This is a genomic window from Streptomyces thermoviolaceus, from assembly GCF_045209695.1.
Lineage (GTDB): Bacteria > Actinomycetota > Actinomycetes > Streptomycetales > Streptomycetaceae > Streptomyces > Streptomyces thermoviolaceus.
In genome coordinates, this window is record NZ_CP109280.1 from 3,012,870 (window position 1) to 3,069,375 (window position 56,506).

General features: G+C 71.8%; 53 protein-coding genes and 3 tRNA genes (2 of these 56 only partly in view). 25 read left to right on the forward strand and 31 right to left on the reverse strand.

Translation table 11 applies throughout. The features are described 5' to 3' along the window. Positions 1–183, reverse strand: partial view of a protein kinase domain-containing protein gene (locus OG899_RS13155; RefSeq protein WP_168132401.1) — the start only. 1,509 nt of this gene lie to the left of the window's left edge; the window shows 183 of its 1,692 coding nt (coding positions 1–183); it begins with the start codon at positions 181–183; the stop codon falls past the left edge of the window. 409 nt (positions 184–592) lie between these two features. Between OG899_RS13155 and OG899_RS13160 the strand changes: the two genes are divergently transcribed. After that, complete coding sequence (locus tag OG899_RS13160; protein WP_125499313.1) at positions 593–2,281, forward strand: protein kinase domain-containing protein; 1,689 nt, start codon at positions 593–595, stop codon at positions 2,279–2,281. A gap of 442 nt (positions 2,282–2,723) precedes the next feature. Here the strand turns inward: OG899_RS13160 and OG899_RS13165 are convergent, their stop codons facing one another. Next, on the reverse strand, positions 2,724–3,260 hold the full coding sequence (locus OG899_RS13165; protein ID WP_125499315.1) for a bacterial proteasome activator family protein: 537 nt from the start codon (positions 3,258–3,260) through the stop codon (positions 2,724–2,726). 228 nt (positions 3,261–3,488) lie between these two features. Here OG899_RS13165 and OG899_RS13170 point away from each other — a divergent pair, with 228 nt between their 5' ends. Continuing rightward, the gene (locus OG899_RS13170) at positions 3,489–4,199 is read left to right on the forward strand and encodes a hypothetical protein (RefSeq protein ID WP_406311040.1); all 711 of its coding nucleotides are present in this window, start codon (positions 3,489–3,491) and stop codon (positions 4,197–4,199) included. Between the two features lie 107 nt (positions 4,200–4,306). On the opposite strand, the gene OG899_RS13175 is transcribed toward OG899_RS13170, so the two are convergent. The 7 genes from OG899_RS13175 to pdhA form a co-directional block, all read right to left on the reverse strand. Beyond that, complete coding sequence (locus tag OG899_RS13175; RefSeq protein WP_125499317.1) at positions 4,307–5,287, reverse strand: NAD(P)H-quinone oxidoreductase; 981 nt, start codon at positions 5,285–5,287, stop codon at positions 4,307–4,309. A gap of 298 nt (positions 5,288–5,585) precedes the next feature. Further along, positions 5,586–6,683, reverse strand: a complete 1,098-nt coding sequence (locus OG899_RS13180) for a TrkA family potassium uptake protein (RefSeq protein WP_125499318.1) — start codon at positions 6,681–6,683, stop codon at positions 5,586–5,588. After that, positions 6,680–8,050 carry a molybdopterin molybdotransferase MoeA gene (locus OG899_RS13185; protein ID WP_125499319.1) on the reverse strand — a complete coding sequence of 457 codons (1,371 nt, stop codon included), beginning with the start codon at positions 8,048–8,050 and terminating at the stop codon, positions 6,680–6,682. The genes OG899_RS13180 and OG899_RS13185 overlap by 4 nt, the downstream gene beginning before the upstream one ends. Then, complete coding sequence (locus tag OG899_RS13190; protein ID WP_168132398.1) at positions 8,047–8,970, reverse strand: NTP transferase domain-containing protein; 924 nt, start codon at positions 8,968–8,970, stop codon at positions 8,047–8,049. The genes OG899_RS13185 and OG899_RS13190 overlap by 4 nt, the downstream gene beginning before the upstream one ends. A gap of 84 nt (positions 8,971–9,054) precedes the next feature. After that, on the reverse strand, positions 9,055–10,575 hold the full coding sequence (locus OG899_RS13195; RefSeq protein ID WP_168132397.1) for a dihydrolipoamide acetyltransferase family protein: 1,521 nt from the start codon (positions 10,573–10,575) through the stop codon (positions 9,055–9,057). After that, positions 10,575–11,579 (reverse strand): alpha-ketoacid dehydrogenase subunit beta, encoded by a 1,005-nt coding sequence (locus tag OG899_RS13200; RefSeq protein WP_125499322.1) that lies wholly within the window; start codon positions 11,577–11,579, stop codon positions 10,575–10,577. Before OG899_RS13200 ends, OG899_RS13195 begins: the two co-directional genes overlap by 1 nt. Further along, positions 11,576–12,715: a pyruvate dehydrogenase (acetyl-transferring) E1 component subunit alpha gene (gene pdhA / locus OG899_RS13205; protein ID WP_125499323.1), complete on the reverse strand. Its 1,140-nt coding sequence runs from the start codon at positions 12,713–12,715 to the stop codon at positions 11,576–11,578. The genes OG899_RS13200 and pdhA overlap by 4 nt, the downstream gene beginning before the upstream one ends. Before the next feature lie 174 nt (positions 12,716–12,889). Between pdhA and OG899_RS13210 the strand changes: the two genes are divergently transcribed. Beyond that, entirely contained in the window at positions 12,890–13,387 is a 498-nt protein-coding gene (locus OG899_RS13210) for an Lrp/AsnC family transcriptional regulator (RefSeq protein WP_229814004.1), read from the forward strand. Between the two features lie 144 nt (positions 13,388–13,531). On the opposite strand, the gene OG899_RS13215 is transcribed toward OG899_RS13210, so the two are convergent. Continuing rightward, a complete protein-coding gene (locus OG899_RS13215) occupies positions 13,532–14,122 on the reverse strand; it encodes a TetR/AcrR family transcriptional regulator (RefSeq protein WP_125499324.1) in 591 nt (196 codons plus the stop codon). Beyond that, complete coding sequence (locus OG899_RS13220; protein ID WP_168132396.1) at positions 14,119–15,642, reverse strand: 3-hydroxyacyl-CoA dehydrogenase; 1,524 nt, start codon at positions 15,640–15,642, stop codon at positions 14,119–14,121. Before OG899_RS13220 ends, OG899_RS13215 begins: the two co-directional genes overlap by 4 nt. A 195-nt stretch (positions 15,643–15,837) precedes the next feature. On the opposite strand from OG899_RS13220, the gene paaN reads away from it, so the two are divergent. Then, a complete protein-coding gene (gene paaN / locus OG899_RS13225) occupies positions 15,838–17,529 on the forward strand; it encodes a phenylacetic acid degradation protein PaaN (RefSeq protein ID WP_168132395.1) in 1,692 nt (563 codons plus the stop codon). 150 nt (positions 17,530–17,679) lie between these two features. Here paaN and OG899_RS13230 read toward each other — a convergent pair whose 3' ends face one another. Genes OG899_RS13230 through OG899_RS13240 form a run of 3 tightly spaced genes read right to left on the reverse strand, consistent with a single transcriptional unit; the run spans position 17,680 to position 20,245 of the window. Continuing rightward, entirely contained in the window at positions 17,680–18,429 is a 750-nt protein-coding gene (locus OG899_RS13230; RefSeq protein ID WP_168132394.1) for an RNA methyltransferase, read from the reverse strand. Next, positions 18,426–19,625, reverse strand: a complete 1,200-nt coding sequence (locus tag OG899_RS13235) for an HTTM domain-containing protein (RefSeq protein WP_125499328.1) — start codon at positions 19,623–19,625, stop codon at positions 18,426–18,428. The genes OG899_RS13230 and OG899_RS13235 overlap by 4 nt, the downstream gene beginning before the upstream one ends. A 20-nt stretch (positions 19,626–19,645) precedes the next feature. Beyond that, positions 19,646–20,245 (reverse strand): DUF5819 family protein, encoded by a 600-nt coding sequence (locus OG899_RS13240; protein WP_373296041.1) that lies wholly within the window; start codon positions 20,243–20,245, stop codon positions 19,646–19,648. Between the two features lie 812 nt (positions 20,246–21,057). On the opposite strand from OG899_RS13240, the gene paaA reads away from it, so the two are divergent. From paaA to OG899_RS13265, 5 genes are read left to right on the forward strand one after another with little or no spacing between them, the layout of a single operon-like run. Next, positions 21,058–22,116 (forward strand): 1,2-phenylacetyl-CoA epoxidase subunit PaaA, encoded by a 1,059-nt coding sequence (gene paaA, locus OG899_RS13245; RefSeq protein ID WP_168132392.1) that lies wholly within the window; start codon positions 21,058–21,060, stop codon positions 22,114–22,116. Continuing rightward, a complete protein-coding gene (gene paaB / locus OG899_RS13250) occupies positions 22,113–22,400 on the forward strand; it encodes a 1,2-phenylacetyl-CoA epoxidase subunit PaaB (RefSeq protein WP_125499330.1) in 288 nt (95 codons plus the stop codon). Before paaA ends, paaB begins: the two co-directional genes overlap by 4 nt. After that, a complete protein-coding gene (gene paaC, locus OG899_RS13255; RefSeq protein ID WP_168132391.1) occupies positions 22,397–23,116 on the forward strand; it encodes a 1,2-phenylacetyl-CoA epoxidase subunit PaaC in 720 nt (239 codons plus the stop codon). The genes paaB and paaC overlap by 4 nt, the downstream gene beginning before the upstream one ends. Beyond that, positions 23,110–23,697 carry a 1,2-phenylacetyl-CoA epoxidase subunit PaaD gene (gene paaD, locus OG899_RS13260; protein WP_168132390.1) on the forward strand — a complete coding sequence of 196 codons (588 nt, stop codon included), beginning with the start codon at positions 23,110–23,112 and terminating at the stop codon, positions 23,695–23,697. The genes paaC and paaD overlap by 7 nt, the downstream gene beginning before the upstream one ends. Then, the gene (locus OG899_RS13265; protein WP_125499333.1) at positions 23,697–24,761 is read left to right on the forward strand and encodes a 2Fe-2S iron-sulfur cluster-binding protein; all 1,065 of its coding nucleotides are present in this window, start codon (positions 23,697–23,699) and stop codon (positions 24,759–24,761) included. The genes paaD and OG899_RS13265 overlap by 1 nt, the downstream gene beginning before the upstream one ends. A 222-nt stretch (positions 24,762–24,983) precedes the next feature. Here OG899_RS13265 and OG899_RS13270 read toward each other — a convergent pair whose 3' ends face one another. From OG899_RS13270 to OG899_RS13285, 4 genes are all read right to left on the reverse strand, one after another. Further along, positions 24,984–25,313, reverse strand: coding sequence for a rhodanese-like domain-containing protein (locus OG899_RS13270; RefSeq protein ID WP_125499338.1), 330 nt, complete (start codon positions 25,311–25,313; stop codon positions 24,984–24,986). A gap of 101 nt (positions 25,314–25,414) precedes the next feature. Next, on the reverse strand, positions 25,415–26,263 hold the full coding sequence (locus OG899_RS13275; RefSeq protein WP_168132389.1) for a hypothetical protein: 849 nt from the start codon (positions 26,261–26,263) through the stop codon (positions 25,415–25,417). Between the two features lie 262 nt (positions 26,264–26,525). Further along, complete coding sequence (locus OG899_RS13280) at positions 26,526–28,028, reverse strand: DUF2252 domain-containing protein (protein ID WP_189427932.1); 1,503 nt, start codon at positions 28,026–28,028, stop codon at positions 26,526–26,528. Between the two features lie 485 nt (positions 28,029–28,513). Then, positions 28,514–28,597 (reverse strand) — tRNA-Leu (locus OG899_RS13285). Positions 28,598–29,979: 1,382 nt separating this feature from the next. On the opposite strand from OG899_RS13285, the gene OG899_RS13290 reads away from it, so the two are divergent. The 6 genes from OG899_RS13290 (at position 29,980) to pknB (ending at position 38,110) form a co-directional block, all read left to right on the forward strand. After that, the gene (locus OG899_RS13290; protein ID WP_125500460.1) at positions 29,980–30,795 is read left to right on the forward strand and encodes a DUF3662 and FHA domain-containing protein; all 816 of its coding nucleotides are present in this window, start codon (positions 29,980–29,982) and stop codon (positions 30,793–30,795) included. 10 nt (positions 30,796–30,805) lie between these two features. Next, positions 30,806–31,330: an FHA domain-containing protein gene (locus tag OG899_RS13295; protein ID WP_125500459.1), complete on the forward strand. Its 525-nt coding sequence runs from the start codon at positions 30,806–30,808 to the stop codon at positions 31,328–31,330. A 140-nt stretch (positions 31,331–31,470) separates the two neighbouring features. Next, the gene (locus OG899_RS13300; RefSeq protein WP_185867981.1) at positions 31,471–33,000 is read left to right on the forward strand and encodes a Stp1/IreP family PP2C-type Ser/Thr phosphatase; all 1,530 of its coding nucleotides are present in this window, start codon (positions 31,471–31,473) and stop codon (positions 32,998–33,000) included. 27 nt (positions 33,001–33,027) lie between these two features. Then, the gene (locus OG899_RS13305) at positions 33,028–34,467 is read left to right on the forward strand and encodes an FtsW/RodA/SpoVE family cell cycle protein (RefSeq protein ID WP_125500457.1); all 1,440 of its coding nucleotides are present in this window, start codon (positions 33,028–33,030) and stop codon (positions 34,465–34,467) included. Then, entirely contained in the window at positions 34,464–35,945 is a 1,482-nt protein-coding gene (locus tag OG899_RS13310; RefSeq protein ID WP_125500456.1) for a penicillin-binding transpeptidase domain-containing protein, read from the forward strand. Before OG899_RS13305 ends, OG899_RS13310 begins: the two co-directional genes overlap by 4 nt. A gap of 170 nt (positions 35,946–36,115) precedes the next feature. After that, the gene (pknB, locus tag OG899_RS13315; protein ID WP_168131847.1) at positions 36,116–38,110 is read left to right on the forward strand and encodes a Stk1 family PASTA domain-containing Ser/Thr kinase; all 1,995 of its coding nucleotides are present in this window, start codon (positions 36,116–36,118) and stop codon (positions 38,108–38,110) included. Positions 38,111–38,285: 175 nt separating this feature from the next. On the opposite strand, the gene OG899_RS13320 is transcribed toward pknB, so the two are convergent. From OG899_RS13320 to OG899_RS13340, 5 genes are all read right to left on the reverse strand, one after another. After that, positions 38,286–39,038, reverse strand: a complete 753-nt coding sequence (locus tag OG899_RS13320) for a class E sortase (RefSeq protein ID WP_185867980.1) — start codon at positions 39,036–39,038, stop codon at positions 38,286–38,288. Between the two features lie 21 nt (positions 39,039–39,059). After that, positions 39,060–40,151 (reverse strand): class E sortase, encoded by a 1,092-nt coding sequence (locus OG899_RS13325; RefSeq protein WP_125500454.1) that lies wholly within the window; start codon positions 40,149–40,151, stop codon positions 39,060–39,062. Further along, on the reverse strand, positions 40,148–40,786 hold the full coding sequence (locus OG899_RS13330) for an aminodeoxychorismate/anthranilate synthase component II (protein ID WP_125500453.1): 639 nt from the start codon (positions 40,784–40,786) through the stop codon (positions 40,148–40,150). The genes OG899_RS13325 and OG899_RS13330 overlap by 4 nt, the downstream gene beginning before the upstream one ends. After that, positions 40,783–40,944 (reverse strand): hypothetical protein, encoded by a 162-nt coding sequence (locus OG899_RS13335; RefSeq protein WP_125500452.1) that lies wholly within the window; start codon positions 40,942–40,944, stop codon positions 40,783–40,785. The genes OG899_RS13330 and OG899_RS13335 overlap by 4 nt, the downstream gene beginning before the upstream one ends. A 148-nt stretch (positions 40,945–41,092) precedes the next feature. Further along, positions 41,093–41,899, reverse strand: a complete 807-nt coding sequence (locus OG899_RS13340) for a DUF881 domain-containing protein (RefSeq protein ID WP_125500451.1) — start codon at positions 41,897–41,899, stop codon at positions 41,093–41,095. A gap of 140 nt (positions 41,900–42,039) precedes the next feature. Between OG899_RS13340 and crgA the strand changes: the two genes are divergently transcribed. Next, entirely contained in the window at positions 42,040–42,294 is a 255-nt protein-coding gene (gene crgA, locus OG899_RS13345; RefSeq protein WP_125500450.1) for a cell division protein CrgA, read from the forward strand. Between the two features lie 314 nt (positions 42,295–42,608). Here crgA and OG899_RS13350 read toward each other — a convergent pair whose 3' ends face one another. Both OG899_RS13350 and OG899_RS13355 read right to left on the reverse strand, forming a co-directional pair. Then, entirely contained in the window at positions 42,609–43,562 is a 954-nt protein-coding gene (locus OG899_RS13350) for a rhomboid family intramembrane serine protease (RefSeq protein ID WP_189427933.1), read from the reverse strand. Positions 43,563–43,714: 152 nt separating this feature from the next. After that, positions 43,715–44,245: a peptidylprolyl isomerase gene (locus OG899_RS13355; protein WP_125500448.1), complete on the reverse strand. Its 531-nt coding sequence runs from the start codon at positions 44,243–44,245 to the stop codon at positions 43,715–43,717. 387 nt (positions 44,246–44,632) lie between these two features. On the opposite strand from OG899_RS13355, the gene OG899_RS13360 reads away from it, so the two are divergent. Continuing rightward, complete coding sequence (locus tag OG899_RS13360) at positions 44,633–45,349, forward strand: DUF5324 family protein (protein ID WP_168131844.1); 717 nt, start codon at positions 44,633–44,635, stop codon at positions 45,347–45,349. 394 nt (positions 45,350–45,743) lie between these two features. Beyond that, a complete protein-coding gene (locus OG899_RS13365) occupies positions 45,744–46,853 on the forward strand; it encodes a TerC/Alx family metal homeostasis membrane protein (protein ID WP_125500800.1) in 1,110 nt (369 codons plus the stop codon). Positions 46,854–47,125: 272 nt separating this feature from the next. Here the strand turns inward: OG899_RS13365 and OG899_RS13370 are convergent. Continuing rightward, positions 47,126–47,198, reverse strand: a tRNA-Ala gene (locus OG899_RS13370). Positions 47,199–47,378: 180 nt separating this feature from the next. Between OG899_RS13370 and OG899_RS13375 the strand changes: the two genes are divergently transcribed. Continuing rightward, entirely contained in the window at positions 47,379–47,927 is a 549-nt protein-coding gene (locus OG899_RS13375; RefSeq protein WP_125496673.1) for a DNA-binding protein, read from the forward strand. Positions 47,928–48,385: 458 nt separating this feature from the next. Here OG899_RS13375 and OG899_RS13380 read toward each other — a convergent pair whose 3' ends face one another. Beyond that, the gene (locus OG899_RS13380; RefSeq protein ID WP_221886882.1) at positions 48,386–48,514 is read right to left on the reverse strand and encodes a DLW-39 family protein; all 129 of its coding nucleotides are present in this window, start codon (positions 48,512–48,514) and stop codon (positions 48,386–48,388) included. A gap of 337 nt (positions 48,515–48,851) precedes the next feature. On the opposite strand from OG899_RS13380, the gene OG899_RS13385 reads away from it, so the two are divergent. Further along, the gene (locus OG899_RS13385; RefSeq protein WP_125496674.1) at positions 48,852–49,208 is read left to right on the forward strand and encodes a DUF6344 domain-containing protein; all 357 of its coding nucleotides are present in this window, start codon (positions 48,852–48,854) and stop codon (positions 49,206–49,208) included. Positions 49,209–50,571: 1,363 nt separating this feature from the next. Here OG899_RS13385 and OG899_RS13390 read toward each other — a convergent pair. Next, a complete protein-coding gene (locus OG899_RS13390) occupies positions 50,572–51,306 on the reverse strand; it encodes a GntR family transcriptional regulator (protein WP_189427934.1) in 735 nt (244 codons plus the stop codon). Between the two features lie 313 nt (positions 51,307–51,619). Here OG899_RS13390 and OG899_RS13395 point away from each other — a divergent pair, with 313 nt between their 5' ends. Genes OG899_RS13395 through OG899_RS13415 form a run of 5 tightly spaced genes read left to right on the forward strand, consistent with a single transcriptional unit; the run spans position 51,620 to position 54,723 of the window. Continuing rightward, positions 51,620–51,967 carry a hypothetical protein gene (locus OG899_RS13395; RefSeq protein ID WP_189427935.1) on the forward strand — a complete coding sequence of 116 codons (348 nt, stop codon included), beginning with the start codon at positions 51,620–51,622 and terminating at the stop codon, positions 51,965–51,967. A 26-nt stretch (positions 51,968–51,993) separates the two neighbouring features. Further along, positions 51,994–53,382, forward strand: coding sequence for a replication initiator protein RepSA (gene repSA / locus OG899_RS13400; protein ID WP_189427959.1), 1,389 nt, complete (start codon positions 51,994–51,996; stop codon positions 53,380–53,382). Continuing rightward, a complete protein-coding gene (locus tag OG899_RS13405; protein ID WP_189427936.1) occupies positions 53,379–53,567 on the forward strand; it encodes a helix-turn-helix domain-containing protein in 189 nt (62 codons plus the stop codon). The genes repSA and OG899_RS13405 overlap by 4 nt, the downstream gene beginning before the upstream one ends. Then, positions 53,567–54,577 (forward strand): tyrosine-type recombinase/integrase, encoded by a 1,011-nt coding sequence (locus OG899_RS13410; protein WP_406311041.1) that lies wholly within the window; start codon positions 53,567–53,569, stop codon positions 54,575–54,577. Before OG899_RS13405 ends, OG899_RS13410 begins: the two co-directional genes overlap by 1 nt. A 14-nt stretch (positions 54,578–54,591) precedes the next feature. Continuing rightward, positions 54,592–54,723: a hypothetical protein gene (locus OG899_RS13415; protein ID WP_268245751.1), complete on the forward strand. Its 132-nt coding sequence runs from the start codon at positions 54,592–54,594 to the stop codon at positions 54,721–54,723. 55 nt (positions 54,724–54,778) lie between these two features. On the opposite strand, the gene OG899_RS13420 is transcribed toward OG899_RS13415, so the two are convergent. The 3 genes from OG899_RS13420 to gyrA all read right to left on the reverse strand — a co-directional run. Further along, positions 54,779–54,855, reverse strand: a tRNA-Ile gene (locus OG899_RS13420). A 123-nt stretch (positions 54,856–54,978) separates the two neighbouring features. Beyond that, positions 54,979–55,698 (reverse strand): DUF3566 domain-containing protein, encoded by a 720-nt coding sequence (locus tag OG899_RS13425; protein WP_125496675.1) that lies wholly within the window; start codon positions 55,696–55,698, stop codon positions 54,979–54,981. Positions 55,699–55,716: 18 nt separating this feature from the next. Beyond that, positions 55,717–56,506, reverse strand: the 3' portion of a protein-coding gene (gyrA, locus tag OG899_RS13430) for a DNA gyrase subunit A (protein ID WP_125496676.1). It continues 1,817 nt past the right edge of the window; only the last 790 of its 2,607 coding nucleotides appear in the window; the start codon falls outside the window, past its right edge — the gene reads right to left on this strand; it ends in the stop codon at positions 55,717–55,719.

Below are 56,506 nucleotides of genomic sequence, written 5' to 3' on the forward strand. Positions count from 1 at the left end.
CAGCCGGACGTCCTCCGCGGCGAACACCTCGGCCATGCCGCCCCGTCCGAGCCGGTGCGTCAGCCGGTACCGGCCGTCGCCGACCAGGCCGCCGTTGCCCCACGTCTCCGGCGCGTCCGACGTGCCGCCGCCGCCGGACGCCTCGGGATCGGACGGGTCCTGGGCGCGCTGCGTCTGTGCCATCAGTCCTCGCCGTCGTGTGTGCCCGCGGTGTGCGGTGTAGTTACGGTCTCCGTCGGCCACGCTACAGGCTCCGCGCGGGCCGCCGGTCCAGCTTCACTGCGGGAACCGGTCCAGGACGGGACCGGTCATCAAACCCCGTGCGGCCGCCGCCGTGCAAATCCCGGGTACGCGCTGTACGGGTGCGGTAACGCTTCCGCGACGTTTCTTTCGCGTACGGTCACGGAACGGGCACCGAACTTGACGTGTCGGTGCCCTGGGGCAGACTTGGCCGGGAATAACACTTTCGATCAACGAGATCCGGACTTGAGGTCGGGTCAGACCAGGTCCGGTCCCGCAACCGGTCGACGGACAGCCGATCGCGCGGGCGCGGAAGCCGCCGCCCCGCGCGCGCCTATGGGGGACGCAGAAGATGAGCCAGGACGGCGCACGAGGCCGGTTGACGGGGCGCGCGCTGGCCGGTGGCCGGTACCAGCTGCGCGACCTGCTGGGCGAGGGCGGCATGGCCTCCGTACACCTCGCCTACGACACCGTGCTGGACCGCCAGGTCGCGATCAAGACCCTGCACACCGAGCTCGGCCGGGAACAGGCCTTCCGTGAGCGGTTCCGCCGCGAGGCCCAGGCCGTGGCGAAGCTCACCCACACCAACATCGTCTCGGTCTTCGACACCGGCGAGGACGAGCTGGACGGCATGACCACGCCGTACATCGTCATGGAGTACGTCGAGGGCAGCTCGCTCAGCTCGGTGCTGGAGGCGGACGTCCGGCAGTACGGCGCCATGCCCGCCGACAAGGCCCTGAAGGTCACCGCGGACGTGCTGGCGGCGCTGGAGATCAGCCACGAGATGGGGCTGGTCCACCGGGACATCAAGCCGAGCAACGTGATGACCACCAAGCGCGGCGTGGTCAAGGTGATGGACTTCGGCATCGCCCGCGCCATGCAGTCCGGCGTCACCTCGATGACGCAGACCGGCATGGTGGTCGGCACCCCGCAGTACCTCTCCCCGGAGCAGGCCCTCGGCCGCGGCGTGGACGCGCGGTCCGACCTGTACTCGGTCGGCATCATGCTGTTCCAGCTGGTCACCGGGCGGCTGCCGTTCGACGCGGACTCGCCGCTGGCCATCGCCTACGCGCATGTCCAGGAGGAGCCGCCGGCGCCTTCCTCGATCAATCGCTCGCTGCCGCCGGCGGTGGACGCGCTGGTCGCCCGCGCGCTGAAGAAGAACCCCAACGAGCGGTTCCCGAACGCCGTGGCCATGCGCGACGAGTGCCTGCGGGTGGCGGCCTCCCTCCAGCCGGTCCCGCCCAGCATCGTCCCGGGCCCGCACACGCCGAGCGGCGCGGGCGTGGCCTCCGCGGTCTTCCCGCCGGTCGACTCCACGCCGCCGCCCGTGGGCAACGTGCAGACGCCCTACCAGCCGACCCCGCCGCCGCAGCAGACCGCTCCGCAGCAACCCACTCCGCCGCAGCCGTCGCCGCAGCAGCCGTACGGCACCCCGCCGCCGTCGGCGCCCGCACCGGCGTACGGCTATCCGCACCAGAACGGCTACCCGGGCCCGGGCCCCGCGGCGTACGGGCCGCAGCAGACCCCGTCCCCGTACAACGTGCCGTCGCCGCCGCCCGCCGTGAAGGTGCCCGAGTCCCGCTCCGGGAGCGGGAAGAACAAGCGGGTCATCGGCATATCGGCCGCGGTCGCCGTCGTGGCGGTCGGCAGCCTGATCGTCGCGCTGCTGGCGAGCAACAACTCCGACGACCAGGGCAAGGGCGGAGGGGACCGGCCCAGCGCGTCCGCGTCCCACCGGGAGGGCTACCGCGGCCCGGACACGACGAAGACCATCGAGACCTCGGCGTGCACCGACCCGCCGGAGTCGTACGACGACCCGGAGAAGGTGCAGATGCCCGACTTCACCTTCAAGAACTGGGACTCGGTGCTCGCCTGCCTGCAGGCCGCGGGGTGGAACTACTCCAAGCGGTACGTGGACGAGAACACCTACGGCGAGGGCACGGTCATGCGTCAGTCGCCGACGGCCAACACGGACTTCGACCCAAACGACCCGCCGCAGATCCAGTTCGACATATCCACGGGCAACCCGCCGGCGTAGGGACGGCGTGGGCGCGGCACAGGCGCGGCACGGGCACGACGTGGGCGCACGCCGTGGCGGTGCGAGGCCGGCCGCCGGGCGCCGGTTGGGGGCCCGCCGGGCGCCGGATGGGGGCCCGCCGGGCGCCGGATGGGGCGCGTGGGCGGTTCGCCGGGCAGGGCACGGACGCGGAACGGCGAGTGGGCAGATCGGTCGCGGGACGCGGAGGAGTTCGCGGGCAGGCGAGCGGGCGGAGACACGCTGGGCGCGCGGAAGCGTTCCGACGCACGGAAGCAGGTGTGCGGTGCCGGGCCGGCCCGGTGAGCGTGGCTCGGTGCGGACGACTCCGTGAGCGCGGCCCGGCACCGCGGAGACCTACAGGTGCGAACGACCTACAGGCAGTAGCAGCTACGGCAGACCTACAGGTGCGAACGACCTACAGGCAGTAGCAGCTGCGGCAGGCCTACAGGTAGGGACCGCCCGAGCGACCGCCGGTGCGGTGGTCGTCGCCGCCGTCGTGTCCGAGGCCGGACGGCAGCGCACGGCGCATCTGCTCCAGCTGGGCACGGGCCGCCATCTGCTGGGCGAACAGGGTCGTCTGGATCCCGTGGAAGAGCCCCTCCAGCCAGCCCACCAACTGGGCCTGGGCGATCCGCAGTTCCGCGTCGCTGGGGGTCTGCTCGTCGGTGAACGGCAGAGACAGCCGCTCCAGTTCCTCGACCAGTTCCGGAGCCAGACCGTCCTCCAGCTCCTTCACCGAGCTGGCGTGGATCTCCTTCAGGCGCACCCGGCTCGCCTCGTCCAGAGGAGCGGCGCGCACCTCTTCCAGCAGCTGCTTGATCATGCTGCCGATGCGCATGACCTTCGCAGGCTGTTCCACCTGCTCCGTCACCGGGGTCTCACGGGACTCTTCGTCCCCACCGCCGAGCGCCATGCCGTCCTGCCCCACGACCAGAATCTGCGGATTCTCCGGCGACCGTTCGTTCCTCGGCATCTCCATGCGGCCCATTCTCTCGCACCCACCCCCTTTTCCTTCTGGGTGCCCCCTGCGGACGGTGATCCACCGTGTGCGGGCAGGTGATCACGGCAGGACGGTGCCGGGCGGGCCGCTGAACCGTCGGGCCGCGACGCCGTCACTCCGACGGAGGTGCCGGGGGTGCCCGGTGAGGCCGGTCGTGTGAGGGTCGTTGCGTCGAGCACTGACCGGGCACCGTGAGGGGGTCCCCCGATGACTCCTCGGCTGCGCGTCGTTCCGGGTGCGGCGGGGCTGCTCGTCGCGCTGTGCGTGGCGTTCCTGCCCGGCGGCTCCCACCGCACCGGGCCGTCCCCGGCTGCTCCGGCCGCATCGGCCACCTCGGCCGCGGGGCCCGGCGCCGTGTCCGCGGCCTCTGAGCCGTCCCCGCCGCAGGCGAGTTCCTCCGCCGGGCCGTCCGCCCACGCACCGCCCGCCACCGGCGTGCCGCGCGCCGCGGACGGGGACGGCCGGGAGCGGCACCGTCCGGACCGGCCGCACCGGCCCCGGCCGCCCTGGGAGGAGCAGGACGGCAGGCCCGACGGGAACGACGAGCCCGACGAGCCCGACGAGCCCGGTGAGTCCGGTGAGTCCGGCGAGTCCGGCGAGAACATCGGCCCCGACGAGCCCGGCCAGGACGTCGCCCCCGACGAGCCCGGTGAGGACGAGGACGGCGAGGCCCCGGACGCCGGCGCCTCCAGCGCCTCACCGGGCGAGGAGCCCCCGGTCCCGGAACCCTCGGTGCCGACCGACGCCGCCGTCGTCCCGCCCCCCGCGTCCTCGAACGCCCCTGATGCGGGGACCGCCACGCAGGGCGACTCCGGGTCCGGTCCGGTCTCCCAGAGGCTGCAGCTGGGCGGCGGACTGGTCCTCATCGGCCTCGGCCTGGGGCTGGCGTTCGTCGCCCTGCGACTGCGTGGTCCGTAGCGGCCCCGTACCGCGGACGCGGCACCACCGCAGCACCGGGAGGCAGCGACCGGCGGCCGGGGTTCGAATGGCCGGCGGCCGGGGTTCGAATGGCCGGCGGCCGGTGGTCAGGGCCGCACGAGCAGCACCTTGCCGATGTGCGTGCTCTCCTCCACGATCCGGTGGGCCTCGGCGGCCTCGTGCATCGGCACCTCACGGTCGATCACCGGCCGCACATGGCCGTCGGCGATGAGCGGCCAGACGTGCTCGCGCACGGCCGCGACGATGGCCGCCTTCTCGTCGAGCGGGCGGGCACGCAGCGAGGTGGCGCTGATGGCGCCGCGCTTGTTGAGCAGGGCGCCGATGTTCAGCTCGCCCTTGACACCGCCCTGCAGGCCGATGATCGCGAGCCGCCCGTTGACGGCGAGGGCGCGCACATTGCGGTCCAGGTACTTGGCGCCCATGTTGTCCAGGATGACGTCGGCTCCGGCGCCGTCGGTGGCCCGCGCGATCTCCTCGACGAAGTCCTGCTCACGGTAGTTGATCAGGATGTCGGCGCCCAGCTCGGCACAGCGGTCGAGCTTCTCCTTGGTGCCCGCGGTGACGGCGACCTTCGCACCGACGGCCTTGGCCAGCTGGATCGCCATGGTGCCGATGCCGCTGGAACCGCCGTGCACCAGGAACGTCTCCCCGGGGCGGAGGTGGGCGATCATGAAGACGTTGGACCAGACGGTGCAGGTCACCTCGGGCAGGGCCGCGGCCTGCTTGACGTCGAGCCCCCGGGGCACGGGCAGCAGCTGGCCCACCGGGATCGCGACCTTCTCCGCGTAGCCGCCGCCCGCGAGCAGTGCGCACACCTCGTCGCCGACCGCCCAGCCGGACACACCCGGACCGAGCGCCGCGATCCGTCCCGAGCACTCCAGACCGGGGTACGGCGAGGCGCCGGGCGGCGGGTCGTAGTAGCCCCTCCGCTGCATGATGTCGGCGCGGTTGACGGCGGCGGCCGTCACCTCGACCAGCACCTCGCCGTCGCCGGGTACCGGGTCCGGTACCTCCTGCCAGGACAGCACCTCGGGCCCGCCGGGTGCGGAAATCGTGATCGCATGCATGGAGCCGACGCTACTCCTCGCCGTGCCCGGCACCACGGTGCACGGCAACGGCACGGTTCCGGGCGCCCGGGTGGACGGCCGCCGGCCCGCGCACGGTCCTGCAACGCCCCGTGGGAGCACGGTCCTGCAACGCCCCGTGTTCAGAGGCGGCGGGACCGCGAGAGTCGCTTCGGACGAGCGGCGTGCAGGCCGCATGCGTCGCTCCGGACGAGCACCGTGCGGGCGGCACCCGTCGCTCGGGCCGGCGATGCGCAGGCCCGGTGGACAGGCTCGGTGCGCACGCAGGCCGCCCGCGCGGTCAGTCCTGCGGCAGGGGCCGGGTGTCCGGGGTGACCCGGGTGGCCGGTGTGGCGCGGACGATCGTGATCAGGCGGTCGGTCAGCTGGAGTTCGGCGACGGCGGGATCGTCGTAGCCGAGGACCCGGTGGCCACGGATCACGCTCACCACCAGATCGTCGATCTCCCGCGGGTTCCGGCCCGCCTCGGCCTTGGTGACCGGGCGTTCGACCAGGTCGAGGCCGGTGCCCTGCTGGATGAGGTCCTCCATGACCATGCCCGCGGCCGGGCTGAGCACGGACAGTCCCAGCAGCCGTCCGGCCGCGCTCGCGCTGGTGATCACCGCGTCGGCTCCGGACTGCTTGAGCAGCGGCGCGTTCTCCTCCTCACGCACCGCAGCGACGATCTTGGCCCTGCGGTTGAGCTGCCGGGCGGTGAGCGCGACCAGCACGGCGGTGTCGTCGCGCTGGGTGGCGATGATGATCTGCCGTGCCCGCTGCACCTCCGCCCGCAGGAGCACCTCGCTGCGGGTGGCGTCGCCGACCACACCCGCGTATCCGTCGGCCGTGGCCGCCTCGATCACCTTGGAGCTGGGGTCGACCACCACGACCTGCTGCTTCTTCAGCCCGGTCGCACAGACGGTCTGGATCGCGGACCGTCCCTTCGTGCCGAAGCCGACGACTACGGTGTGATCGCGCAAGGTGGACCTCCAGCGGCTCAGGCGCCATTCCTCACGGGTGCGCTCGGTGAGCACTTCGAGCGTGGTGCCGACGAGAATGATCAGGAACGCCACGCGCAGCGGCGTGATGACCAGGATGTTGGTGAGGCGCGCACTGTCGCTGACGGGGGTGATGTCGCCGTACCCGGTGGTGGACAGGGTCACCGTGGCGTAGTACGCCGCGTCGAGCAGGTCGACGCCGGTGTCGGAGCTGTCGCGGTAGCCGTCGCGGTCGACGTAGACGATCACCACGGTGATGAGCAGGACCAGCAGGGCCATGGCGATCCGCTTGCCGACCTGCCGTATCGGGCGCTCCACCGCCTTCCTGGGCAGCTTCACCCGATGGGTCACCAACCGTTCGTCCGCCTGGCGCGCGATGGCGTCCTGGCCCGGGAGTTTCACGTGAAACACACCCCGATTCCGGCGGCGGCCCACGGCAGATCCAGCAGCTCGGCCTCCTGGCCGGGACGGGCTCCTCCGGGCGGGATCACGGCCAGCGCGTCGGCCGCGGCGACGCCCCGCAGCATGGCGGGCCCGTTGTAGCGCACCGGCACGGCCAGGTCGCCGCGCAGCACCACGGGGACGAGCCGGGTGTCGTGCGGGTGTCCGTGCACCGCGCTCTGCAGCGGCAGCGTGTACGGCTCCGGGGCGGGGCGCGCGGCGAGCGTGCGCAGCACCGGCTCGACCAGGGTGAGCAGGCCCGAGACGGCCGCGAGCGGATTGCCGGGCAGTCCGGCGAGGAGCTGATGTCCGCCGGTGCGGGCCAGCAGCATCGGATGGCCGGGGCGCACGGCGACACCGTCGATCAGCACCTCGGCGCCGACCCGGTCCAGCACGGGATGCACATGGTCGACGGGGCCGGCGGCGGTTCCGCCGGTGGTGACGATCAGCTCCGCCTCGGACCGGGTGACCGCCTGCCGCAGGGCCTCGGCCTCGTCGCCGATCCGGTGCACCCCGGTCACCTCGGCGCCCAGCGCGCGCAGCCACGGCGGGAGCATCGGGCCGAGCGCGTCCCGGACCCGTCCGTCGTGCGGCAGCCCCTCGGTGAGCAGTTCGTCACCGAGCACCAACACCTCCACGCGCGGCCGGGGAACCGCGGAGAGCGTGTCGTACCCGGCGGCCGCGGCCAGCCCCAGCACCGCCGGGGTGACCAGGGTGCCGGCGGGCAGCAGGTGCTCGCCGGTGCGGCACTCCTGCCCGCGCGGCCGGATGTCCTGGCCGTGCCCCACCTCGCGGATCGCGTGCAGCATGCCCTTGGCGTCGACGCGGCCGTGCTCGGAGCGCAGCACGGCCGTGGTGTCCTGCGGGATACGGGCGCCGGTGGCGATCCGCACCGCCTCGCCGTCGGACAGCGGCTCGGGCCGTTCTCCTCCGGCCAGCGCGCCGTCGTCGCGCACGGTCCAGGGGCCGGGGCCGGCCACCGCCCAGCCGTCCATCGCCGAGGTGTCGAAGGAGGGCAGGTCGGTCAGGGCGGGCAGCGGCTCGGCGAGGACCAGGCCGAGCGCCTCCGCCAGGGGGACCGAGACGGGCGCGCGCTGCGCGGCGGTCCGGGCGGCAGCGGCGGCCGTCTCCCGGGCCTGGCGCCACGGGGTGGCCCGGCGGCGGGTCTCGGAGGAGTGCGGTCCGCCGTGCTCGGCGCGCCCGGCCGGGAACGAGGCCGGCACGGGGGCGGGGACCGGGTCACGGCCGGGCTTGTTCACGAGGGCGAGCGCCTCCTCGACATCGAGGTCGTCGGCGTCCTGGCGGGTGTCCGCGCCACGGGCGGTCATCCGGCGTCCGGGCGGGTGTCGGGCGTGGCGTCGGGGGCCACGTCGGGCTTGCCCTCGGCGGTGTCCTCCTGGGCCCAGCGCAGTGCGAGGGCGGCCGCCTTGCGGGCGGCCTCGGCGACCGCCTGCGGACCGCCTTCGCCGCGTGCGGCCGCGTAGCCGACGAGGAAGGTGGTCAGGGGCGCCGCGGGCCGCGCCACGCCGTGGGCGGCGTCGCGGGCGAGATCGAGCAGCACACCGGTGTCGACGTCCAGGTCGATGCCCAGCTCGTCCTTGACTGCGGAGATCCATTCATCCAACACGTGACCATGCTCCCTGATGCGTGCCCGGGCGGCGGCGATGTCGTCCCAGGTGTCGCAGTCGAACGACGCGGAAGGATCGGGGACTCGGGTGAGGTGCAGCGCGGCGGTCAGCCGGCGCAGGGGCAGCCCGGTCAGGGCCCCGTGTTCCTGGGCGAGCGCGGCCAGCGCCCCGCGCAACGCCCGGGTGCGGTAGGCCGCTACGAGCGGCTGGTCACGGCCGTCGGTGTCGGTGAGCAGCACCCCGTCGGCGCGGCCGGTGTTCAGCGTGTCCAGCAGCCGCCGCACGGTGGCCGGTGCGAGAAAGGGAAGGTCGGCGGAGAGGACGAGGACCCGCTCCTCGGTGACCTGACGCAGGCCCGCGTCGAGCGCGGCGACCGGGCCGCCTCCGGGGGGTTCCTCCCGCGCCCACCGCACCGGGCGCACGGTGGGCCGGGGCGCGGCCACGACCACGGTGGTGCGTGCCTCGGCGCAGGCGCCGAGGACCCGGTCGAGCAGCGTCCGGCCGCCGATGCGCACCGCGGGTTTGTCCACGCCGCCGAGCCGCCGGGCGGTGCCCCCGGCCAGCACGACGGCGTCGTGGGCCGGGGCGCCCGGCGGGCCGGGATGCTCGTGGTCGGTCACCCCCCGAGTATGCGACCCGCCCCTGAGCACAGGGAACGTGGGGGCGGGTACCTCCCCGCCCCCACGCGGTCGGGCGGTCAGGGGTCAGAGCGTGCGCAGCAGCATCGCGGGCTGCTCGACGCAGTCCGCCACATGGCGGAGGAAGCCGCCCGCCGTACCGCCGTCGCACACCCGGTGGTCGAAGGTCAGCGAGAGCTGCACGACCTGACGCACCGCCAGCTCGCCCTCGTGCACCCACGGCTTGGGGACGATGCGGCCGACGCCGAGCATGGCGGCCTCGGGATGGTTGATGATCGGCGTGGAGCCGTCGACGCCGAACACGCCGTAGTTGTTCAGCGTGAAGGTGCCGCCGGTGAGGTCCGCGGGCGTGAGCGTGCCGGCCCGGGCCGCCTCGGTGAGCCGTGCGAACTCGTCGGTGAGCGCCTCGGCGTTGCGCGTGTGCGCGTCCCGGACGACGGGCACGACCAGCCCGCGGTCGGTCTGGGCGGCGAAGCCGAGGTGCACGCGGTCGAGCAGGACCACCTCCCTCGCCTCGGTGTCCACGGTCGCGTTCAGCTGCGGGTAGCGGGCGAGCGCGGCGGTGCAGATCCGCGCGAGCAGGGCGAGCAGGGAGATCTTCGGCCCGCCGGCCGCGTTCATGGCCGCCCGGGTGCGCAGCAGCTCCGTGGCGTCGGCGTCCACCCAGCACGTCGCGTCCGGGATCTCCCGCCGGCTCCGGGTCAGCTTGTCGGCGACCGCGCCCCGGATGCCCTTGAGCGGGATGCGCCCGCCGGCGTCGGTGCCCGGCACGCCCGCCGGACGCGCGGCGGGCGGCGTGCCGAGCGGTACGGCACCGGTGGCCCCGGCAGCGGCGGCCCCGATCCCGGCCGGAGCAGCGGCCGGGACACCGTCCGTCCCGGCGGCTTCCTTGGCCCGCAGGGCCTTCTCGACGTCCGCGCGCAGGATCAGCCCCTCGGGCCCGGAACCGGTGAGCCTGCGCAGGTCCACGCCGTGCTGCCGGGCGAGCCGCCGCACCAGCGGGGAGATCACGGGCACGGGACCGTCCGCGGGGGCGCTCGCCTGCGACACGGAGGCGGCAGCGGCGTCCGCCCGCGCCGCGCGGGATGCGCGGGCCACCCGGGAGGCACGGCCCGGTGCCGCGGCGGAGGAGGCGGGACCGGCGGCAGGTGCAGGGGCGGCGGTCACCGTGTCGCGCGCGGCGGCCGGGGACGCGGCCTGACCGGCGGGCGCGAGCGGGGCGGGCCGTATCCGGCGGCGACGTGCCGCGCGGGCGCCGCCCGTGCCGTAGCCGACCAGGACGTTGCCGGAGCCGGAGCCGTCGGCCCGGTCCTCGGCGGCCGGCTCGGGCGCCTCGGACGGCTCGCCCACGGCGACCGTCAGCAGCGGCGCACCCACGGGCAGCTCCGTGCCCTCCTCGCCGAAGCGGGCGGTGACCACGCCGCCGTAGGGGCAGGGCACCTCGACCATCGCCTTGGCCGTCTCCACCTCGACGACCGGCTGGTCCACGGCGACGACGTCGCCCACCTGGACCAGCCAGCGGACGATCTCCGCCTCGGTGAGCCCCTCACCGAGGTCGGGCAGCTTGAACTCCAGCACCTGTGCCATCAGCTCTCGGCCTCCCACTGCAGGCGGGCCACCGCGTCCAGGATCCGGTCGACGCCGGGCAGATGGTGCCGCTCCAGCATCGGCGGCGGGTAGGGGATGTCGAACCCGGCGACGCGCAGCACCGGAGCCTCCAAGTGGTGGAAGCAGCGCTCGGTCACCCGGGCGGCGATCTCTCCGCCCGGCCCGCCGAAGGAGCCCGACTCGTGCACGACCACGGCGCGTCCGGTGCGCCGCACCGAGGCGCACACCGTCTCGTCGTCGAACGGCACCAGCGAGCGCAGGTCGACGACCTCCAGGTCCCAGCCCTCCTCGCGGGCGGCCTCGGCGGCCTCCAGGCAGACGGGCAGGGACGGGCCGTAGGTGATGAGCGTGGCGCTCCGCCCGGTGCGCCGCACCACGGCACGGCCTGTCGGCTCCACGGGCGTCGGCTCGTCGGGGTTCCAGGTGTCCTTGGACCAGTACAGCCGCTTGGGTTCGAGGAAGACGACCGGGTCGTCGGAGGCGATGGCGGCGCGCAGCATCCCATAGGCGTCGGCGACGGTGGCGGGCGTGACGACATGGAGCCCCGGAGTCGCCATGTAGTACGCCTCGGAGGAGTCGCTGTGGTGCTCGACGCCGCCGATGCCGCCGCCGTAGGGGATGCGGATGGTCAGCGGGAGCGGCATCGTGCCGCGGGTGCGGTTGCGCATCTTCGCGACATGGCTGGCGAGCTGCTCGAACGCCGGGTAGGCGAAGGCGTCGAACTGCATCTCCACGACCGGGCGCAGCCCGTACATGGCCATGCCGACGGCGGTGCCGAGGATGCCGGCCTCCGCCAGCGGGGTGTCGAAGCAGCGCTGGTCGCCGAACTCCGCGGCGAGGCCGTCGGTGATGCGGAAGACGCCGCCGAGCGTGCCGACGTCCTCGCCCAGGATGTGCACGGACGGGTCCTCGGCCAGGGCGTCGCGCAGGGCGCGGCTGAGGGCCTGGGCGAAGGTGGCCGGCTTGAGTGCGACGGTGGTCATCGGGTCGTCCCCTCCTCCGCCTCGGCCTGCAGCTCGGCCTGGAGCATCCGCTGCTGCTCGCGCAGCTGCGGCGTGGGCTCGGCGTAGACGTGCGCGAACAGGTCCATCGGGTCGAGCACCGGGTCCTGGTGCATGCGTTCCCGCAGGCGCGCGGCCATCGTCTCGGCGTCCTCGCGGACGGCGGCGATGCCCGCCTCGTCGATCAGGCCCCGTTCGGTCAGCTCCCGTTCCAGCAGCTGGACCGGGTCGTGGCCGCGCCAGGCCTCGACCTCGTCGTCGGTGCGGTACCGGGTGGCGTCGTCGGCGTTGGTGTGGGCGTCGATGCGGTAGGTGACCGCCTCCACGAGGGTCGGGCCGCCGCCGGCCCGTGCCCGCCGTACCGCCTCGCCGAGCACCTCGTGCACGGCGGCGGCGTCGTTGCCGTCGACCAGGCGGCCCGGGATGCCGTAGCCGACGGCCTTGTGGGCCAGGGAGGGGGCCGCGGTCTGCTTGCTGAGCGGGACGGAGATGGCGAACCCGTTGTTCTGCACCAGGAACACCACCGGGGCCTGCCAGACGGCGGCGAAGTTCAGCGCCTCGTGGAAGTCGCCCTCGCTGGTGCCTCCGTCGCCGACCATGGCGAGCGCCACCACGTCGTCGCCCTTGAGGCGGGCCGCGTGGGCCAGGCCGACGGCGTGCGGCAGCTGCGTGGCCAGCGGGGTGGACAGCGGCGCGACCCGGTGGGCGTAGGGGTCCCAGCCGGTGTGCCAGTCTCCGCGCAGCAGGGTGAGCGTCTCGACGGGGTCGACGCCGCGGGTCACGACGGCGAGCGTGTCGCGGTAGCTGGGGAAGAGCCAGTCGCGGTCCTCGAGGACCAGGGCGGCGGCGACCTCGCAGGCCTCCTGGCCGGTGCTGGAGGGGTAGACGGCCAGTCGGCCCTGCTTGGTCAGGGCGGTGGCCTGCGTGTTGTACCGACGGCCGTGGACCAGCTTCACGTACAGACGGTGCAGCAGCTCCGGGTCGGCCTGTGCCGCTGCCGGCGTGCCGAGGACGCGGTAGGGCTCCGGGTCGGGCAGCAGCGGCGCGGGGTCGGTGCGGGGCTGCCAGGCGGGCGGCGGCGATGGCCGGTAGGCACCCCGCTGCTCCATGACCGTCATGACGGCACCTCCTCATGGGAGCGGCTGTGGAAGGCGCGTCGAGGTGACCCGCCTCACCTACCGATTGTTCGGTCGCCGACACAATTTGGCTACAGGCGGCCCCAGGCTGTGGACAAACGGTTCTTCGCTCCGTGGGATGGACGCAGTACGTCCATGGTAGGGAGGTGGCGGCATATGGCACCTGAACATTTGGCCGACGACCCGGACGGGAGCGCCCTGCCGCCGCCGCGCCCGCTGGACGCCGTCGACCACGACATCCTCCGCATACTCCAGACGGACGGCCGTGCCTCGATCCGCTCGGTCGCCGAACGGGTGCACGTCTCGCGCGCCAACGCCTACGCCCGGATCAACCGCCTCGTCGAGGACGGCGTCATCCGCGGCTTCGGGGCCCGCGTCGACCACGAACGCGCCGGTCAGGGCACATCGGCGTACATCACGCTGAAGATCGTGCAGAACTCCTGGCGGACGGTGCGCGAGCAGCTGCGCACCCTGCCCGGCGCCTCCCACATCGCCCTGGTGGGCGGTGACTTCGACGTGCTGCTGCTGGTGCACACGCCGGACAACCGGGCGCTGCGCGAGGTGGTGCTCACCCGCCTGCAGGCCATCCCCGAGGTCCTCAGCACGCGCACGCTGCTGGTGTTCGAAGAGGAGGACGTAGGGCCACAGGGCTGACGCGGAACGGGCCCGTCCGCCGCGTGGCCCGCCCCGCGAGGACGCCCGTGCCCGGTCCGCCGGCGCGCACCCCCGCACCGGCCCCTGAGCGGCCCCCGACCGCACCGGCCCCTCACCGGCCGCGTCCGCCCGCGGCCCCGATGCCTACCCGTCCCGGCGCAGCCCGCCGAACACCAGCGTCACCACGGCGTCGGCCACCTCGCGCTCACCCATGCCGCGCCCGTCCGGCCGGTACCACTCCACGATCGAGTTGATCATGCCGAAGACGAGCCGGGTCGCCAGCCGCACCTCCACGTCGCCGCGCACGTCGCCGTCCGCGGCGGCCGCCTTCATCAGCTCGGCCACCCGGTGATCGAACTCCCGGCGCCGATCCAGCGCCCACCGCTCGGTCGCGGTGTTGCCGCGCACCCGCAGCAGCAGTGTCACGTACGGGAGTTCGGCGATGAGGACCTCGACCATGCGCCGCACGACGTACTCCAGCCGCTCGGCGGCACGGCCCGTGCGCGCCTGGTCCTCGTCGAGGATCCCGAAGAGCCGGTCCAGCGCCCGGCTGACGGCGCGGCGCAGCAACTCCTCCTTGCCGGCGACATGGTGGTAGATCGACGACTTGGAGATCCCGGCGGCCTTCGACAGGTGCTCCATGGACGTGCCGTCGTAGCCGCGCTCGTTGAAGACGCGCACCGCCACGGACAGCAGCGTCTCGGGGGTGTACGTGTCGCGCTTGGCGGTGGTCATGAGGCGGCCTCCCGCTTGTCGGTGGCGTACGCGTGGCGGTACAGCGCCAGGGACGGGGCGCAGCGGCCGGACGGTTCCCGCAGATGAAGCTCGTCCAGCAGGTTGTACGCCCAGGTGCGTCCGAGCCGGCGGCTCCATTCGAACGGGCCGAGCGGGTAGTTGACGCCGAGTCGCATCGCGGTGTCGATGTCCTCCTCGGTGGCCACGCCCTTGGCCACGGCGTCGTGGGCCAGGTCCACGATACGGGCGACCGTCCGCGCGACGATCATGCCGGGGACGTCCCCGATGACGCTGACCTTCTTGCCGAGCGCCTGGAACAGGCCGATGGCCTCCGCCAGGACCTGCGGCGAGGTGTCCTGGGAGGCGGACAGGGCGATGCGGGTGGCCCGACGGTAGTCGAGCGCCAGGTCGAAGTAGACGACGTCACGGAACTCCGCGGAGGTCCGGCCGTCGGCCGGCACCAGATGACCGCCGCTGGGCAGCACCAGGCGGGTGCCGCTGTCCTCGCCCTCCTCGTGCTCCTCGCGGACGGTGATGCCCGCCTCGCGGATCATGGGGAGCAGCTCTCCGGCGGGCCCGAGGTCGCCCTCGGCGACCACGTGCGCGGGAGGCTCGGCCGCGTCGGCGGTGTGCGGCTCGGGCCGCTCGGCGCCCTCCGCGTAGTCGTACCAACCGCGCCCGGTCTTGCGGCCCAGGCGACCGGACTCCACCAGCCGGCGCTGGGCGAGCGACGGCGTGAAACGGACGTCCTGGAAGAAGGAGCGCCACACCGAGTGCGTCACCGCCTCGTTGACGTCCTGCCCGATCAGATCGGTCAGTTCGAACGCCCCCATCCGGAAGCCGCCGCTCTCGCGCAGCACGGCGTCGATGGTGGCGGGGTCGGCGGCCTGGGCCTCGTAGACGGCGAAGGCCTCGGCGTAGAAGGGGCGCGCGATGCGGTTGACGATGAAGCCGGGGGTGTCGGCGCAGGCCACCGGGGTCTTGCCCCAGGCGCGGGCCGTCTCGTACGCGCGGGTGGCCGAGGTGACGTCGGTGGCGAACCCGGAGACGACCTCGACCAGCGGCATCAGCGGCGCCGGGTTGAAGAAGTGCAGGCCGACGAAGCGGCCCGGGACGCGCAGCGCCCCGCCGATGGCGGTCACCGACAGGGAGGAGGTGTTGGTGGCGAGCAGGCAGGTGTCGCCGACGACGGCCTCCAGCTCGCGCAGCAGCTCCTGCTTCACCTCCAGCTGCTCCAGGACGGCCTCCACGACCAGGGCGGAGTCCGCGAGCGCGGTGAGGCTGTCCACGGGCTCGAGCCGGGCGCGGGCGGCGTCCCGTTCCGCGGGGCTGAGCCGGTCCTTGGCGACGAGCCGGTCGAGCCGGGCGCCGATCGCGTCGGCGGCCTCCTGCGCCCGGCCGGGCGCGGCGTCGTACAGCCGTACGGGGTGGCCGGCCACCAGCGCGACCTGGGCGATGCCCTGGCCCATGGTGCCGGTGCCGACGACGGCCACGGGGCTGCTGAGGTCGAGTGCTGTCATGTGCGCGATCCTCCCGCACGGCGTTGTCCACAACTGCGGCGGACCCCCAGGTCCGGCTTTTCCACACCTTCGTGCCGAAGCCCTTGCCCCGACCGATCGTTCGGTTACTCTAGCCCTGACCGGCTGTTCCCGCCCATGTTTCCGCCAGGTCACCAGCTCGACGCAGAGCTTTCGACGACGAGGAGTTGGTCCCGCATGGCCGCCGCACTCACCGTGGACGAGCTGATCTCACGGCACCGGCCCACCCTGGACCAGGCGCTGGAGGCGATCCGCACGCGCGCGTACTGGTCGCCCCACCCCGAACACCCCAAGGCGTACGGGGAGCACGGCAGCCTGGACGCCGCTGCCGGCAAGGCGGCCTTCGACGCCCTGCTGGGCAGCCGCCTGGACCTCGGCCAGCCCGGCACCGACGGCTGGGTCGACGGCGAGGTCTCGCCCTACGGCATCGACCTGGGCGTGGAGTACCCGCACGCGGATCCGGACGTGCTGCTGCCCGCCATGAGGGCCGGCCAGGGCGCCTGGCGCGACGCGGGCCCCGAGGCGCGCGCCATGGTCTGCCTGGAGATCCTCAAGCGGATCAGCAACCGCACGCACGAATTCGCCCACGCCGTCATGCACACCTCCGGCCAGGCGTTCGTCATGGCCTTCCAGGCCGGCGGCGCGCACGCCCAGGACCGCGGTCTGGAGGCGGTGGCGTACGCCTACGCCGAGCAGGTGCGCACCCCCGACGTCGCCGAGTGGACCAAGCCGCAGGGCAAGCGGGACCCGCTCGCCCTGACCAAGCGGTTCGTCCCGGTGCCGCGCGGCATCGGGCTGGTCATCGGCTGCAACACCTTCCCGACGTGGAACGGCTATCCGGGCCTGTTCGCCTCCCTCGCCACCGGCAACGCGGTCCTGGTCAAGCCGCACCCGCGCGCGGTGCTGCCACTGGCTCTCACGGTGCGGATCGCCCGTGAGGTGCTCGCCGAGGCCGGCTTCGACCCCAACCTTGTGGCGCTGGCGGCCGAGCGTCCCGGCGAGGGCATCGCCAAGACCCTCGCCACCCGACCCGAGATCAAGATCATCGACTACACGGGCTCCACCGCCTTCGGCGACTGGCTGGAGACCCACGCCCGCCAGGCCCAGGTCTTCACGGAGAAGGCCGGCGTCAACACGGTGATCCTGGAGTCCACCGACGACTACCGGGGCATGCTCGCCAACCTGGCCTTCTCGCTGTCCCTGTACAGCGGGCAGATGTGCACCACCCCGCAGAACCTGCTGATCCCCCGGGACGGCATCCGCACCGACGCCGGCCCCAAGACGTTCGACGAGGTCACCGCCGACCTCGCCCGGGCGGTCGACGGCCTGCTCGGCGACGACGCACGGGCCAACGCCCTGCTCGGCGCCATCGTCAACCCGGACGTGAAGGCCCGCCTGGAGGCCGCGGCCTCCCTCGGCGAAGTCGCCCTGGCCTCCCGGGAGATCACCAACCCGGACTTCCCGAAGGCCGTGGTGCGCACGCCGGTGATCGTGAAGCTGGACGGCTCCAAGCCCGACGCGGAGGCCACCTGCATGAGCGAGTGCTTCGGGCCGGTCTCCTTCGCCGTCGCCGTCGACTCCGCCGACGCCGCCGTGGAGCTGCTGCGGCGCACCGTCCGCGAGAAGGGCGCGATGACGGTCGGCGCCTACACCACGGACGCGGAGGTGGAGCGGAAGATCGAGGAGGTCTGTCTGGAGGAGGCCGCCCAGCTGTCGTTCAACCTCACCGGCGGGGTGTACGTGAACCAGACGGCCGCCTTCTCCGACTTCCACGGCTCCGGCGGCAACCCGGCGGCCAACGCCACGCTCACCGACGGCGCGTTCGTGGCGAGCCGCTTCCGGGTGGTGGAGGTCCGTCGCGAGGCATAGGCCCGGGCGAGGCCCAGGCCCGGGAGATCCGCCGCGAGGGCCGGGTGCCGGCAGCTGGGAGCGTCCGGGGCCGGCCGCTGCGAGGGCCAGGGTCAGGGGCGCCGCGCCTCTGGCCCTCGGCCTCCGGGCTGCGTCAGAGGGCACGGCCCCTCATGGCACGGACGCACCCCCGCCGGCGCTCCAGTGGTACAGCGCCATCGCCACGCTGGTGGCCAGGTTGTAGCTGGAGACCTTGGGGCGCATCGGCAGCGCCAGCAGATGGTCGGTGCGTGACCGCAGCTGTGCGGACAGTCCGCTGCGTTCCGATCCGAAGGCGAGCACGGCGTCATCGGGCAGCTTCACCCCGCGGATGTCCTCGCCCTCCGGGTCGAGCGCGAACAGCGGTCCGCGCGGCAGCTCCTCGACGGTCAGCCGCTCCACGACGGTCGCGAAGTGCAGCCCCGCCCCGCCGCGCACCACCGTGGGATGCCACGGATCGAGGGTCCCGGTGGTGACCACGCCGGTCGCGCCGAAGCCGGCGGCCAGCCGGACCACCGCGCCCGCGTTGCCCAGGTTGCGCGGCTGGTCCAGGACGACGACGGGCGCACTGCGGGGCAGCTCGAGGGCCCGCAGGTTGTCCTGGCGGTCCGGCCGCACGGCCAGGGCCGCGACGGCGGTGGGGTGCGGCCTGGACACCAGGGACCGGTACGTCTCCTCGGGCACCTCGGTCAGCAGGGCGTCCAGCCGGTCCCGGACGTCCGGCGCCAGCTCCTCGGCGAGGACGAGCGCCGCCCGCCGGTCCGTGGTGACCGCCACCGGCACCTCGGCGCCGAAGCGGACCGCGTGCTTCAGGGCGTGGAAGCCGTCGAGCAGCACGCAGCCGCCGGCGAGCCGGTGCCAGGAGCTGAGCGGGTCGGTCATGCCGGGAAGCCTACGCGGTCGGGCTCCCCGTCCCGGCCGGCGCTCTCCTCGGCCGGAGCACCCGCGTCCCGGCGCCGGATGCGCAGGCGGTCCCGCGCACGCGTGGCCCAGGTGCCGATGCGGCGCAGGAAGGAGGTGGGCAGGAACACGGCGTCGGCCGCGATCATCGCCAGGGAGAAGAACGGCAGCCCGAGCACCACCGCGATCGCCACGTGCTCGATCACCAGAATCACCAGCAGCACGTTCTTCACCCGCCGGTTGAACAGGGCGAAGGGGAAGGCGACCTGCGCGATCACCGTGCCGTACGTCACCAGCATCACCAGCGTGCCGCTGGCGGACAGCAGCCCGGCCAGACCGGGCCACGGCGAGAAGTAGTCCAGGTGCAGCGGGTAGTAAACGGCAGTGCCGTCCTGCCACCGCGACCCCTGGATCTTGTACCAGCCGGCCGTCGCATAGATCAGGCACGTCTCCGCCATGATCACCACCAGCGCACCGTTGTGCACGAGGTTCGCCACGACGTCCAGCAGGATCCGCGGCTGCGCCCACCGCGCACGCCGTCCCGCCGCCCACCACAGCCCCTGCGCGGCCCACACCGTCCACAGGATCGCGGGCACCAGCCACTCCCCCTGCACCCGCCCCGCCGCGGTGACCGCGGCCAGCACCGCGCCGAGCCCGCACCACAGCACCGGCCCCACCGGGTCCCGCACCCGCTCCCCCCGCGCGCACGCCGCCCGCTCACCCCGCGCCCGCCGCGCATCCAGCGACCACACCAGCCCGCACCGCGTGAACACCAGATACAGCGCCATCAGATGCACGACGTTGTCGCCGCCGTCGCCGACGAACACACTGCGGTTCTGCAGCGAGAACACACCGACCATGAACAGCACCGACACGGTCCGCGTCCGCCAGCCCAGCAACAGCAGCGCGGCCGACAGCACCGCCAGCGCGTAGACGACCTCGAACCACAGCCGGCCGCGGAACCACATCAGCGCCGTGAACGCCCCGTTCTGCGTGGTCAGCCGGTGCGCGAGAGCCCAGCTCCAGGGACCGTCGGGGCCGTACAGCTCCTGCCGGTGCGGATACTCCCGCACCAGGAACACCAGCCAGGTCAGCGCAAACCCGATCCGGACCACGGCCGTCTGGTACGGGCCCAGGGCCGCGTCCGTGACCCGGGCCGACAGACGCGACACCGGCATCCCCCCGGTCACCCACCGCTTCACCGCACACCACCCCCGGCCTCACCGGCAGGCACCGTCCACCACGGCAGCAGCCGGTCCACGGGCTCCGTCGACGCCTTCTCCTCGCTCCACGGCGGCGGCGCCACAGCGGCACTGCGGATCCGCACCTGTATGCGTGCGAGCTCCTCCTGCGGCTTGGCGGCGTGCTCACGCTCCAGACGCAGGACGGCGATGCGGCGCAGATACGCCTGGGACAGCTCGCCGCGCAGGCCGGCCGGGCGGTTGGCGCCGTCGTGCGTACCGGCGTAGAAGTCCACGGCACGGCGCAGCTCGTTCTGCTGGGTGTGGCTGGGCAGCAGATTGCCTCGGATGTCCCGGCCGTCCTGGGCGGACAGGTCGTACCAGCCGGTGGTGAAGGTCTCGCCGGCCGCCGAGCGGACCTGGGCGCGCACCTGCACCGTGATGTTCTGCTGCAGCGGATTGGGGGCGAACAGCTTCCAGTTCTGCTCGAACTCCGGGTAGACCCAGGCGTCGACGGCGTCACCGTGGCGCTTGCTCAGCGTGTTCGCGGGCGCGACGGACAGGAACACCATCCCCAGGTGCACACAGGCGACCACGGCGACGGCGACGGCCGCCACCGCCGCGACCGCCCGGAAGCGGGGGGAGAGAGCGGCCAGACCGGTGGCCGGGACCGGCTGCCGGCCGGTGCGGCCGCTCCCGGCGGCCTCTGCCGGCAGCGTCTCGGGGCCGGGTTCCGCGTCCGTCGCCTCGGCAGCGGCGGTCCCGTACCGCGGGACGGGACCGGCGGCCCCCGGCGCTTCCGGACCAGTGGTCTCGGGCCTGCCCTGACCGGCGGTCTGCTCCGGCCCTGCCTCGCCGGCGGTCCCCGCCCGCTCTCCGGAACCGGCGGTGGTCTCATGCCGTTGCCCGGGAACGGGCGGCGACGTCGTCCGTCCGCCCGGCCCGGCCGGGGCACCCGGGTCCCCGTCGTACGCGTCCATTCCGCCTGTCCCCGATCCCGTTCGTCGTGCCGGCCCCACGGCCACCTGTGCGCGCGTACGGCCGGGCACGGCACCGCGCCCGCACGGGCCGTCCGCTGCCGCACGCCGCACGGAACGGTACTCACGCGCGCCGCACCGGCACAGCCCCGGTGGTCGTGGCCCCGGGGCCGGACCGAGCGCTCGGCCGCTCTCCCGGCCTTCACCCGCCTGGCGTCACCCTGCCTTCCCTCGTCCGTCTGTCCCGTTCTTCGGTGCGCCGCACGGGCCGCGGCGGAGCGGGACCGGGACCGGGAGCACACTCCGTGCGCCCTGTCCACAGGGCCGTGACCGCGGTTATCCACAGACGCCCGAAGCAGTTGACACCCCTGGCGGCACGCCGCACCATGGAACTCGCCCAAACCGAACGATCGGTCGGGACGATGACGACAGCCGAGGTCGAGGGGGACAGCATGGCGACAGCAGCCGCGCACCGGGCGGGCGGCACCCTGACGCACGGTGCCGCGGACACCATCGGGGCCACCGACACCCAGCAGCGTGCCTTCGACGCGGCGGTGGCCGCCGACGAGCGGATCGAGCCCCGGGACTGGATGCCGGACGGCTACCGGGCGACGCTCGTCCGGCAGATCGCCCAGCACGCCCACTCCGAGATCATCGGCATGCAGCCGGAGGCGAACTGGATCACGCGGGCGCCGTCCCTGCGCCGCAAGGCCATCCTCATGGCCAAGGTCCAGGACGAGGCCGGTCACGGCCTGTACCTGTACAGCGCGGCCGAGACGCTGGGCGTCAGCCGTCAGGAGCTGCTCGACAAGCTCCACAGCGGCCGCCAGAAGTACTCCTCGATCTTCAACTATCCGACGCTGACCTGGGCGGACGTGGGTGCCATCGGCTGGCTGGTGGACGGCGCGGCGATCACCAACCAGGTCCCGCTCTGCCGCTGCTCCTACGGGCCCTACGCCCGCGCGATGGTCCGCATCTGCAAGGAGGAGTCCTTCCACCAGCGCCAGGGCTACGAGCTGCTGATGACGCTCAGCCACGGCACGCCCGAGCAGCACGCGATGGCACAGGACGCCGTGAACCGCTGGTGGTGGCCGTCGCTGATGATGTTCGGCCCGCCCGACGACGCCTCGCAGCACTCCGCGCAGTCGATGGCGTGGAAGATCAAGCGCCACTCCAACGACGAGCTGCGCCAGCGTTTCGTCGACATCTGCGTCCCCCAGGCCGAAGCCCTCGGCCTCACCCTCCCCGACCCCGACCTGAAGTGGAACGAGGAACGGGGCCACTACGACTTCGGCCCCATCGACTGGGACGAGTTCTGGCAGGTCATCAAGGGCAACGGCCCGTGCAACGAGCAGCGCCTGAACCAGCGCAGGCGGGCCCACGAGGAAGGCGCCTGGGTACGGGAGGCCGCCGCGGCCTACGCGGCCAAACACGGCACCCGCCCGGCGAGCGGACCCACCGACGACCTCACCGCCGCCGTCGGCGGCAGCACGGAAGGCGAGCAGGCATGACCCACACCGACTGGCCCCTGTGGGAGGTCTTCGTGCGCTCCCGGCGCGGGCTGTCCCACACCCACGCCGGCAGCCTGCACGCCCCGGACGCGAAGATGGCGCTGCGCAACGCCCGCGATCTGTACACCCGGCGCGGCGAGGGCGTCTCCATCTGGGTCGTGCCGTCCACGGCGATCACCGCCTCCTCGCCCGACGAGAAGGACTCCTTCTTCGAGCCGTCCGCCGACAAGCCCTACCGGCACCCGACGTTCTACGAGATCCCGGAAGGGGTGAAGCACCTGTGACGGCCACCGTCCCCACGACCGCCGCCCTCGCCCTGGGCGACGACGCCCTGGTGCTCTCCCACCGGCTCGCGGAGTGGACGGGCCACGCGCCCGTCCTCGAGGAGGAGGTCGCCCTCGTCAACATAGCCCTCGACCTGCTGGGCCAGGCCCGGTTCCTGCTGTCGATGGTGGGCGACGAGGACGAACTGGCCTACCTGCGCCAGGAACGCGCCTTCACCAACCTCCAGCTCGTGGAGCAGCCGAACGGCGACTTCGCCCACACCATCGCCCGCCAGCTGTACTTCTCCGCCTACCAGCACCTGCTGTACGGGCAACTCGCCGAAGATGACGGCCCGTTCGCCCCGCTGGCCGGGAAGGCCGTGCACGAGGTCGCCTACCACCGCGACCACGCCGAGCAGTGGACGCTGCGGCTCGGCGACGGCACCGAGGTCAGCCACGAGCGGATGCAGCGGGCCTGCGAGGCGCTGTGGCGGTACACCGGTGAGATGTTCCAGCCCGTCGAGGGTCTCGACGTGGACTGGGCCGCACTGGAGGCCGCGTGGCTGGACACCGTGGGCGACGTGCTGCGGCGGGCCACGCTGACCCTGCCCGAGGGACCCCGCCGGGGAGCATGGTCGGCGGGCGCGGGCCGACAGGGCCTGCACACCGAGCCGTTCGGACGGATGCTCGCCGAGATGCAGCATCTGCACCGCAGCCATCCGGGGGCGTCATGGTGACCACGACGGCACTGGAGGCCGAGCTGCTGCGGCTGGCCGGCTCGGTTCCCGACCCCGAACTGCCCGTGCTGACCCTCGAGGACCTGGGCGTGGTCCGCGCGGTGCATCTGCACGGCGCCGACGCGGTCGAGGTCGAGCTGACCCCGACGTACACCGGTTGCCCGGCCGTCGAGGCGATGTCGCGGGACATCGAGCGGGTGCTGCGCGAGCACGGCATGCGGAAGGTCGCCGTCCGCACGGTGCTCTCGCCCGCCTGGTCGACCGACGACATCACGCCCGAGGGTCGGCGCAAGCTGCGGGAGTCGGGCATCGCACCGCCCCGGGTCCGCGGGGCCCGCGGCCCGGTCTCCGTGACACTCGGCCCGCCCCGCACCCGCTCCTCCGGGCCGTCCGCCTCCGCGGGCACCGTCCCGACCACGGGCTCCCCGGCGTCCGGGGCCGCCGCCGTCGAGCCGGTCGCATGCCCCCACTGCGGGTCGGCCGACACCGAGCTGCTGAGCCGGTTCTCCTCCACCGCCTGCAAGGCGCTGCGACGCTGCCGGGCCTGCGGGGACCCCTTCGACCACTTCAAGGAGGTGTGATGGCCCGCTTCCACCGGCTGACGGTGTCGGCGGTCGACCGGCTCACCGACGACTCCGTCGCCCTCACCTTCGCGGTGCCGCCCGAGCTGCGCGCGGAGTACCGCCACGCACCGGGCCAGCACCTCGCCCTGCGGAGGATGGCCGACGGGGTCGAGACCCGGCGGACGTACTCGATCTGCTCGCCGGCACCGGTCCCCGGCAGCGACGGGCCGACGCATCTACGGGTCGGGGTGCGCCTGGTGGAGGGCGGCGCCTTCTCCACCTACGCACTGAAGGAGATCGCTGTCGGGGACGAGCTGGAGGTGATGACTCCGGCAGGCCGTTTCGTCCTGGAGCCCGCTCCCGGCCTGTACGCGGCGATCGTCGGCGGCAGCGGTATCACTCCGGTGCTGTCGATCGTCTCCACCCTGCTGGCACGCGAACCCGCGGCCCGCTTCTGCCTGATACGCAGCGACCGCACGACCCATTCGACGATGTTCCTGGAGGAGGTGGCCGACCTCAAGGACCGGTATCCCGACCGGCTGCAGCTCGTGACGGTGCTGTCCCGGGAGGAACAGCAGGTCGGACCGCCGACGGGGCGGCTCGACCAGGAGCGGCTGACCGGACTGCTGCCGACGCTGCTGCCGGTGCAGGAGGTGGCCGGGTGGTATCTGTGCGGCCCGTACGGGCTGGTGCAGGGCGCCGAGCGGGCGCTGCGCGGCCTCGGGGTGCCCCGGGCCCGGATCCATCAGGAGATCTTCCATGTGGACGCCGGAACGCGACCGGCCCCGGCGGCCACGGCACCCGCCCACAGCACGGTCGCCGTCCGGCTCGACGGCCGCAGCGGATCCTGGCCGGTCCGTGACGGCGAGACCCTGCTGGAGACGGTGCTGCGCAACCGCCCCGACGCCCCGTACGCCTGCAAGGGCGGCGTGTGCGGAACCTGCCGGGCCTTCCTCGTGTCCGGCGAGGTGCGCATGGACCGCAACTTCGCGCTGGAACCGGAGGAGACCGAGGCGGGCTACGTCCTGGCCTGCCAGTCCCACCCGGTCACGGAGCGGGTGGAACTGGACTTCGACCGCTGAGCACCGGCCGCCGCACGGGCGAAGAGACGGGACGGCGCATCACCGGCCGCCGCACGAGCCCGCGGGGCAGGACACCACCGCGGCAGGACGTCACCGCGGCCGACCCGGCCCGACGTCGTCGCAGCCGGACGTCACCACGCCGCCCCGTCGGCGGCCGATGACCGACGACGGGGCGGCGTGGCCGCGGGTGGCCGACGGGCGACGGACACCGGCTGCTGCCGGTCAGAGGACGTGACCGGGCGTGCCGTCGCCGGTGACCACGGCTCGGCCGGCGGCCGACCAGGCCTGCATGCCGCCGTCGACGTTCACCGCGTCGATGCCCTGCTGGACCAGGTACATGGTGACCTGGGCGGAGCGGCCGCCGGAGCGGCAGATCACATGGATCCGGCCGTCCTGGGGCGCCGCCTCGGTCAGCTCGCCGTAGCGGGCCGTGAACTCGCTGAGGGGGATGTGCAGCGCCCCTTCGGCATGGCCCGCCTGCCATTCGTCGTCCTCGCGGACGTCCAGCAGGAAGTCGTCGTCCTTCAGGTCGCCGACCTGGACCGTGGGCACACCAGCTCCGAAATGCATGGTGCCGACGCTACCCGAAGCCACGGCCGGCCCGGCCCGCCCCACAGGTCGGCGTGCGGCGCGTCACCGCCCGGCCGGGCAGCTCAGCCCCCGCCGAGCAGAGCGGCCAGCTGGGCTTCCCGTTCCGCGATGTCCTGGTGCAGCTTTCCGGCGATCTCGTCGAGGAGCCCGTCGGGGTCGTCGGGTGCGAGCCGGAGCATCGCGGCGATGGCGCTGTCCTCCAGCTGCTTGGCGACGAGCGTCAGCATCTCCTTGCGCTCGGACAGCCACTCCAAGCGGGCGTACAGTTCCTCGCTGCGGCTCGGCCGGGGCTTCGCCGGAGCGGGACCGGCGGCCCACTCCTCGGCCAGCCGACGCAGTTCGTCGGTGTCTCCCCGGGCGTAGGCGGCGTTGACCCGGGTGAGGAAGTCCTCCCGCCGTCGGCGTTCGGCCTCGTCCTGCACCAGGTCCGGGTGGGCCTTGCGCGCCAGCTCGCGGTACAGGCGCCGGGCCTCCTCGCTCGGGCGGACCCGCTGGGGCGGCCGCACCGGCTGATCGGTGAGCATCGCGACCGCCTCCGGGAACAGCCCGTTGCCGTCCATCCAGCCGTGCATCAGATGCTCGACCGCCGGGATCGGCTGCAGCCGGGCCCGGGCCTCCTGGGCGCGGCGCAGATCCTCGGGGTCGCCGCTGCGGGCGGCCCGGGCCTCGGCGATCTGTGCGTCCAGTTCCTCGATGCGGGCGTAGAGCGGGCCGAGCCGCTGCTCGTGCAGCCGGGAGAAGTTCTCGATCTCCACCCGGAAGGTCTCCACGGCGATCTCGTATTCGATCAGCGCCTGCTCGGCGGAGCGTACGGCCTGCTCCAACCGTTCCTCGGGCCGCGCCGCACCGCCCTCGGACGCCGCCTGATCCACGCCGCCGCCGTCCCCCTGCTCAGCTTCCCGGGTCGTCACCCGACCAGCCTAGCGTCGCGCCAGTACCCCCCTGCGCCACCGCGACGCACCGCTCCGGCCGTCCGCCCCCAGGCGGGCACCCCACCGTCGGACCGCAGCGCGCCCCTACACCTCACCCCCACCGCACACCACCGGGTCGCACGGACCACCGACCGGTGCACCACCGGACCGCCGCACCTCCGTGCCGCCGGCTCCTCCGTGCCGCCGACTCCTCCTCCGTACCACCGGCTCCTCCGTACCGGCGGACCGGACGTCCGCCGGGCTACACCCCCGGCTCGGCAGCGATCCGGCCCGCCCGTATCGCCGCCACCAGCTGGGCGTGGTCGGCCTCGGTGCGGTCGGCGTAGGCGACGGCGAACGCGGCGAGGGCCTCGTCCAGTTGCTCGTTCTTGCCGCAGTAGCCGGCGATCAGCCGCGGGTCGGCGCTGTGCGCGTGGGCGCGGGCCAGCAGTGCTCCGGTCATGCGGCCGTAGTCGTCGATCTGGTCGGCGGGCAGCGCGGCCGGGTCCACGCTCCCCTTGCGGTTGCGGAACTGCCGCACCTGGAAGTCACGCCCGTCGACCGTGGTCCAGCCGAGCAGGATGTCGCTGACCACCTGCATGCGCTTCTGGCCGAGCACCACCCGCCGCCCCTCGTGCGCCACCTGCGGCACCGGGAACCCCGCAGTGGCCAGGTGCGGCACCAGCGCCGAGGGCCTGGCCTCCTTCACCTGCAGCACCAGCGGCTCACCGTGGTGGTCCAGCAGCAGCACGACGTAGGAACGCGTGCCCACGCTGCCGGTGCCGACCACGCGGAAGGCGACGTCGTGCACCGCGTAGCGGGCGAGCAGCGGACGGCGGTCCTCGGGGAGCGTGGTCAGGTACTCCTCCAGCGAGACCGCCACCGCGGCCGCTTCGGCGTCCGGGACCCTGCGCAGTACCGGAGGGGCGTCCACGAAGCGGCGCCCGCCGTCCTCGGTGCGCTCGGTCGACCTGGCCGCGAACCGTCCGCTGGTGTTGGACCGTGCCTTGGCCGAGACCCGCTCCAGCGTGCCGACCAGGTCGTGGGCGTCGGCGTGGGAGACGAGCCGCTCGTCGGCGATGGCGTTCCAGGCGTCGAGGACCGGCATCCGGGCCAGCAGCCGCATGGTGCGCCGGTAGGCGCCTGCCGCGTCCTGCGCGGCGCGGCGGCAGCTGTCCTCGTCGCAGCCCGCCTCACGGCCCGCGAGCACCAGGGAGGCGACGAGCCTCTTCAGGTCCCACTCCCAGGGGCCGTGGACCGTCTCGTCGAAGTCGTTCAGGTCGATGACGAGACCGCCGCGGGCGTCGCCGTAGAGACCGAAGTTGCCGGCGTGGGCGTCGCCGCAGAGCTGGGCGCCGATGCCGGTCGTCGGGGTGCGCGCCAGGTCGTGGGCCATCAGGCCCGCCGAGCCGCGCAGGAACGCGAACGGTGTGGCCGCCATCCGGCCCACGCGGATCGGTGCCAGTTCGGGCAGCCGGCCCCGGCCGGACGCGCGCACGGCCGTGACGGCGTCGGGCCGGCCGGCGCCCGCCGTGAAGTCGGCGTGCGCGGATCGCGGGACGCGCCGCCGCAGCGCCTTGCCCTCGGCCTTCGGCGACCCCGGCGCCGGCAACCGCGCGAACCCGGCCACCACCGGCAGCCGCGCCCCGGTCCGCACCGCCTCGCCCTGGCCGCCACGGTCCTCGATGTCTCGGCCGTCCCCACACCCGACGCCGACGCCGCGACGCCCGCTATGCCCTCGGTCACTCAGGACCGCCCTCCCCATTCCTGTTCGCCGAGCCTGTCTCCGGGCGCCGTCCCTGCACACGGCGGTCCCTGCCCGCCGTCCCCGTGCGCCACCCGGCTTCGCGGCCCGACCGTACAAGCCGGGTGCACACCACCGCACCGCACACAGCTCGGGGCCGAACAGCCGGCCCTGATCACCGCCCCCGAAAAGGGGCATCGCCTCTGAGAGCTTCCTCACACTTCGGTCCAGGCCGCACCACTGCCACAGATCCCGACGGCACACGGCCGACCGACCGAGACCGCGAACCCCAGGCAGGTTCCGCGCCCCACGACCCCACAACTCCCACGGGTCCTCTCACGGCCGGCTCACGGCCCGCTCCCGCACCCGGGCACTCAGGCTGGGCACCGAGGCAGAGGAGACACGCGTCATCACCCGGCGACCACTCGCTGTGGCCGCACACGGAAGCAAGGAGCACACATACAAAGAACGGGTGGCATCTTCGCGATGCCACCCGTTCCTCACGGTGCGCGAGGGGGGAGTTGAACCCCCACGCCCTTGCGGGCACTGGAACCTGAATCCAGCGCGTCTGCCTATTCCGCCACCCGCGCATTGGGTTTGCCTTCCGGCCCCGTTCCCTTTCGGGCCCGGCGCCTTCCGACACCCAGAACATTAGCACGTCCCCACGGGTGGATTCACATTCCTTCCCCCGGAGGGCAGGTGCACCCGGTCTCCAACCCCCTTCGCCGGCCCCGGCGCACCGGGCCGGCCGCCCCCGCGCCCCGGCCCTCACCCGCCTCATCACCCACCCGCGACGCCTCGGATCAGCCCCGCCCCCGCCGACCACCGACCGCGCTCCGCCACACCCGCCGCCTCCGGTCGGCCACCCCCACCCTCACCTCCACCACCCCCGTCGCCGCACGCCCTTGACCCGCCCCGCACCGCCTGCTCCTCGCCCTCCCCCTCCCACTTCCTCACCCCGGCAGCACCCGCCCGAAAACAGTCGCCGTTCCCTGCCCCCGCCCCACCCCAATCCCCCACCCTCATCTCCACCCCCTCCGATGCCCCGCGCCCCGCACACGCCCCGCACACCCCCACCCCACAGTCCCCCGCCCCCACCGGAACGACGTCCTCTATAGACGTCCTCCATCACCCATAGCCCCCGTGACCTGGATCAACACCAGAGCCCCGGCGCCCGAACACGCCCCCGGAACGCCCCGGCACCCCCGACCGCACGCACCCGGAAACCGGAAACCACCGACACTCCCGACGCCCCGGGCAGCCAGGACACACCGGCCGCAATCGATCACCGGACTCCCGGAGCCCTTCCTCGCCCACCACGCCCCGGCCCTTCCCGACCCGGCGAAATCCGGTCAGCCACGAATGCGCCCAGCACAGCCCGCCCCGCCTCCCGATCACCCCGCCTCCCGATCACCCCGCCTCCCCACCGACCCACCTCCCGACCATCCGTCTTCCGACCGGCCGCTCTCCCCACCGACCCGCCGCGCCCCGCCCCGCCGCACCCGACCCAGGCGCATCCGCCCCCACCGCCCCACCCCTCCCGACCGACCCGCCACAGGCCCCGCGCCCCAGTCCCGTATCGACCCGGGCGTGATCACGTATCAACCTCGTACCGGTCCGCCCCGTCTCCCATGGAGCAGGGCGGGGTGCGCCCCGAGGTGCGGGACACTGGTCGGCGGACGCCTCTACGATCCTGGGCGGAAGGAGTGGGCAGCAGCCGGCCGGCAGGGCAGGCCGAGGCGAGGCGTCGACACCCGTCGACGAGGCGGACAAGGGGGAACCAGCCGATCGACCGGCGCGTAGATACGATCAGTGAGCAGTATCAGGTAGGCAGTACGCAACAGCACGACGGCAAGAACCGACCGCGACCCTCGCGAGCATCGCGACGGCAGCGAGACCCGCACGAGCAAGACCCGCACAACCCGCGGCATGCGCACCGGCGCAGCGACGGCCACGACGGAGGAGGTGCCCCATGGGAGTCCTGAAGAAGTTCGAGCAGCGTCTCGAAGGTCTGGTCAACGGCACCTTCGCCAAGGTCTTCAAGTCCGAGGTCCAGCCTGTGGAGATCGCGGGTGCGCTCCAGCGTGAGTGCGACAACAACGCCACCATCTGGAACCGCGACCGCACCGTCGTCCCCAACGACTTCATCGTCGAGCTGAGCGCCCCCGACTACGAGCGACTGAGCCCCTACTCGGGCCAGCTGGGCGACGAGCTGGCCGGCATGGTCCGCGACTACGCCAAGCAGCAGCGCTACACCTTCATGGGGCCGATCAAGGTCCACCTGGAGAAGGCGGACGACCTGGACACCGGCCTGTACCGGGTGCGCAGCCGCACGCTCGCCTCGTCCAGCAGCCAGCAGGCCCAGCCCCAGGGCCCGGTGCCGCCCGCGCCCGGCCGGCCCGCCGCCCCCGGCGGGTACGGCTACCCGCCCGTCGGTGCTCCCCCCATGCCCTCCACCCCGCCGCCCGGCGGGTACGGCTACCCGCAGCCGGCCATGCCCGGCGGGCGCACGCGCTACTGGATCGAGATCAACGGCACCCGCCACCAGATCTCCCGCCCGACGATGGTGCTGGGCCGCAGCACCGATGCCGACGTGCGGATCGACGACCCCGGTGTCTCCCGCCGGCACTGCGAGATCCGGACCGGAACGCCCTCGACGATCCAGGATCTCGGGTCCACCAACGGCATCGTGGTGGACGGGCAGCACACGACCCGCGCTACGCTCCGCGACGGCTCGCGGATCGTCGTGGGCAGCACCACCGTTATCTATAGGCAAGCCGAAGGGTGAACCGGGGGCAATGTCAGAGCTGACCCTCACGGTCATGCGGCTGGGTTTCCTGGCCGTACTGTGGCTGTTCGTGATCGTGGCCGTGCAGGTCATCCGCAGCGATCTGTTCGGTACGCGCGTCACCCGCCGGGGGACCCGCCGCGAGGGGGCACGGGCGCAGCAGGGCGGGCGGGCCGCCGCACGCCAGGCCTCGCCTCCGCAGCAGCGCGGCCAGCAGGGCGGGGGCCGCCAGCGCCGCAACGCCCCCACCAAGCTCGTGGTCACCGAGGGCACCCTCACCGGAACCACCGTCGCGCTGCAGGGCCAGACCATCACGCTGGGCCGCGCGCACGACTCCACGATCGTGCTGGACGACGACTACGCCTCCAGCCGGCATGCCAGGATCTACCCGGACCAGAGCGGCCGGTGGATCGTCGAGGACCTCGGATCCACCAACGGCACGTACCTGGACCGGTCCCGGCTGACGACCCCCACGCCGATCCCGCTGGGCACGCCGATCCGCATCGGCAAGACCGTCATCGAGCTGCGGAAGTAGTGCTACGTCATGGAAGAGCGCGAGCGGAGCGAGCACGCAGCGGCCGCCGACACCCCGGGCCCCGGCGCGCTCCCGACCGGAGGGTGGGCAGTGTGGCTCGACACGATCGGCTGTATCCCGAGCCGGCGGGCGAGGTGCGCATGAGTCTGTCACTGCGCTTCGCCGCCGGGTCCCACAAAGGCATGATCCGTGAGGGCAACGAGGACTCCGGCTACGCCGGCCCGCGGCTGCTCGCGATCGCCGACGGCATGGGCGGCCAGGCCGCCGGTGAGGTCGCCTCGTCCGAGGTGATCTCCACCATCGTCGCCCTCGACGACGACATCCCCGGCTCCGACATCCTCACCTCGCTCGGTGCGGCCGTGCAGCGCGCCAACGAGCAGCTGCGGCAGATGGTCGAGGAGGACCCGGCCCTGGAGGGCATGGGCACCACCCTCACCGCGCTGCTGTGGACCGGGCAGCGGCTCGGCCTCGTCCACGTCGGCGACTCGCGCGCCTATCTGCTGCGCGACGGGGTGCTGACCCAGATCACCCAGGACCACACCTGGGTGCAGCGCCTGGTCGACGAGGGCCGCATCACCGAGGAGGAGGCCACCACCCACCCGCAGCGGTCCCTGCTGATGCGGGCCCTGGGCAGCGGCGAGCGGGTCGAGCCCGACCTGTCCATCCGCGAGGTCCGCGCCGGCGACCGCTATCTGATCTGCTCCGACGGCCTGTCCAGCGTCGTCTCCCACCAGACCCTGGAGGAGACCCTCGCCAGCTACCAGGGCCCCGAGGAGACCGTCCAGGAGCTGATCCAGCTCGCGCTGCGCGGCGGCGGCCCGGACAACATCACCGTGATCGTCGCCGACGTCCTCGACCTGGACACCGGCGACACCCTGTCCGGGCAGCTGCACGACACCCCGGTCGTGGTGGGCGCGGTCGCCGAGAACCAGCAGCACCTGCAGGACAACGGCATCATGCAGACCCCGGCGGGCCGCGCCGCCCGCCTGGGCCGCAGGGGCGGCGGCCAGTTCGGCCCGCCCGGCTCCGGCGACGGGTACGCCTCGGCGGGCGGCTTCGCCGGCTACGGCGACGACGACCTCACCAAGCCCCGCAAGCCCCGCAGGTGGCTCAAGGGCTCGCTGTACAGCGCGCTCGCCCTCGCCGTGATCGGCGGTGGCCTGTACAGCGGCTACCGCTGGACGCAGACCCAGTACTTCGTCGGCGTCAACGACGAGCACGTGGCGCTGTACCGGGGGATCAGCCAGGACCTGGCCTGGGTGAAGCTGTCCAAGCTCCAGGAGGACCACCCGGAGATCGAGCTGAAGTACCTCCCGCCCTACCAGCGGAAGCAGGTCAGGGCGACGATCGCCGCGGGCGGCCTGAAGGCGGCCGAGCGGAAGATCGAGGAGCTGTCGGTGCAGGCGTCCGCCTGCCGCAAGGAAGCCGAGCGCCGCGCCGCCGAGTCCCAGGCCAAGCCCGGGCCGGAGGAGGGCGACACCGTCGGCACCCGCCTCGACGGAACCACGCAGACCGCCTTCGCGTCCAAGGCGACGCCGGCGTCGCACACGTCGACGGTGAAGTTCCCGTCCACGTCCCCGTCCCAGTCCGCGACCGCGCCCACTTCCAGCCCCGGCCCCACTCTCTCGGAGGAAGAGCAGAAGGTCGTCTCGCTGTGCGGTAAGCAGTAGGCAAGCCGTGAGAGGCCCTGTCACACGATGAGCAGCACTACCAACACGTCGACGCACCACACGTCCACGATCGGCGCGATCGGGGCGCCCAGCCGGCGCAACACCGAGCTGGCGCTGCTGGTCTTCGCGGTCGCCATCCCGGTGTTCGCGTACGCCAACGTCGGTCTGGCCATCAACAACGAGGTGCCCTCCGGACTGCTCAGCTACGGGCTCGGCCTCGGCCTGCTGGCCGGCGTCGCCCACCTGGTCGTCCGCAAGTTCGCCCCGTACGCGGACCCGTTGCTGCTGCCGCTGGCCACCCTGCTGAACGGCCTCGGTCTGGTCGTCATCTGGCGGCTGGACCAGTCGAAGCTGCTGCAGGCACAGCGCGCCTACTTCGAGGCCGCGCCCCGGCAGCTGCTGTACACGGCGCTGGGCATCGCCCTGTTCGTGGTCGTCCTGATCTTCCTGAAGGACCACCGCGTCCTGCAGCGCTACACCTACGTCTCGATGTTCTGCGCCCTGGTGCTGCTCATCCTGCCGCTGGTGCCGGGCCTGGGCGCGGACATCTACGGCGCCAAGATCTGGATCAAGATCCCCGGTCTCGGCTCCCTGCAGCCCGGTGAGTTCGCCAAGATCGTCCTCGCGGTGTTCTTCGCCGGCTACCTCATGGTCAAGCGGGACGCGCTCGCGCTCGCCAGCCGCCGCTTCATGGGGTTGTACCTGCCGCGCGGACGCGACCTCGGCCCCATCCTGGTCGTCTGGGCGCTCTCGATCCTCATCCTGATCTTCGAGACCGACCTGGGCACCTCGCTGCTGTTCTTCGGCATGTTCGTGATCATGCTGTACGTCGCCACCGAGCGGACCAGCTGGATCGTCTTCGGTCTGCTGATGTCCGCCGCGGGCGCCGTCGGCGTGGCGAGCTTCGAGACGCACGTGAAGATGCGTGTGCAGGCGTGGCTCGACCCGTACCGCGAGTACCAGCTGAGCCGCCAGGGCCTGGCCGGGCACTCCGACCAGCTGCAGCAGGCGCTGTGGGCCTTCGGCTCCGGCGGCACCCTCGGCAGCGGCCTCGGTCAGGGCCACTCCGACCTGATCCGGTTCGCCGCCAACTCGGACTTCATCCTCGCCACCTTCGGCGAGGAGCTGGGCCTGGCCGGGATCATGGCGATCCTGCTGATCTACGGCCTGATCGTGGAGCGCGGCGTGCGCACCGCACTGGCCGCCCGCGACCCGTTCGGCAAGCTGCTCGCCATCGGCCTGTCCGGCGCCTTCGCGCTGCAGGTCTTCGTGGTGGCCGGCGGTGTGATGGGCCTGATCCCGCTGACCGGTATGACGATGCCGTTCCTGGCCTACGGTGGGTCGTCCGTGCTGGCCAACTGGGCACTGATCGGCATCCTGATCAGAATCAGCGACACCGCGCGCCGACCGGCCCCCGCACCCGTCACCAACCCCGACGCCGAGATGACCCAGGTGGTCCGCCCGTGAACAAGCCCCTGCGCCGGATCGCGATCTTCTGCGGCCTCCTCGTTTTCACGCTGCTGCTGCGCGACAACTGGCTCCAGTACGTCAAGGCCGACAGCCTCGCGGACGCCGACGACAACCGCCGCGTCGCCATCGCCCGTTACTCCGTGCCCCGCGGCGACATCATCGTCGACGGCGTGCCGATCACCGGATCGAAGGAGACGGACACCAGCGGGCTGAACGACCTGAAGTACAAGCGGACCTACAAGGACGGCCCCATGTGGGCGCCGGTCACCGGGTACGCCTCGCAGGCCTACGGCGCCACCCAGCTGGAGAACCTGGACGACAAGATCCTCACCGGCAACGACGACCGCCTGTTCTTCCGCAACACCCTGGACATGATCACCGGGAAGCCGAAGCAGGGCGGCAACGTCGTCACCACGCTGAACGCGGCCGCGCAGAAGGCTGCCTTCGACGGGCTGAAGGGTCACGGCAAGGGAGCCGTCGTCGCGCTGGAGCCGTCCACCGGCAAGATCCTGGCGCTGGCGTCCTACCCGTCGTACGACCCCTCGTCGTTCGCCGGCATGTCCAACGAGGACGCGAAGGCCTGGCAGAAGCTGCAGAAGGAGAACGACCCGAACGACCCGATGCTGAACCGGGCGCTGCGCGAGACCTACCCGCCGGGCTCCACCTTCAAGGTGGTCACCGCGGCCGCGGCGCTGGAGAACGGCCTGTACCCCTCGGCCGACCAGCCCACCGACACGCCGGACCCGTGGATCATGCCGGGCACCGTCACGCCCCTGAACAACGAGGGCAACATCCCCTGCAAGAACGCCACCATGCGCGTCGCGCTGAAGTACTCCTGCAACACGGTCTTCGGCAAGATCGGAGCCGACCTCGGCCAGGACAAGATGCTCGCCGAGGCGGAGAAGTTCGGCTTCAACAGTGAGCAGTTCACGCCGGTGCGGTCCAACGCCTCGAACTTCTCCAAGGACATGAACGCCTCGCAGGTCGCGCTGTCCTCCATCGGCCAGTTCAACACCGCCGCGACCCCGCTGCAGATGGCCATGGTGGCCGCCGCGGTCGCCAACGACGGCAAGCTGATGCAGCCGTACATGGTGGACAAGCTGCAGTCGTCGAACCTCGACACCCTGGAGCAGACCGAGCCCGAGGAGCTGAGCCGGCCGCTGTCGTCGAAGAACGCGCAGATCCTGCAGTCGATGATGGAGACCGTCGTCAAGGACGGTACGGGCACCAACGCCCAGATCCCGGGCGTCACCGTGGGCGGCAAGACCGGTACCGCGCAGCACGGCGTCAACAACAGCGAGAAGCCGTACGCGTGGTTCATCTCCTACGCGAAGCTGCCCGACGGCAGCTCGCCGGTGGCCGTGGCCGTGGTGGTCGAGGACGAGGCGGCCAACCGCCAGGACATCTCCGGTGGCGGTCTCGCGGCCCCCATCGCGAAGAACGTCATGAAGGCGGTCATCGACTCGAAGAAGTGACCGCCGCCACGACCCCTACACATCGGTGCACGTGGCGATACCGGTCCTGTATCGGGTGGCGGGCTTGGCCAGGTCACACAGAGCGAGCCGGGTACGGTAGGCCCGGACGGCAGCTCCGGCGGCACACGTGGTGCCGGTCCGGGACCGACGGAGAGGGCTGGTAGGTAGCTATGGAAGAGCCGCGTCGCCTCGGCGGCCGGTACGAGCTGGGCCAGGTGCTCGGCCGTGGTGGCATGGCGGAGGTGTACCTCGCGCATGACACCCGCCTGGGTCGCACCGTGGCGGTGAAGACACTGCGCGCCGACCTGGCGCGCGACCCTTCCTTCCAGGCCCGGTTCCGCCGGGAGGCCCAGTCGGCCGCCTCGCTCAACCACCCCGCGATCGTCGCGGTCTACGACACGGGCGAGGACTACATCGACGGGGTCTCGATCCCGTACATCGTCATGGAGTACGTCGACGGCTCCACCCTCCGCGAGCTGCTGCACAGCGGTCGCAAGCTGCTGCCGGAGCGGGCCATGGAGATGACCATCGGCATCCTCCAGGGCCTGGAGTACGCGCACCGCAACGGCATCGTCCACCGCGACATCAAGCCGGCCAACGTCATGCTGACGCGCACCGGCCAGGTCAAGGTGATGGACTTCGGCATCGCCCGTGCCATGGGTGACGCCGGCATGACGATGACGCAGACCGCCGCCGTCATCGGCACCGCGCAGTACCTCTCTCCGGAGCAGGCCAAGGGCGAGCAGGTCGACGCCCGCTCCGACCTGTATTCGACGGGGTGCCTGCTGTACGAGCTGCTGACGGTCCGCCCGCCGTTCGTGGGCGACTCCCCGGTCGCCGTCGCCTACCAGCACGTCCGTGAGGAACCGCAGCCGCCGAGCGTCTTCGACCCGGAGATCTCCCCGGAGATGGACGCGATCGTGCTGCGGGCCCTGGTCAAGGACCCCGACTACCGCTACCAGACCGCCGACGAGATGCGCGCCGACATCGAGGCCTGCCTCGACGGCCAGCCGGTCGCGGCCACCGCGGCCATGGGCACCGTCGGCTACGGCACCTACGGCGACGACCAGCCCACCACGGCTCTGCGCCCCGACTCCGGCGCCCCGGCCACGACGACGATGCCGCCCGTGACCCCGGACGACGGCGGCTACGGCTACGACGAACGGCCCGGACGGCGCCGGCAGAAGAAGTCCCACACCTCGACGATCCTGCTCGTCGTCGCCGGCATCCTGGTCCTCGCGGGCGCCGTCCTCATCGGCAGGATGCTCACCACCGGACACGGTGTCGGCAACGACAAGGTGAACGTGCCGAACTTCGTCGACCACACCAAGGCGGACGCCGAGAAGATGGCGGAGAACGTCGGCCTGGAGGTCACATTCACCGAGCAGCCCTGCGACAACGAGCCCAAGGGCAGGGTCTGCTCGCAGGACCCGGCCAAGGACACGGAGATCAAGAAGGGCGAGACGGTCAGCCTGGTGCTGTCGACCGGCGCGCCGAAGGTGCTCGTGCCCGACGTGACGGGTCTCACCTTCGAGACGGCCCAGTCCCAGCTCGAGGCCAAGGGCTTCAAGGTCGAGCAGAAGACCGAGGAGTCCGACCGGCCCGAGGGCGTCGTCATCTCCCAGGACCCCGCCGGTGACCAGGAGGTGGAGAAGGGCTCCACGATCACTGTCACGGTCGCCAAGCCGGTCGAGAGGGTCCCGGTACCGGACGTCCTCAACAAGACCTGCGAGGAAGCCACGGCCCAGCTGCAGGGCAGCGGTCTGAAGGCCAGCTGCGTCCAGGAGGACACCACCGACCCGAACCAGATCGACAAGGTCTTCGAGATCTCGCCGGCGGCAGGCACCCCGGTCGAGAAGGGCTCCACGGTGACCCTCAAGATCGGCAAGCAGGCGCCGCCACCGCAGCAGACGCCGGTCCCGCAGGTCCGCGGTCACAAGCTCGGTGAGGCGCAGCAGATCCTCTCGCAGGCCGGCTTCACCAACATCAAGGTCAACGGCAGCCAGGATCCCAACGCGTTCGTCATCGCCCAGGACCCGCAGCCGAACCAGCCGGTCGACAACCCCGCCGGCACGCAGATCACCCTGACGGCGATCGGGGGCGGCCCGGGCGGCCCCAACCCGGCGGCCGACCGAGGCGGCCACAACGGCGGCTTCTTCGGCTGATCCGCGGCTGATCCGCTCTTGAGCAGGTGGGCCTCTGCCGGGACATGGTCCCGGCAGAGGCCCACCTGTGCATGTCCTGCACGTGCATGTCCTGCACGTGTATGTCCTGCGTGCTGTGCGCGAGGTGCCCCGCGGCCGTGCCGCACGAGACGTGCCCGGCGGCCGGACGGTCACCTCACCGCAGTTCCTCGGGCGGCGTCCGCTCGCTGTCCACCTTCTCCACGCGGTCCAGCTCGCCCCAGACCACGTACCGGTACCGGCTGGTGTACACCGGCGTACAGGTCGTCAGGGTGATGTAGCGGCCGGGCTTCTTCACGCCCGCCTCCTTCGGGACCTGCGCGATGACGTCCACGTTGTACTTCGAGGTCTCGGGGAGGATCGCGAAGACCTTGTAGACGTACCAGTTGTCACGCGTCTCGAAGACGATCGGGTCGCCCTTGTGCAGCTTGTCGATGTTGTGGAACTTCGCGCCGTGGCCGTCCCGGTGGGCGGCCAGGGTGAAGTTGCCGTCCTTGCCGCTCGTCGGCAGCGTCGCCTTGACCGGGTCGACGTAGTAGCCGGCCACGCCGTCGTTGAGGACGTCCGGCGAGGTGCCCTTCTTCACCAGGACCTCGCCGTTGTGCATGGCCGGCACATGGAGGAAGCCGATGCCGTCCTTGGTGTCCAGGGCGCCCGGGCCGCTGGGGGCGGGGTGGGCCCACTGCTCGCGGACCTTGTCGGCCTGCCGGTCGGCCGTGCGGTCCGCCATGACGTTCGTCCACCACAGCGAGTAGACGACGAACAGCCCGAGCACCAGGCCCGCCGTGATGAGAAGTTCACCGAGGACGCTGACGGCCTGCGCCAGGCGGCCGGTGCCGCGGCGCGGACGCCGTTCGGTGTCGTCGTCGGTGTGCTCTGTCGTGCCGTCCGTGGTCGCTGCCACTGTCATCCGCCCTTGTCTTCGCGGCTCTCAATCGACGAGCGCATCCGGCTTGCCCTTGCTGCGCGGCCGTTCCTCGACCATCTTGCCCCAGACGATCAGGCGGTACTTGCTCGTGAACTCCGGCGTGCAGGTGGTGAGGGTGATGTAGCGTCCGGGCTTGGTGAAGCCGGAGCCCGCCGGGATCGGATCGAGAACGGCGGTGTTCGAAGGCGAGGTCACCGGCAGCATCGACGTCATCTTGTAGACGTAGTAGGTGTCCTGCGTCTCCACGACGATCGGGTCACCGGGCGTGAGCCTGTTGATGTAGCGGAACGGCTCGCCGTGCGTGTTGCGGTGGCCCGCGAGCCCGAAGTTGCCGGTCTTCGCGTCCGGCATCGCGGTGTCGAAGCTCCCGGGCCCGTAGTGGCCGACCATGCCCTTGTCGAGCACCTTGGTCTTGTCGGTGCCCTCGGCGATCGGCACCACCACGTCGAGCTTGGGGATGTGCAGGATCGCGAAGCCCTGCCCCGGTTCGAACGTCCCCGGCGCACGCTTGCCGCTGGCCCAGTCGTCCTGCAACTGGTGCGCCTCGTGCCCGGCCTGCTGATGGGCGCGCACGTTCGACCACCACAGCTGGTAGGTGACGAACAGCAGCATCACCACGCCGGTGGTGATGAACAGCTCGCCGATGATCCGGCTGGCGACGACCCCCGGGCTCGGTCTGCGGGCCCGGGCCAGCCGGCGTGCCTCCACGCGGCTCAGCGGGGCGGACGGATCCCGGGGGGCCGTCCGCTGGGGCACCCTCGGTCCGCTGCCGGCCGCACGGCGGCCGCGGCGGCGTTTGGCGGCCCGTCTGCGCGCCGCCCGGCCGCCGGTCGCGGGCGGGGCCTCCCGGCGCCCGTGGGAACCGTGCGCCGCGGTGCCCGCGGAGTCCGGCGGGGCCGACGGGGAGGGGATGCGCAGCGCCATCGTCTCCGCGTCGTCGGCCACGGGCGGCTCCCCGGAGCCGTCGGGCGGCGGATACGGCGTCCCCGAACCGTGCGGGTCGTACGGCGCCGTGCGCGGCTCCCAGGGGGCGTCGTACGCCCCCGCCGGATACCAGTCGGCTCCGGACTCGCGCTCGGGGCGCAGCGCCGTCACGCCGTGGCCCTGCCCACCACCGGGGCGAGCCCCTCGGACCGCGCCACGGCATCCTCGTCGCCGCACTCCACGAGCCAGTTGGCGAGCATCCGGTGCCCGTGCTCGGTGAGCACCGACTCCGGGTGGAACTGCACGCCCTCCACCGGCAGTTCGCGGTGGCGCAGGCCCATGACGATGCCGTCGCGGGTGCGGGCGGTGACCTCCAGCTCGTCCGGGACGGTCGCGGGCTCGGCCGCCAGCGAGTGGTAGCGGGTCGCGGTGAAGGGGGAGGGCAGGCCGGCGAACACCCCCTTGCCCTCGTGCTCCACCAGGGAGGTCTTGCCGTGCAGCAGCTCGGGGGCCCGGCCGACCACACCGCCGTGAGCGACCTGGATGGACTGCATGCCCAGGCACACGCCGAAGACCGGCACGCCGGTGGCCGCGCAGTGCCGGACCATGTCCACGCACACGCCCGCCTGTTCCGGTGTGCCCGGTCCGGGCGACAGCAGCACGCCGTCGAAGCCGTCCTGGGCGTGCTCCGTACGCACCTCGTCGTTGCGCAGCACCTCGCAGGCGGCGCCCAGCTGGTACAGGTACTGCACGAGGTTGTAGACGAAGCTGTCGTAGTTGTCGACGACGAGGATCCGTGCGCTCACTGGTTGTTCACCGTCACATCGTTGAAGGGAAGCAGCGGCTCGGCCCACGGGAAGACGTACTGGAACAGGACATAGACGACGGCCAGGATCAGCACCAGTGAGATCAGCGCCTTCACCCAGGTGTTGCCCGGCAGATGCCGCCAGATCCAGCCGTACATGCCGTCCCTTCCCTCGCATCACGGCACGGGTCTCCCGCCGCTTTCGTCCACCAGACTAGCGGCGCGACGCCCCGGACAGGCGGTCGTCCACAAGGTGCTGGTACGGCCTTCACCACCGTGCGCCCCGGGGCGCCGCCCCGCGCCCGGTTCAGTGTGCGGCGGGGGAATCCAGCGGCTCGGCGTACTGCAGGTCCACGGTCCCGGTGTAGCCGGGGAGGGTCACCGTGCCGTCGTCGGTGACCTTCCAGCCGAGCCCGTAGACGTTGACGTACACCATGTAGTTCTGGATCGCCGGGGAGTCGGCGAGCGCTCGGCGGAGCTTGTCGGGGTCGCCGACCGCGGTGATCTTGTACGGCGGGGAGTAGACGCGGCCCTGGAGGATCAGGGTGTTGCCCACGCAGCGCACCGCGCTGGTGGAGATCAGCCGCTGGTCCATGACCTTGATGCCCTGCGCGCCGCCGTGCCACAGCGCGTTGACCACGGCCTGCAGGTCCTGCTGGTGGATGACCAGGTAGTCGGGCTGCGGCTCGGGGTAGCCGGGGAGCTTGGCGGTGGCGTTCGGGGGCGCGTCGTTGAGGGTGACGGTGATCGCCCGGCCCTTCAGCGGCCGGGTGCCCGCGCTCTTCTCCAGACCGGCGAGCTTGTCGTCCTCGGCCGCGGTGCCGCCGTCGTCGCGGCGGGCGAGGGACTCCACCTCGCCGCGCAGGGCCGCGTTGGACGCGTCCAGTTCCTGGTTCTTGCGGCTGCGTTCCTGGATGAGGTCGGACAGCTTCAGCAGGGAGGAGTCCGTCCGTATGTCGGTGCCCTTGGCGGTGTGGAAACTGGTGAAGAAGAGCAGCCCGGCGAGAGCGAAGACGGACGCGGTGAGGATCCGCACGGGCCGCACCCGGCGCGGTCCGCCCGGACGGACACCCGGACCGGGGCGCGTTCCCGGGAAGTCGGCGGAATTGCTCAACGTACCCTTATCTCCTTCGGCGCCGTGGAAGCACTACGCTAACGGACGCCCGGGGGAGTGCTCAGTTTCCCCTTGTAGGCTGCCCCGAGCCAGCCCGTATCCTTGCGCGGCCACGCAGCGCATCGACAGGAGAGACCCTCGTGCCGAAGTCACGTATCCGCAAGAAGGCCGACTACACGCCGCCGCCGACCAAGCAGGCCGCGAGCGTCAAGCTGCAGAGCCGCGGGTGGGTGGCCCCCGTCATGCTCGCGCTGTTCGTCATCGGTCTGGCCTGGATCGTCGTCTTCTACGTCACCGACGGCTCGCTGCCCGTGGAACAGCTGGAGAACTGGAACATCGTGGTGGGATTCGGCTTCATCGCGGCCGGGTTCGGCGTCTCCACGCAGTGGAAATAGGCGGCCGGAAGCAGGACGTCCGGGCGGTGCGCACGGCTCTGCCCACGGCCTTCCGCTGAGTTATCCACAGGGCTGGTGGAATTTCCACACGGAGGCTGGGGAAAAGCCGACGATCTGTGGATAACCAGTCGCCCCTTGACGCCGGTAGGACTGTCGCACCGCTCCGGCGAACACCTGCGAGACCCGGGCTGACCTGCGCAAACTCAGGTGAGCAGCGATGGCCCCACCTGATCGCGCACAGTGTGCACAAGATCGGCCACCGTTTGTGGACAACTGTGCGTACGCGCACTCGTCCGGGGCGCCCGGGGCTCCCGTCAGGTGAGCTGGGCGGTTCTCAGCAGGGTCACGACGACCACGGCCGCCAGCATCAGCGCACAGGTGCCGTACTGCACCAGGGCCCGGCGGCGGCGCGGAGCGTGGACCATCGCGTAGCCGACGACCACCCCGGTCACCAGGCCGCCGACGTGCGCCTCCCAGGCGATGCCGCCCCAGGTGAAGGTGATGATCAGGTTGATCACCAACAGGGCGACGACCGGGCGCATGTCGTAGCGCAGCCGCCGCATGAGCACGGCCGTCGCGCCGAACAGGCCGAAGATGGCGCCCGAGGCACCGACCGAGGGCTGGTTCTGCTCGGCCAGCAGATAGCTCAGCGCGCTGCCGGCCAGCCCGGAGACCAGGTACAGCGCGAGGTAGCGGGCCCGGCCCAGGGCCGCCTCCAGCGGGCCGCCGATCCACCACAGGCTGAGCATGTTGAACGCGATGTGCACATAGCCGCCGTGCAGGAACATCGCGGTCAGCAGCCGGTACCACTGGCCCTGCGCGACGCCCTGGACGCCTTCGACGCCCGGCTGGTACGCCTGGCCGAGCAGCTCGAACCGGTAGGTGAAACGGTCGCCGACGGCCAGCTGCACCAGGAAGAAGGCCACGTTCAGGCCGATGAGCACCTTGGTGACGAGCCGGGGGTCGGCGGCGACGACGCCGCCGGCGAGGGTGCGCGGCCGGGTGGCGGCCGGCGCCGGTCCCACGCCGGAGCCCTGCCGGGCGCACTGCGGGCAGTGGAAGCCGACCGCAGCGTTCACCATGCACTCCGGGCAGATCGGCCGCTCGCAGCGGGTGCAGCGGATGCCGGTCTCACGGTCCGGGTGGCGGTAGCACACCGGCAGGTCCGGGGCGCCGTGGCCGTCGTCCGCCGGCCCGTCGCCGACCGGACCGCGGCCGGCCGCGCCCCGCTCCAGCGGGCCCTGCGGGCTGCCTGGTGCCTGGTCCATTCGGTCCCCTCGTGTTCGTCGCGGACGGCGGCACGTCAGGGCCATGCCGCGGAGTGCACCGCACCGCCCCGCCCATCCCTACGGACGAGCGGGGCGTTTGGTTCCCGGCACGGTCCGCTCCCGCCGGGCCCGGTGCGGTCTCGAGCGGTCCGTCAGGCGTCGCCCGAGATGACGACCGACTCGATGACGACGTCACTGACCGGACGGTCGTTGCGCGGGTTGGTCTTCGTGTTCGCGATGGCGTCCACGACCTTCTGGCTCGCCTCGTCGGTGACCTCGCCGAAGATGGTGTGCTTGCGGGTCAGCCAGGCCGTCGGGGCGACGGTGATGAAGAACTGCGAGCCGTTGGTGCCCGGGCCGGCGTTGGCCATCGCCATCAGGTACGGCCGGTCGAAGCGCAGGTCCGGGTGGAACTCGTCCTCGAAGGTGTAACCCGGACCGCCGGTGCCGTTGCCCAGGGGGTCACCGCCCTGGATCATGAAACCGCTGATCACCCGGTGGAAGACCGTGCCGTCGTACAGCTTGTCCGTGGACTTCTTGCCGGTGGCGGGGTGCGTCCACTCGCGCTCGCCCTTGGCGAGCTCCACGAAGTTGCGGACCGTCTTCGGGGCGTGGTCCGGCAGAAGCCGGACCTTGATGTCGCCGTGGTTGGTCTTCAGGGTGGCGTAGAGCTGCTCAGCCACGATCTGCCTTCCGTTGTCTTCCTTTAGCTCCCCGATCCTCGCACGCCCCGTGCCGCGCGTCCCCGGCGGCCGCTCGACGCGCACCGCGGGACGGAAGCCGGTTGCGGAAATCGGGGCGGATCCGCCCGGGTCGGGGATGGTGCGCACCGATCCGTGGAAAGGTCGCGAAAAGCTCTCTTTTCCCCTGTTGATCCCCTTCAGACCCGTTCGTCCCTTGTCCCGTCCCATCGTCTCCCGTGGACCCCGTCACCGGAAGGGCTCCGGGGGACCGAGTCGCCGCCCGTGACCCGGTTGCCCGCTCTCGCATGCCCAGGGGTCCTGTGACAGGCATGATCCGTAAATGGGTGGAAAGTCGATTCCCCGTACGCCACCGAGGAGGAGGAACCCGTGACCCGCATCGACAGCGTGCGCGCCGCGACCGGATCGGCGAAGGACAGCGTGCTGCACGCCGCGGAAGTGGTGGCGCCCTACGCCGACACGGCCAGGGAGAGGGCCGCGGCCTACGCGCACGAGGCCCGCGTACGGCTGGCACCGAAGGTGTCCCTGGCCGCCGACCAGGCCCGTGCCCAGTACGGCGCCTACGTCGCACCCCGGCTGGAGCAGGCCCGTGTGCAGGCCATGACGTATGTGCCGCCGAAGCTGGACCAGGCCGCCCAGGTGGCCGCCTGCCGCACCCGTCAGGCCGCGCGCAGGGCCGCCGAGTACTCCCGGCCGCGCATCGAGCAGGCACGGGCCGTCGCCGGCCCGGCGGCCGACGAGGCCGCCGCACGCAGCGCCGCCGCGCTGCTCGCGCTGCGCGGCCAGGTCCCGCCGGAGAAGATCCAGAAGCTCGCCCGCAAGCACAGCCGGCGCTGTCGGGCCGGCCGCGTGGCCAAGCTGCTCGCGATCGCGGGCGTCCTGGCGGGCGGCGCCTTCGCGGCCTGGAAGTGGTGGGACAAGCAGGCCAACCCCGACTGGCTGGTGGAGCCCCCGGCCGCGACCGAGGTGCCCGAGACCGGCCGGCTGTCCGCCGTCGACGGCAGCGGCCGGACGACGACGGAGCCGGGCCCGCAGGAGGCAGGGAGCACCGAGGAGCCGCCCACCGACCGCGACGACCGGGCCTGACCGCCCGGCCCGCCCCGGACGCCCGCACCGTCCCCTCGACCGCGCAGCTCCCCTCCGCTCGGCCCGCCCGACCCGAAGGGGAGCTTTCTCTGCCGCGAACAGCAAACCACCCGAACCGGCCCGAACCACCGCCGCCCGGCTGTCTCCCCTCGATGCCGCCCCGGCCTCCCGCCGGCGGCCGCCCCGTCCCCGTTCCACCCGCCCGTCCGGCCTGTTTGCACCAGCGACGGCCGCCTCGGTCTCCGCCCGCCACGGTCGCGCTCGGTGACCGGGCGGACGTCACCGGTGACGGTTCCCGAGGTGCGCCGTTCGCCTCTCCCGCGGTGCCGCACCCGGCACGCTGCGGCAGACTCGGGTAACGGAGAGGTGCCCGGCCGACCCCTGTGAGGCCCGCGTGCTCGATGTGCCGTTCTGGCTCTGGGCGGTCTTCGCCGCCGTGGTCGTCGCCTCACTGGTGACCGACCTGCTGGCCCACCGCCACGAGCACGTCATCGGCTTCAAGGAGGCCACCGCCTGGAGCGGGCTGTGGGTCGGGCTCGCGCTCGTCTTCGGCGTGGTCGTCTTCCTCGTCCTCGGCGGGACGGCCGGCACGGAGTACATCACGGCGTGGCTGCTGGAGAAGAGCCTGTCGGTCGACAACCTCTTCGTGTTCGCCCTGATCTTCTCCTACTTCCGGCTGCCCCGCGCCTACCAGCACCGGGTGCTGTTCTTCGGGGTGATCGGGGCCCTGGTGTTCCGCGGTCTCTTCCTCGCCGCCGGTGTGGCCGTGGTCAGCCGCTTCACCGCCGTCCTGTTCGTCTTCGCCGCGATCCTCTTCTACAGCGTCTACAAGATCCTCGCAGGGCAGGACGAGAGCTTCGACCCCGGCCGCAGCATCGCCGTCCGGCTGCTGCGCACCATGATCCCGGTGCGGAGCGAGTACGCGGGCACGAAGTTCTTCGTCAAGGAAGCCGGGCGGCGCACGGCGACTCCCCTGCTCGCCGTCGTCGCCGCGATCGAGGCCGCCGACCTGGTCTTCGCCGTGGACAGCGTCCCGGCCGTGCTGGCCGTCAGCGACGACGTCTTCATCGTCTACACCAGCAACGCCTTCGCCATCCTGGGTCTGCGCGCCCTGTACTTCATGCTGTCGGGACTGCTGGACCGGTTCCGTCACCTCAGCAAGGGCCTGGCGGTCATCCTGGGGTTCATCGGGGTGAAGCTGGTCCTGCAGGCCTGCCACAAGCTCGTCAGCCCCGCGGTGCCCGAGATCCCCACCCTGGTCAGCCTCGGCGTGATCGTCGTCGTGCTGGCGGTCTCGGTGGCCTGGAGCCTGCTCCGCCCGGCCGAGGCGGCCGACCTCCCGGACACCGCGGGACCGGCCGGGACGCCCGGCAGCGGAGCCCCGGCGTCCGGCACCGCGGGAAAAGGCCCGGACGCTTCCGGGCCGCCGCCCGGGCCCACGCCTCCCGGTTCCACGCCCCCTGGTCCCGCACCACCGGGCGAGCCACCCGGCTCGGAGCGGTGACACCTGCCCAACTTCCCCGTGTCGGTACGTACTTCACTGGAGGGGACCGGCGCTCCGGCCCCGGCCCACGCGCCGGTGCACCCTGTCCCGGCCCGCCGGACGGACCGCGCCCCTGGTGCGGGCGTCCGGGCGGGGCATCGTCAGGCGGAAGCGAGGGGCACCGAGCGCGTCCGGCCGGCCCGGGACCCAACGGCCGCTCAGTGCGGTGCAACGGCCTCCGACAGCGCGAGACGCCCTCCGGATCACCGATCCGAAGGGCGTCTGACCTGCGGTGGAGCCTAGGGGAGTCGAACCCCTGACATCTGCCATGCAAAGACAGCGCTCTACCAACTGAGCTAAGGCCCCGGAAGGGAAGGCCCGGCCGGAGGAACGGCCCACCGGTCGGCACCGCACAACAGAGTACCGGGTCTTCCCCTGGATCCGGCAAAAAGATTGGGGGTCCCCCTCGACGACCACGCTCCGTAAGATGCTCCGCGTGGTTCGCTACAGCGAACCGCCTACTCGGGGAAGCGATGGGGAGACGCAATGGACGCCGCACAGCAGGAAGCCACCGCCAGAGCGCGGGAACTGCAGCGGAACTGGTACGGGGAGCCCTTGGGGACGCTCTTCCGCAGGCTCATAGACGACCTCGGGCTCAACCAGGCCCGTCTTGCGGGGGTGCTGGGGCTGTCCGCACCGATGCTGTCGCAGCTGATGAGCGGCCAGCGCGCGAAGATCGGCAATCCCGCGGTGGTCCAGCGCGTGCAGCTGCTGCAGGAGCTGGCGGTCCAGGTGGCGGACGGCAGTGTCAGTGCCGCCGAGGCCACCGAGCGCATGGAGGAGATCAAACGGTCTCAGGGAGGGGCGGTGCTCACCAACACCACGCAGCACGTGACCAGTTCGAGCGCGCCGACGGTCAAGCGGGTGGTCCGCGAGATCCAGTCGCTGCTGCGCTCGGTGGCCGCCGCGAGCGACATCATCGAGGCCGCGGACAGCCTCGCACCCACCCACCCCGAACTCGCCGAATTCCTGCGGGTGTACGGAGCCGGCCGCACCGCCGACGCGGTCGCCCACTACCAGGCCCACCAGAGCTGACGGCACCGTCGGACGCCGTCGAGCTCCTGCGCCGAGGAACCCGCCGACCGGCCCGGCGCGCCCTCTTCTGCCACGGCACCGGCACCCGGCGGCAGACACCCGCGCACCGCACGACCCGCACCGGCCGACGAGCCGTACCGGCCGCCGCCGGCGACCCGAGGCAGGGGCCGAGCCAGGCGTACGCCGGGCGACGCCGCGACCGGCGTACGCCTGGTCCCGCGCGGCCGCACACCGGGCGATACGACGCCGCCGAGCCGAATCCCTCCACCGGCCCTCACCCGGCAGGACGTCGCCCGTACCCGCCGCGCGTCGCCGCGCACCTCGTCCGTTGCGCCCGGCGACGCCTACCGCATCTCCGCCGGCCCCGCAACCGGAGCCAGCGGCGCGTCCGGCGCCCGGCAACACGAAACCCCGACCGCTGCGGCGGCCGGGGTCTGCTCAGAATCGACTGTGGGTGATCAAGAACCCGTGGACACGGAGTCGGTGGCCTCCGTCCACAGGTCCTGCTCGGCGCGATCGGCCTGGATCTGGCGGTACACGAGGAGCCCGCCGATGGCGGCCAGTGCGACCAGGAGAAGCTTCTTCACCGCGCGACCTCGTCTTTCGTTGACGTAGAGGACCTCTGGCGCCCGACTATACACACCGGCACGAACTCGCTTGCGGCCCGTGCCCGCCCTCAACTGCCCTGGCACGAGCCGCGTCAGACGCCTCACCAGCCGCTTCGGCCGGAGCGTGACGAGCCCCGCACGGACGGTGACTTTGTCCACGCTCCTCCCTTCATCTCACTTTTTCGCCGCTCATGCGTCCATCCGAGTGGTGTTCATCGGAAGATCCCGGCACCCCGAGCGTCGGTCCACCACTTCGCGGCCCACATACACATCATGAGCAAAGTACGCAAATCGCCCAACCCGAAAGTGAGGGGCCATGGACCAGCACAAGGTCAAGAAGCTGTGGACCGCCATCGTCACCGCCTTTCTCGCGCTCTGCACGGCGCTCGGACTGATCACCACGACCGCCGCCACCACGGCCACCGCCGCGACGCAGCCCGAGGCGGCACCCAAGAGCACGACCCGGGTGCCAGTCAGGACGATCTCACCGTGGTCCAGGCTTCAGGCCCGCTCCCTGCCCCCCACGATGAAGCAGAGGATCCGCGCCGAGGCCCACGGCAAGAGCCCCCGCTGCCGCCACCGTCCGCTCTCCGAAGCTCCCTCGCTCGCGACGGACCCGGTGTGCGCCCCCGTCGCCCCACCGTCCCGGCCCCACATCCCCCTGCAGCGCTGACAGTGCCGGCCCGGAACCTCCGGGTCCTCCAGCCACCACCATGACGTAACGGCGATCTGCGTACAGGACCACCGTCACCTCGGCACCATCGCACCCATCACACAGATCCCCGGCCGCTCGCGGCCGGGGATCTCGCGTCGTACGGGCCTGTACGGACCTGTCACGACGGCCCGCCTCTCCTACACGATCCACTCGGCCCGGCCGAAACGTGCCTCTGCAGGCGGCACACACCGCCTCCCGGTTTCTGCGGCCCGTCAGGAGCGCCACGCCCGGCGCCACCGCGAACAGCGCGGCGAACGCGCCCACGACGAGTTCCCCCCGTGCGAGGCGACCGGACCCTGCCGACGACCACACCGACGACGAGCACGACCTAAGCCCGTATGGGCAGCCCTCACGCCGGCGCGCAGCACGTTCCGCACCGCGGCACGCGTGGCCCGCTTCGGTCGGCCGCCACCCCCCGTGCGCATCGAGCAGCAGAAAACCCCCGGCCCTGGTGGACCGGGGGTTTTCCCACTGTGGGGCTAACTGGATTTGAACCAGTGGCCTCATCCTTATCAGGTCGATCCCTACGCTGAGACAGCGTCGGACAACCGCCTCATGGCGCCGCGTCTATGTGTCTCGACATTCAGTGTTGGTCAGCGTCGTCCGCCTGTGTTGATGTCAGTGACTGATGTCAGCGGATAGGACCACCCTTGACAGGGCAGCTGCCGGTTCCTTCGTCGAGCGATGCCCAGCTGCCTGCTGCGCTACCGCATGTAGATCAAGACCATGAAGATCGCTACGAAGCCCACAACGAACCACCACGGTGGCCCCTTCTGGCGTGGTCGGTTCGACGCTATCCAACGCCCCCGGTGGTCCCGAGGCTGATACCCCCTACGTGATGTCACCCTGCCCTCCCCCGACTGGTGATGCTGGCCAGTGTGACAGGGAAATACGGCGCCATAGCGGCTTCCTGCACGACCACTTCATCACTAGGAGCGCACGGTCCCGCACCTGGCGTAGAGGTCGGCGGAGCGGCTTTGGGCTGGAGCTGCTTTGGCGCGAGTGATCATGGCCCCTTACGCTGGCCCGCGAATCGGGCAGGCTTGTGGACCTGCCCGCTAATGCCCGATCTGGGGCCATGATCTGCGAGGCTCGCGCCAAAGTGGCTGCCTAAAGCCGTGGAGCCGACCGGCCCCAGCCACGACGTGTTCTGACCTCATGCACAACGTGCCTGCCTCTTGGGCGGGAGTGGGCGGCTGGCGGTGCCGAGCGGGGCGGAGACATGAGCGCGGGCGCCGCCGGCCGCCCGCGCCCGCCCGGAGGAGCGAAGCGACGACGGGTGCTTGATGAGGTAGAGAAACCTGTAACGGGCTAGCCAGTCTTAGCTGCTCAGGCGGTACTCAAGGACATAGGAACCGGCGTCCAAGAGCATCTGGTTAACTTCGACCGGTCGGTCTTCGGCGGTGTAGGCAATCCGGCAGATCTCGATTACAGGCGTACCAGGAGCCAGTCCCAGAGCCGTCCGCTCGTCCTCGCTGGGCATGCGGGCGCGCAGCTCTTCACTGAACCGCACCGGCTCGGCTCCAAGCTCGGCAAGCCGGGCATAGCTGCCGCCTGGGCCGGTGTCCTCTTGCTCGATGGCGGTGCCTCGGACCAGTTCAGCGGGGAGGTACGACGTAGCCATCTGGACCGGACGGTCCTCCACGACGAACTTACGACTCCGGACGATGACCGGGGCGCCGGGCTCCAGGTTGAGACAACGGCTCACCTGATGAGGTGCCTTTGCCTCGTAGACCTGCACATCAGTCACTAGAGGCCGCTGGGCGACGTCTGCCGACCAGATGGATTGCCCAGCCGCCCACCGCGACTTGGCCAGCCGATCATTTGCCACACGCCGAATCGGCCGGAACTCCCTCACGTAGGTTCCAGAGCCTGGCCGGGCGACGGCGAGCCCCTCGCTCACGAGGATCTTCAACGCTTGGTTGGCGGTCATCTTGGCAACGCCGTACGTCCGTACAAGTGATGGCTCACCGGGCAACCGATCGCCCGGTGCCAGCTCACCGGATTCGATCCGCGCCCGGAGATCATCGGCAATCTGCCGCGCTGTCTCGGGCATAACTCTTGGCTCCTCAGGCTCCCTAGGGTGGTTCGCGATATCTACCCTAGCGCACCCCTCTCACACAGCGCCCCCGGAAACCCCTCTCACCGGCTCCCGAAGGGGCCTCTTACGCACTGCCGCCTGGAGCTCCTGAAAGCACCCGAGTGACATTGACATCCCTAGGGAGGTTCGCTTCAATCTCCCTAGGGATGTAGTCATCTCCGGTGCAGCAAGAAGGGGCGACGCCCTACCGCCAAGCAGACGCATCGCCCCTCGCGTCCCATTGAAGGGAGCTTCCATGATGCCTGCGACGCATACGGCTTCGCGAACGGTGTCTCTGTCCCCGGCCGTGCTCGCACAGCTGCCGAGTGTGGCGCTGACCCTCGCGTTGTACGCCTCGGACTACGTCCATGAACGCCGTCCGGACTTGGAGAAGGTCGCGGCCTTCATCGTCGACGGTGCCAACCGGTGGGGTCTGCCGGAGCTGATGAACAACGTCTGCCATCTGGTGGCGTTCTGGCAGATGTGCGACGACGACGCGTCCACCAGCGAAGCTTGGAGTGCGCATGAGAAGCGGTTCGACAACTACCGGATCCTCCACTGCACCCTCTCCAAGAGGCAGTTCGCGACGGTCCGCCGGCATCTGCGGGCCATGGCCACTGAGGCGGTGGCCGCGTGACGGTGTTCCCCGTCGCCCCGGAGGCCGTGGCCGGTGCCGCGGCCTCCCTGGGCACCGATCCCCTGACCCTCGCTGACCTGCTGCGGGTCGCCAATACCCCCGGCTTCGACCGCTGGCAGGAGCAGATCCGCCGCACCGGCGGCTGTGCCAACCCGATCCGCCTGCGGGGCTCGACGGTCACCCGCGACGCTAAAACCGGCGATGTCCTGTACTCCTACAGCACGGAGAGTGAGCCGGGCGGTGTGCTCCGGGTGGCCTGCGGCAACCGTCGTGCCTCCCGCTGCCCGGCCTGCGCCTGGACCTACGCGGGGGACACCTACCACCTGATCCGCGCCGGGATCATCGGCGACGAACGCAAGGACGTGCCCGCCACCGTGCGGGAGCACCCCCGTGTCTTCGCCACCCTCACCGCCCCCTCGTTCGGCCCGGTGCACAACCGGCCCGACACGGGGTGCTGCCGCTGTGGTGCCCGGCACGCCGAGGACGACCCCGCCCTGGGCACGGCCCTGGACCCGACCACGTACGACTACGCCGGAGCGGTGCTGTGGAACAACCACGCCGGGGATCTGTGGCGGCGCTTCACCATCTACCTGCGCCGGGAGATCGCTAAGCGTGCGGGCATCACCCAGACGGCCATGCGGGAGGTGTGCCGGGTCTCCTTCGGCAAGGTCGCCGAGTTCCAAAAGCGCGGCAACGTCCACTTCCACGCCGTCATCCGTCTGGACGGCCCCACCGGCCCGGACACCCCGCCGCCGGCCTGGGCCACCGTTGCTCTCCTGGACGCCTCCATCCGGGCTGCTGCCGCCCGGGTCGCCGTGCCGGTACCCGCCTCTAGTGGTCACCCGGCCCGCACCCTGCGCTGGGGCTCCCAGGTCGACGTGCGACCCATCGGCGCGCTGGGGCGCGAGGAGCTGACCGAGCAGGCCGTGGCCTCCTATGTGGCCAAGTACGCCACCAAGGCCGCCGAGACCACCGGCACCGTCGACCGCCGCATCGGCGAGCTGGCCGAGCTGGGCAAGCTGACCTTGCCCAACCACACACGGCGGCTCATCGAAGCGTGCTGGGCGCTCAACGACGCCTACCCCGACCGGCTGCTGGCCCGCTGGGCCCACATGCTCGGCTTCCGCGGCCACTTCTCCACCAAGTCCCGCCGCTACTCCACCACTCTCGGCGCCCTGCGCCAGGCCCGCGCCGACTACCGCGCCGCCCAGCAACGCGCCGCTCTCGGCCTGCCCGACCCCGACGACGAGGAAGCCACCACGCTCACCCTCGCCCACTGGACCTACGCCGGACAGGGCCACACCCCCGGCGAGTCCTGGCTCGCCGCCTCCATCGCCCGCGAAATCCGCCTCAACCGCGAAACAGCACGCGAAGCCCTGCAAGACGAACTGGCCTTGGAAGGAGCCACAGCATGACCACCGCACCCGTTGAGCTGTTGACCGTGCCGGAGGTCATGGCGCGGCTCAAGGTGGGCCGGACCAAGGTGTACGACCTGATCCGCACCAACCGCCTCGTCTCCATCAAGGTCGATGGATGCCGACGCATCCCGGATTACGCGGTCCGCGACTTCATCGCCGAGCAGATCGGGGAGGCTGCCTGATGGCGAAGCGTCGGCCCAATGGCGGCGGCACGATCACCAAACGGTCCGATGGTCGCTACCAGGGTGCTGCGTACGTGACCGACACGGACGGCAACCGGGTGCGCAAGTACGTGTATGGCCGGACCTGGGACGAAGCCAACGAGAAGCTCAGCAAGCTCCAGGACCAGGAGCGCAACGGTATTCCGGTACCGTCCCGGTCCTGGACGCTCGGCGAGTGGCTTGCCTACTGGCTGGAGCACATCATCGCTCCGGAACGCGAGTACAACACGTACGCCAAGTACGAGTCCAAGGTGAGGCTCTACCTCGTGCCTCACCTTGGGAAGAAGCCGTTAACCAAGCTCACCCCAGCGCAGATTCGCGCCTTCATGGCCACGCTGGCACGGGAGAAAGTCGGCGCCTCCACCCGCTTCGAGGTCCTCCGCGTCCTACGCAACGCGCTCAACCGGGCCATGCGCGAGGAGCTGGTCACGCGCAACGTCGCCCTCCTGGTCGACATGCCTAAGGTGCCCAAGGACAGAGGCACGGCGTGGAGCGCGCGGGAAGCGATCACGTTCCTCCGCTCGGTCCGCGCTCACCGCCTCTACGCGGCCTGTGTCCTCGTCCTGGTCCTCGGCCTCCGCCGCAGCGAGGTGCTCGGTCTTCGCTGGCAGGACATCGACTTCGAGGCCGGCCATGTCACCCCGGTCAAGCAGGTGCAGCGGGTCAAGGGCGTGGGCCTGGTCCTTAAGGACCTCAAGACGGAGTCCTCACAAGCCGTGCTCCCGCTCCCGGAGTTCTGCGCTCGCGTCCTGAAGGAGCGCCGGGAGCTTCAGGAGCTGGAACGGAAAATCGCCGGTGATCGCTGGGCACAGAAGCCGGACCATGACCTGGTCTTCTCCTCCGAGCACGGCGGCATGATCGACCCGGTGAACTTCTCCCGCACCTTCGACCGCCTCGTCAAGCGGGCTGGCGTCCGCCGCATCACGGTCGGCTGGCCCGGCACACCTGCGGAACCCTGCTTGCCTTCCTGAAAGTGCACCCAAAGGTGGCTCAGGCGATCCTTCGCCATAGCCAGATCAGCATGACCATGGACGTCTACACGCACGTGGTCGGCGAGAGTGAGCGGGAAGCGGTCGGCATGCTCGCCGAGCTACTGGAAGATCCGCTCATCGGCTGATGTCAGCCATGGATGTCAAAGACCCCCGATCCGTCCGGACCGGGGGTCTTCGCCCTGGTGGGGCTAACTGGATTTGAACCAGTGACCTCATCCTTATCAGGGATGCGCTCTAACCAACTGAGCTATAGCCCCGCCGCGCTCTGCGGTGTGTGTCCCGCGCGCTGACTCCTGAAGATTAGCGCACGAGGCGGTCAGTACCAAAATCGGTTGGCCGCGGGCCGCCGGTCGCGGGGCGCGCCACGCCGGCGGCGGGTGTCATTCGTCCTCGGCCAGGGTCACTTCCACGCCGCCGACGAAGCCGGCGGAGAGGTTGTAGATGAAGGCGCCCAGGGTCGCCAGGGCCGTCACCAGGACCACGTCGATCACCGCGATGATCGTGGTGAACGTCAGCACGTGCGGCAGGGACAGGAAGGACTGCAGGTCGAAGCCGTTGGACCCGCTGGACCCGGTGGCCTCGGAGATCGTTCCGCCGACCGTGGAGAAGACGCCCATGGCGTCCAGGACCATCCACAGCACGGCGGCGGCCACGATCGTGCAGATGCCGAGGGCGATGGACAGCAGGAAGCTGACTTTCATCACCGACCAGGGGTCGGCCTTGGCCACGCGCAGCCGGGCCTTGCGGGTGCGGGGGGTGGTGCGGGCACCGGTGCGCGGCCTGCGGACCGCGCCGGTGCGGCCGTCCTCGTCCGCCGCGTAGGCCTGCGGCGGGTGGTAGGGCGTGGCGGGCTGCTGCGGCCGCTCCGAGGGCAGCGGTGAGGCCGGGCGGCCGGCCGGCGGCTGGGCGTGACCTCGAGTGTCCGTCACCGCTCCCCCTTGGGGTCCGTGGGCGCCGGGCGCGTCGGCCGCGGACGGCCGGATGGGCTTGAGGTTGGTCGTGCGCGTGTCGGTCACATGCGCGGCGGAGCCACGGCCGCCGCCGTCCGCTTCCGTACCTCTGGAGGTACCGGCTGATCCGGCGCCCGTGGCTCCGCTCACGATGACTCACTCCTCGTGCTACTCGGCCGAGGGCGCCTCACCCTCGTCCGTGCCGGTGGTCGCGGCACCCTCGGCGGCGGTGCCGGCGGCCTCCTCGCCGTCGACCTCCTCCGCCTCGCGTCCCGCCTCGGCGTTTCGTGCGATGCCGACCACGGCATCGCGCTTGCTCAGGTTGATCAGTTGGACGCCCATGGTGTCACGGCCCGTCTCCCTGACCTCGTTGACCCGCGTGCGAATCACGCCGCCCGAGAGCGTGATGGCGAGGATCTCGTCGCCCTCCTCGACCACCAGCGCACCCACGAGCGATCCGCGGTCCTCCACGATCTTGGCGGCCTTGATGCCGAGGCCGCCGCGACCCTGGACGCGGTACTCGTCGACGGAGGTCCGCTTCGCGTAACCACCGTCGGTGGCGGTGAACACGAACGTACCGGGTCGCACGACATTCATCGAGAGCAGTTCGTCGCCCTCGCGGAAGCTCATGCCCTTGACGCCCGAGGTCGCGCGGCCCATGGGACGCAGGGTTTCGTCCGATGCGGTGAACCTGATGGATTGCGCCTTCTTGCTGATCAGAAGGAGATCGTCCTCTGCCGAGACGAGTTCGGCACCGATCAGTTCGTCGTCGGTTCCGTCCTCCCGCTCCCGCAGGTTGATCGCGATGACACCGCCGGAGCGCGGCGAATCGTAATCCTTCAGAGGCGTCTTCTTGACCAGACCGGACTTGGTGGCGAGCACCAGGTACGGCGCCGCCTCGTAGTCGCGGATGGCGAGGATCTCGGCGATCGTCTCGTCCGGCTGGAAGGCCAGCAGG

Excerpts from the sequence above, each read along its gene's own strand:
- OG899_RS13160 (WP_125499313.1), top strand. The coding sequence starts at position 593 with ATGAGCCAGGACGGCGCACGAGGCCGGTTGACGGGGCGCGCGCTGGCC.
- OG899_RS13165 (WP_125499315.1), bottom strand. The coding sequence starts at position 3,260 with ATGGAGATGCCGAGGAACGAACGGTCGCCGGAGAATCCGCAGATTCTG.
- OG899_RS13170 (WP_406311040.1), top strand. The coding sequence starts at position 3,489 with ATGACTCCTCGGCTGCGCGTCGTTCCGGGTGCGGCGGGGCTGCTCGTC.
- OG899_RS13175 (WP_125499317.1), bottom strand. The coding sequence starts at position 5,287 with ATGCATGCGATCACGATTTCCGCACCCGGCGGGCCCGAGGTGCTGTCC.
- OG899_RS13185 (WP_125499319.1), bottom strand. The coding sequence starts at position 8,050 with ATGACCGCCCGTGGCGCGGACACCCGCCAGGACGCCGACGACCTCGAT.
- OG899_RS13195 (WP_168132397.1), bottom strand. The coding sequence starts at position 10,575 with ATGGCACAGGTGCTGGAGTTCAAGCTGCCCGACCTCGGTGAGGGGCTC.
- OG899_RS13200 (WP_125499322.1), bottom strand. The coding sequence starts at position 11,579 with ATGACCACCGTCGCACTCAAGCCGGCCACCTTCGCCCAGGCCCTCAGC.
- pdhA (WP_125499323.1), bottom strand. The coding sequence starts at position 12,715 with ATGACGGTCATGGAGCAGCGGGGTGCCTACCGGCCATCGCCGCCGCCC.
- OG899_RS13210 (WP_229814004.1), top strand. The coding sequence starts at position 12,890 with ATGGCACCTGAACATTTGGCCGACGACCCGGACGGGAGCGCCCTGCCG.
- OG899_RS13215 (WP_125499324.1), bottom strand. The coding sequence starts at position 14,122 with ATGACCACCGCCAAGCGCGACACGTACACCCCCGAGACGCTGCTGTCC.
- OG899_RS13220 (WP_168132396.1), bottom strand. The coding sequence starts at position 15,642 with ATGACAGCACTCGACCTCAGCAGCCCCGTGGCCGTCGTCGGCACCGGC.
- paaN (WP_168132395.1), top strand. The coding sequence starts at position 15,838 with ATGGCCGCCGCACTCACCGTGGACGAGCTGATCTCACGGCACCGGCCC.
- OG899_RS13230 (WP_168132394.1), bottom strand. The coding sequence starts at position 18,429 with ATGACCGACCCGCTCAGCTCCTGGCACCGGCTCGCCGGCGGCTGCGTG.
- OG899_RS13235 (WP_125499328.1), bottom strand. The coding sequence starts at position 19,625 with ATGCCGGTGTCGCGTCTGTCGGCCCGGGTCACGGACGCGGCCCTGGGC.
- paaA (WP_168132392.1), top strand. The coding sequence starts at position 21,058 with ATGGCGACAGCAGCCGCGCACCGGGCGGGCGGCACCCTGACGCACGGT.
- paaB (WP_125499330.1), top strand. The coding sequence starts at position 22,113 with ATGACCCACACCGACTGGCCCCTGTGGGAGGTCTTCGTGCGCTCCCGG.
- paaD (WP_168132390.1), top strand. The coding sequence starts at position 23,110 with ATGGTGACCACGACGGCACTGGAGGCCGAGCTGCTGCGGCTGGCCGGC.
- OG899_RS13265 (WP_125499333.1), top strand. The coding sequence starts at position 23,697 with ATGGCCCGCTTCCACCGGCTGACGGTGTCGGCGGTCGACCGGCTCACC.
- OG899_RS13280 (WP_189427932.1), bottom strand. The coding sequence starts at position 28,028 with ATGGGGAGGGCGGTCCTGAGTGACCGAGGGCATAGCGGGCGTCGCGGC.
- OG899_RS13290 (WP_125500460.1), top strand. The coding sequence starts at position 29,980 with ATGGGAGTCCTGAAGAAGTTCGAGCAGCGTCTCGAAGGTCTGGTCAAC.
- OG899_RS13295 (WP_125500459.1), top strand. The coding sequence starts at position 30,806 with ATGTCAGAGCTGACCCTCACGGTCATGCGGCTGGGTTTCCTGGCCGTA.
- OG899_RS13300 (WP_185867981.1), top strand. The coding sequence starts at position 31,471 with ATGAGTCTGTCACTGCGCTTCGCCGCCGGGTCCCACAAAGGCATGATC.
- OG899_RS13305 (WP_125500457.1), top strand. The coding sequence starts at position 33,028 with ATGAGCAGCACTACCAACACGTCGACGCACCACACGTCCACGATCGGC.
- pknB (WP_168131847.1), top strand. The coding sequence starts at position 36,116 with ATGGAAGAGCCGCGTCGCCTCGGCGGCCGGTACGAGCTGGGCCAGGTG.
- OG899_RS13320 (WP_185867980.1), bottom strand. The coding sequence starts at position 39,038 with ATGACAGTGGCAGCGACCACGGACGGCACGACAGAGCACACCGACGAC.
- OG899_RS13335 (WP_125500452.1), bottom strand. The coding sequence starts at position 40,944 with ATGTACGGCTGGATCTGGCGGCATCTGCCGGGCAACACCTGGGTGAAG.
- OG899_RS13350 (WP_189427933.1), bottom strand. The coding sequence starts at position 43,562 with ATGGACCAGGCACCAGGCAGCCCGCAGGGCCCGCTGGAGCGGGGCGCG.
- OG899_RS13375 (WP_125496673.1), top strand. The coding sequence starts at position 47,379 with ATGGACGCCGCACAGCAGGAAGCCACCGCCAGAGCGCGGGAACTGCAG.
- OG899_RS13385 (WP_125496674.1), top strand. The coding sequence starts at position 48,852 with ATGGACCAGCACAAGGTCAAGAAGCTGTGGACCGCCATCGTCACCGCC.
- OG899_RS13390 (WP_189427934.1), bottom strand. The coding sequence starts at position 51,306 with ATGCCCGAGACAGCGCGGCAGATTGCCGATGATCTCCGGGCGCGGATC.
- OG899_RS13405 (WP_189427936.1), top strand. The coding sequence starts at position 53,379 with ATGACCACCGCACCCGTTGAGCTGTTGACCGTGCCGGAGGTCATGGCG.
- OG899_RS13410 (WP_406311041.1), top strand. The coding sequence starts at position 53,567 with ATGGCGAAGCGTCGGCCCAATGGCGGCGGCACGATCACCAAACGGTCC.